The sequence below is a fragment of the Pyxidicoccus caerfyrddinensis genome, assembly GCF_010894405.1.
GTDB lineage: Bacteria > Myxococcota > Myxococcia > Myxococcales > Myxococcaceae > Myxococcus > Myxococcus caerfyrddinensis.
In genome coordinates this window covers 1-57,671 of the sequence record NZ_JAAIYA010000022.1, presented here as the reverse complement: position 1 = coordinate 57,671, position 57,671 = coordinate 1, and the positions used below count along the sequence as shown (strand labels likewise).

Below are 57,671 nucleotides of genomic sequence, written 5' to 3'. Positions count from 1 at the left end.
CGCCGTGGCCGGGACCATGGAGATGACCGACCACGTGTCGGAGGCACGTCCCTGGGAGTCCCAGCTTCCGGTGAGCCGTGCGTTGCGGAAGACGTCTTGTTTCAACCCCGTGCGGTACTCGAATTGGACGGGAATGGGCATACGGGTTTCCTTTGGGGAAAGAGGAGTGGCAGGGCTCAGAGCGCCGTGGCCCCCGGATGTGACGGAGGTCCCCCGGCTGCCTGGCCCGTCACAGCGCCCTTCCCCTGGCTCCATGGAGGGCCCGGGAGGTGCCACAGGTGCATCCACGTCTCGCAGCCCCACCCCAGTCCCACGACAAGGCGCCCTCAGGCCCCACGCTCCCCGCCACTGACACGGCACATCAGGAGCGCAGGGCCACGTGGTCGGAGCTGTTCTGCGACCTGGCGTATGTCGTTGCAGTCGCCCAGCTCGCGCATGGGCTGAAGCAGGCCCCGACGGCCGCGGGCGTCGCCGCGTTCGCCGTCCTCTTCGTGCCGGTCTGGTGGTCCTGGATTGGCATCACCTTCTACGCGGACCGCTTCGACTCGGACAACGTCGTCGACCGCCTGCTGCTCGCCCTGCACATGCTCGTCGTGGCGGCCCTGGCCGTACAGCTTCACGAGGGCACCGGCGTCAATGCCCCCGGCTTCGCGCTGGTCTACGGCGTGCTGCGGCTGCTGCTCATCCTCCAGTACGCGCGTGTCCACTGGCGCCTCCCCGCCGCCCGGCCGCTGGCACGCAGGTACATGGCGGGCTTCTCGCTCGCGGTGCTGCCGTGGCTGGCGTCAATCTTCGTCGCGCCCCCGCTCCGCTTCGCCCTCTGGGCGGCCGGCCTCATGATCGACCTGGTCACCCCCCTCACCGCGCGCTCTCAGCAGGCGGCCCTTCCGCTGAGCCCATCCCATCTGCCCGAGCGCTTCGGCCTGTTCACCATCATCGTGTTGGGCGAGTCGCTCGTCGCGGTGGTGGGCGGCGTGGCCGAGCAGCACCAGTCCCCCGCCTCCGTGCTGACAGCGGTCCTGGCCTTCTGCTTCGCCTTCGGAATCTGGTGGCTCTACTTCGACAATGTGAGCCACGCCATCGTCCACCGGACGCGGTTCTCCGGACAGACCTGGGTGTACATGCATCTCATCTTGATGATGGGCCTGACGGCGAGCGGGGCGGGCGCCGAGCGGCTCATCAACTCCCCTCCCGGTGAACCCGTCGCTGACTCCGCGCGGTGGCTCTTCTGTGCCGCCACGGCGAGCTGCTTTGTCTCGCTCGGTGCCATCCTGCTCGCCACGGCCCCGTTGGCACCCCAGCGGCCACGGCGGCAACCCCGGCCAACGCTGCTGTCGGCGTCGGCGGGCGTGATGCTTCTCATCGCCGCACAGGGCGCTCGACTGCGGCCATTCCTGATGACTGGGAGCGCGGGCCTGCTCACCGCCCTCGTGCTCCTCGCCATGCGTGCACTGCCCCGGCCGACGCCAAAACGAGAGCCCGACTGAGGGCCCTCACACAAGACCCGGGCAGCAGCTCGCCGCGCGTCTACGAGCCCGTCTCCTCGAGCGCGAGCAATCCCTCCGCGATGGCCAGGCTGCGCAAGCGGGTCTTGATCCGCTGGAACTGCTGGCGCATCGCCGTCGCCTTGCGGGTCCGCATCTCGCAGGTCATCGACTCGCCGGGCTCAGACATCATCTGGACCACCTCCGGCCACGGCAGCCGCTGCTCCACCCGGAGAACCAACAACCGCTGCTCCTGGGGGTCCAACCGCTCCCGCAGGCTCCGGAAACGGTCCTTCATCGTGGTGCGCAGCCACGGGTTCGTCGAGGAATGCCGGGCCACGGGCCGCTCGGGGAGCGCGGAGAGGCTGACGTGCTTGTGCCGGACGGCGGGCGCGTTCACCACCTTGTAGCAGCAGTTGCGCGCCATGCGGTTGGCCCAGGTGCGGAAGGAGCTCTCCCACCGGAAATCCGGCAGCCCTTTCAGGAGGCACTCACAAAAGAGGCTGAAGGCATCCTGGACGCGCCCCTCGTCGCGGAGGATGGCGGCCATCAGTCGGCGAAATTCCGGCCCATAGCCACGCAGCGCATGCTCGACCGCCCGGTTCATCTCTCCGCGCTTGCAGAGGTCCTGGATCTCACTCTCCCATTGGTCTCTTTCTTCCACTCGCACGGGACTTCCCTTTCGCTCGAGAAACACTCCATCAGGAGGGAGTGGTGCCGGTGTCGCTGTGACGGCATCCCGGCGTCGGAGGTGAGCCCACCGTCAGCGCCAATCACAGTACGAGAGGCCAGGGTCTTTCTATTGAAGGGACGCAGCGCGGTTCGCGCTGTCACCTCGCGAAAAGGGATAACAACACCATGAGCACCATCCTCCTTGTTGATGATGAAGTCGAAGTCCTCGATGTCTATTCCGAAATCCTGGAGATGATGGGCCACGAGGTCATTCGCGCGCATGACGGAGCGCAGGCGCTGGAGTTGGCCCGGCAGCGGCGCCCGGACCTCGTGGTCACAGACTGGATGATGCCGCGCATGAACGGCGTCGAGCTGTGTGGCGCGCTCACCGGGGCGCGGGAATTCCAGGGCCTCCCCATCATCATGCAGAGTGCCTCCGGCAATCCCCATATCGCTGGCGTCCTGGCCTTCCTCCCCAAGTCCGGGGAGCTGGAGCAGTTCGAGAAGGTGGTGACGCGGACGCTGGCCGCCGCGGCGCCTCGGGCCGCATGTTGCGAGGCCGAGGGAACCCAGGCGAGCCTGCACCCAAGATGCCGGGCCTGCGAGCGCTTCAAGAGTCGAAGTAGCACGCCACAATTCCGCACATGGCCCAGGAGCCGCTTTCGGCGGATGGGATCACTCCACCCGCTTGATGAAAACCTGAGCCCTGTGGACACACGGCCCAGACGCATCTGGCCGTAGCTGCGCGGCTTCGCGGCCACGAATGCGCGCGCCTCCTCCGGCCCCGGCTCCGCACCTGATTGAGGGAACATCATACCTTGCGTCGACTGGCCGGCAGACCGGTCCATCGCAACTCGGCGGCCTACTCACGTTCATGCGCCCCCAGGCTGTAGACTCCCTCAGACAAAGCGGGGGATGTCATGGCCACGGTGTTCATCAGCAGCACGGGGCTCGACTTGGCGGACTATCGAGCTGCGGTCATCGAGGTCTGCAATCGCGCGGGCCTCGTCCCCATCGCCATGGAGTTCTTCGAGTCCATGGGGGCCGGCGCGACCGAGGGCAGCAATCTGAAGCTGGATGAAGCCGACGTGTACCTCGGCATTTTCGCCCATCGCTACGGCTACATCGAAGCTGGGGAGAAATCCATCACCGAGGAGGAGTTCGACCACGCGAAGGCGCGCGGCCTGGAGCGGCTCTGCTTTCTGGTCAAGCCGACCTATGCTTGGACTCCGGACGCCATCGATTACGAACATCATGAGAAGCTGGAGCGCTTCAAGAGACGGATCCGGACCTCTGCCATCTGCAATGAATTCACGACGGTAGATGATCTGCGGGCCAAGGTGCTCCAATCACTGTATAGCTGGCTCCAGCGCCATCCCGGCGGAACTCCAGCGCAACCGCCCGCCACCGGGCCAGTTCCCTCGGTGCCGCCCGCTCCACCGCTGTTCATCGGACGAGAGACCGAGATACGGGAACTCCGGGAGCGCGCCTATGCAGCCTCCCGCGGAGGGCAGCACACAACCATCGTTCGTGGCTGGCCTGGAGTCGGAAAGACGACCCTGCTCAACGCCCTCGCGCATGACCCCGAGATGCTAAAGCACTTCAAGGACGGCGTCTTCTGGATGACCCTCGGCGAGAACACGACCGCCGAGTCCGGAATGGCGACGCTCTGCCAGCAACTCGGTGCGTGCGAGGAAGCCCGGGCGCTGGCATTGCCGGAACTCGTTCTGCGCGTGCGGTCCGCCCTGGTCGCGAAGCGGGCGCTCCTCATACTGGACGACGCCTGGCGCTCGGATGATGCAGCCGCTTTCAAGCAAGTGGTTGGCCCCGGATGCGCCCTTCTGGTGACCACCCGCTTCGGTGATGTGGCGCGAGAGTTGGCCGACGTGCCGGGAGAGCAGATCTACCGACTGGGCGTCCTGTCGGACGAGAAGGGGCTTGAATTGCTCCGGAGGTTGGCACCCACGGTAGTACTGCAGCACCCGCAACCGTCGCTTGACCTGGTACGCGACCTGGAAGGCCTGCCGCTCGCGCTTCGCGTCGCCGGCCGTCTGTTGGAATCAGAGGCCAATCTCGGAACAGACGTGCTCGCACTGATGCAGGAGTTGCGCGAGAGTCATTGCCTGCTCGATTCCACCGCCCCCGACGACCGCTTCGACCCGCGAACCGGTACAACACCGACCATCCAACTGCTCTTGAAGAGCAGTACCGATCGCCTCGCTCCAGAGATGCGAGAGCGTTTTGCCTTGCTCGGAGTATTCGCGCCCAAGCCAGCGACGTTCGATCGGGAGGCGATGGCACAGATGTGGCAGATAGACGACGCCTTGCCCACCATCCGCCAGTTGGTGGACCGGGGACTGCTCGAGCCGCTCGTGAGCGTAGGGCGGTTCCAGATGCATGCGTTGTTGGTCTTGCACGCGAAATCCCTTCTGGAACCATGACAGAAGCCTCTCTCATCCGGTGGTGACCCATGGCTTCGTTGAATCAGGCCAGGACTCGCCATGCCACGATCTACATCGACAAGATCGGGCGGCTGGCACAGATGTACGAGACTGGAGGCAGAGCCGAAGCGATCACGGAGTTCGAACGGGATTGGGGCCAGCTCAAGGCGGCTCAGACCTGGGCGGCTGATGAAGCTCACGACAAGGCGCTGAGCTTCTTGCTGTTTGTGCGCGCCTTCGCCTTCCTGCAGTTGCGCCGTACGCCACAAGAGCGGCTCCGCTGGCTGGTCGCCGCTGAGGCGTGGGTCGATTCACAGCAAGACGTCGGCAGGAAGGCGGACTTCCTCAACTACCGCGGCAATTATGCGTACGAATCCGGTGATCTGGAGCAGGCCGAGCACTGGTATCGCAATGCGGAGGAGCTCGCACGAGGCCTGGGAGAGCGCAGACTCCTGGCCGGATATACCCAGAACCTGGGCAACGTCTCCCTGCAACGCCGGAACTTCACGGCGGCAATCGACTACTTTGAGCAAGCCCTGCGCCTTTTCCAAGAGCTCAAGGAGCGGAGAGGTGAAGCGACGAGCCTCGGCAGTCTGGGGATCGCATACGCTGACCAGGAGAAGCACGAGAAAGCCACTACCCTCTACGAACGGGCTATCGCAATTCTGGCGGAGATCCAAGATCTGGATGAGCTGGAGACGTTCACTGGCAATCTCGGAAACAGCTACGCGGCCCTCGGGGATCACCCGCGAGCCCTGCTCCATCTGCAGCGGGCCAGGGATCTCGCGGAGCAGCTCGGAAGCCGGTCCCGCCTGGCGGCTCGTATCGGAAACCTGGCAAGTGTGTATTCATCCGTCGGGAATCGGGAGTTGGCGCTGGAGTACGGTCAGCGCGCGCTAGCCCTCGCTCGCGAGCTCGAATCGCCGCCGATGATCGCCACGGCAATTAACAGACTCGCCAAGATCCACGCCGAACGCGACGAAATAGAGGAGGCACTCCGCCACTACGCCGAGGTGGAGAAGCTGTACCGCACCCTCGCGCTACCCATGCAGGCGGAGGAAATGCGCCACAACCAGGAGCTGCTCCGGTTGGGCGCACCTTTTCGGGAACGAATCCAAAGCGGCAACAAGCAGCTCGAAGAGGGTCGTCCCCAAGAGGCCATCCGTGAATTCGGCATGGCCCTCTCCATGGCTCGAGCCCTGAACAGTGCATGGCGAGAGTCACTCGCGCTGGGCAATATTGGCTTTGCCCACATGCAAGCAGGAGAGCATGCAGAAGCCGAGCGCTTCTTGCTGGAGGCGCTCCAGCTTTCCCGCCAGCTCTCCGAACGGAAGGCCCGCGCGCTGCAACTCGGATCGCTCGGGAACCTGAAGCACTTGCAAGGTAACTATTCGAGCGCCACCGATTACTACCTCCAGGCGCTGGAGCTGTACCGGGCCACGGGAAGCCTGGACGAGCAAGGAAAGCTCAGCGCGAACCTTGGCGATATTGCAGAGCGTGAGGGGCGCCGTGACGAGGCCCGGCAACATCTGACGGATGCGCTCCGGTGTTTCAGGGAGGCTGGGCTCATGGCGCAAGCGCGCCAGATCGAGACCAGACTCGATTCACTGGCCTCAATCCAGGGCATGAGTGTCAAGACCGCGAATCAGTTCGGGCTGGACCTGGTGAACGCCGGCCTCTCCCATTTCGCGCAGGATGTGACCGTGGTCCTGTTGGATGGAAGGGTCTTCTCGGGCCGCGCTCGGATATACGCGCTCGGAGACGATTTCCCCATCGTGGGGGTGCTGCTGCCAGATGGATCCAGCTTCAGGCTCGACTTCGACGAGGTGCGCACCATCCGTCTGCGGCTGCGAGACGGCACGGAGAGGACCTACGAAGATTGAGTCCCCTCCAGGCGGCGCTGCCCTGGCGGCGGGCAGCGAAGTCGCCCATTCCCGAGGCAGAGGATACTTCGCACAGCTTCGACTCCGGTGTACGGGCCCGGCCATGCCCAACCGCCGTATTGCGCTTCCCATGAGCTCTATACAGCGACAGGAGTGGCCGATAGGCTGACCTCCATGCGCCCAGCTAGCGACGCATCGAGGCCTCGGGTCTTCATCGGCTCCTCGACCGAAGGACGACCGATCGCCGAGCGTATCGCGACTGCGCTGTCTGCCACGTGCCGCGTCGCGCCCTGGTGGCAAAAGGGGATGTTCCCAAATCGGTTTCCACCCTTGGGGGTGCTCCTTGACGAACTCGGCCAGGTCGAGTTCGCCGTGCTCGTCGCGACACGTGATGACCCTGTTGAGATCCGCGGCACGCGCCAGGTTGCGATGCGCGACAACGTCCTGCTCGAGTTCGGGCTCTTCGCGGGCAGGCTCGGCAAGGAACGAGCGCACCTGCTCCTGCCGCTCGCCGGCGACCGCGACGACCCCTTCCGCGTGCCATCCGACATCCTCGGCGTAGGGTGCTCGCGATACGGCTCGGAGGCGGCACTCGACGATGAAATCGCCCGCGTATCGGGCGAGCTCCTCGCGCGGTTCGCGTCCACGAGCGCCTCCGGCAGCCGCGAGGAAGGGGTGCGTGACTGGGGGCGGCGCCTGCTCCGCTTCGTGGCGTGGGCGCGCGGCGAACTCTCCGCGGTCGACGTTTGGTCGGCCTCTGCCTTCCGGATGCTCGCGGGCAAGGTCCAAGGGGCGTCCGCGTTTCTGTTGGAGGAGGTTGACTGCCTCGGCCTTCGGCCAGAGTTCGATGCGGTCGTGGACAGCCTCGCGAACGCCGCCGAGACGTTCCCGAACGGGCTGCTCGAGGGACACGGCTTCGTCCTCGACCGCGAGCGCTACGACTTCCATTCGTTCCTGCCCATGCCGCACCCGCAAGACGCCGCCCATGTCCATGAGCGGGTCCGCCGCGCGGAGCACGTCTTCTCCGACCGCTGGGAGCGCGCTCTCAGCCAGCACCGCCATGCCGCTGTCGAGTGGTACGAGCCGCGCTTGCAAGTGGTCGATCATCTTCAATACGACAGGTCGTGGTGGCACCGCCCGGGCTGGCATCCTCTGTGGCGTGGAGAACTCGAGCCGCATGACCTGAAGTCCTCGTTCACGTGGTGGCGCCTCGGGTTGCTCGAAGCTCTCGGCGACGTGGCGATGCGCATGGATGGGATCCGTGAGTGGTCGAGAGGAGCTGCCAGGGAGCTTCAGGACCGGTTCACGGCTTTCGAGGCCAGGCTGCACGATCGGCTCTTCGCTTGATCCCCGCGTCCCCAGCACGCCGCACCGCCTGCGTCGCAGGCCCCTGCTGCGCGCGCTCCAAGGTGAGCGCGCGGGGACCAAGCCGGCGTTCAAGCAATGAGGCCCTGCGCCGCAAGCACAACGAGTCCTGACGCCGCCCCGTCCGGGCTAATCGTTCTCGTCAGCGATCCGCATCAACCTCTTCGCCACGTCGAGCAGGACCTTGTCCCGGGCGTTCTGGTCCAAGCCATTCAGCGCCTGGTCTGTGCCATGGACGAACTGAAGATCCCCGAGGCGCAGCGAATGGGGGCCTGTTTCATGATGGGGATATTTGAAGTCGACGTCGAGGAGAGCGGGCCGAAGCAGGAGCGGAATGAGCTGAAGTTGCCCCTGCTCCTTTCTGTGCAGCAGTTGGGGGAGTTCGTGCTCCCGGATGTAGTCGGAGCCCACGAAATCCGGGCTCACCAGGAGGACGGCCGCCTTGGCCTGCTGCAATATATCCTGGATCTGCTCGTGCCATTCCTGGCCCACCTCGATGCGCTGATCCGACCAGGCCAGGAGACCCCGCTGAGCGAGCGGCTTCAGGTGGGTCTTCAGTTGATCCAACCACCGGCTACTCTCGGACCCAGCATTATCCGCATGGGCATAGCAGATGAAGATGGTGCTACCTGTCGGGCGGGTAGCCGCCCGGGTCTTGAGGCGCGGAGCCGCGGAAGGCACGGATGGCTTGGATAATCCCCCCAGATCGCCCAATTTCCCGAAAGCGTCCGCCTGACCCTGCAGGTCTCGTAGGACCTTGAAGATGGAAAGGGCAGCCTCGTAGTGGCCGCGTGCATCATCAGGGTTGTCAGCCTCGACCTCCAGCGCCCCCAGCTTCATGAAGGTCTCCGCCCGTCCCTCAGGGTCCTTCGCTTGCGTGTAGCAGGAAAGAGCCTTCAGGTAGTGCTCGCGCGCCTCGTCGAGGTCTTCTCCTTCGTACTCGCTCTCCAGGTCGCCCAGCTTCAGGAGGGTCTCCGCCTGTCCCTGAAGCGCCTCCTCCTCCTCGAAGAGGGAGAGGGCTTTCTCATAGTGCTCGCGCGCCTCGTCGAGGTCTGCTTCGTCGTACTCCAGCTCCAGATCGCCCAGCTTCAGGAGGGTCTCCGCCTGCTCCTGCAGTTCCTCCTCGTCCTCGAAGGCGGAGAGGGCTCTCTCATAGTACCCGCGCGCCACGTCGAGGCCTGCTTCATCTCCCTCCATCTCCAGATCGCCCAGCTTCAGACGGGCCTGCGCCAGGCCAAGAACGTCATCCTCTTCCTTCAATAGAGACAGGGCGGCCTTGTAGCGCTTACGCGCGCCCTCGATATTGCCGAGACGTGCTTCCAGGTCGCCCATCATCAGGAGGGTGTCCACCTGCCCTTCGGTATCCTCCTCGTCCTCGAAGGCGGAAAGATCGTCAGAGCAGAGCACGAGTGCCTTCTCAAAATGGCGACCCGCCTGATCGGAATTGCCAGCGGCGTCCTCTACGTCACCCAAACTCATGAAAGCATGAGCCGCCTGCGGATCATCTGCCTCTTTCGAGAGGGAGATGGCAATCTTGTAGTGGCGGCGGGCGGCATCGAAGTTGTTGGCGTCGTACTCCAGCTCACCCAATTTCAGGAGGGTGTCGAGCTGGCCCTGGACATCGTGCGTCTGTTCGTGGAGGGCGAGGGCCGTCTCGTAACTGTGACGCACATCATCACGGGCTTTCACCCGCTCGATGTCCCCACGCACGTCCTGGAATTCCCGCACACGGGAGGCATCGCTTGGCGACAAAGGAATTCGCCGTTTCGGGCCAGCTGCAGTCATCGCTTGGATCCCCCCTCCATAGTACTGCTATCACGCCACCAGGGCCGAGAATCCCGCAACTCAAGCGCCATGACAAGCAACCCGCAGCTTCGTCACGCCGACACCCAGGAAAAGCTTCTGGGGCAGCGTTGCTGCTTGAGTGAAGTGGGCCTGGTTCCGCAGAGCGTTCTGGGCTTTCGCCACCAAGTAGCAGCCCGGTACTTCTTTCGTAGTTGGCGGGCGACTCGTAGTCGAGCGCGGAGCGCCGCCGGTGGGGTTGTACCAACCCTCGATGAAGTCGAAGAGAACCCGCCGAAGACGCCGGCCAGCGGAAACGTCGCCGATAGCGGCGGGGTCTGGAGGAGCGTGACCGTGGGCGACCGACGCGGTCCTCGCGCAGGGCCTCTACGAGGGCTATCGCTCCGACTCCGCGCCGGTGGCGCTCAACTACGCGCAGTTATGTTGGCGTCGACCGCGGGACTGCGCCCAGGCAGGAGTGCGGGGGCGCTCCAGCAGGCCCTGCAGGATGAGTTGGGAGAGAAGGGCTGTATCGACTGGAGCCGCGCCTCCGTTGATTCCTTCAGCGCGCCGGAGAAAAAAGGGGGCCTCTCACCGGCCCGAACCCGGCGGACCACGGCAGGCAGGGCTCCAAGCACCATCTGGTGGTAGATGGCCGAGGCCTGCCTCTGGCGCAGTCGTTGACCGCTGCCAACGTCAACGACTGAAAGGAGGCGCTGCCGCTGCTCGATGACATATTTGTGGTCAGGCCCGGACCGGAATGGCTCATGAATGTGATTGGAGCGCTGGCTCGGCGGCCTGCTCATCAAGGAGCAGACCCGCCAGGCCGTGCGGCTCGTGCAGCCCAGCGAGCTACCGGAAGCGCTTCAGGCGTCCATGCCTGAGGTAGAGCCGGTCGAAGACGTGCAGGTGCACCCGGGCCAGGAGCCATCCCACGGCGGCCATCCCCACCCCGATGGCGATGCGCTGCAGCGTGTTCTGCAGCCAGATGAGCCGGACGAAGAACTTGCCCAGGACGGCGCCCACGAGCACCGGCAGCAGCAGCAGGAAGATCCGCTGCACCGTCAGCGTCGGGAAGGGCGTGTTCCAGTAACGCCAGCCGAGCCACAGGAGCCCCGCCGCCAGCAGGCTGAGCAGCACGAACCCCATCACGCGCAGCGCCGGGTAGAGCCTCCAGACCTTGAACGCCGTGTTGCTTCCCACCCCCAGCAAGCTCATCAGCCGGGGGTGTGCGGCCTCAGGAGCATCCAGGAGCTTCATGGGCGGTTCGATCTTCAGGAACTCCCACTCGAGAGCAGGCTCCTTCGAGCGAGGAAGCATCTGCCCCCGGTGCTTCAGCGCGAGCTCCATCATTCGGTAGCCGCTGGTCATCAGCGCGAAGGCCTCCGCATCCGAGAAGGAGTCCAGGTCCGTGCGGATGTCGGCCAGTCGGCGCTGCACGCCCTTGAGGATTCCGTACCGGGTGAACGGGGTGCGGCGCACCGCCGGGCGTGCGCTGCGGGACAGATCATGCGGATCCTGGCAGTCCACCCAGTCGGTCGGGTCCTCATCCAGGTCCTTCTTGAGGTGCACGCTGACGGCGTCCCGCAGCACCCGCGAGCGGCGCCTCGACTCCAGCTCCTTGAACTGCGCCTCCCGAACCCGGGCCATGAGGATGCTGTTGGTGCGCACTGGAACGGCGACCAGTCCTGCCCTCGCGTTCTCCTCCACCGCCATCTGCCCGCTGCCATCGCTGACGAGCTGGACGGAGCATCCCTGGTCGATGAGGCTCTGGACGCCCTGGTTGTCGTGGACTCCTCCGTCCACCAGCCGCACCGTCATGCCGGGGTAGAGCCCTTCGAGCACCAGCGGCTCGAAGAGGCCGGGCACACAGGCCGAGGCTGCCACCGCATGACCCAGGCGCACTTTCTTGTGCCGCACCGGGGCCTGCGTCTCGTAATACATGCGCCGCAGGCGGCGGTTGCCGTCCACCTCGGGGTCGATACACCCGGGCGGCTCTCCCATGTACGAGGCCGTGAACTGCCACACATGCCCGGTGTTCAGCGTGGTGGCATTGAGGATGAGGATGGGGACCTTGTCCTTGCGCCGCCAGTTGTGACGCTTGGGCTCGAAGGTCCCCTCCCCCTTCGGACGGATGAAGAGCCCGCTGATCCACCGGGGCTCCTTCCCCTCCCCGTCCCGCACCCTGGCATACAGCTCCCGCTCGAAGAGCTCTCCCACGCGCGCGGTCCGGGAGTAGCGGGGTTGGAAGATCATCTTCAGGTTCGACAGCAGATCGCCGGCCACCCGGGTCCGGATGTTGCGCTGGACTCCCTCGAGGAAGTCGCTGATGAGCCGCTGGACGAGCTTCACGTAGTCATCGCGGTTGATCTCGGACTCCTCCTTCGTCTGCAGGAGGTTTCGGAGCTCCAGGTAGTAGTGGGCGCCAACGATGGAGCCTCCGGAGACACACGACAGGACCTCGACGTGCCGGAGGATGTCCAGCTCGGCAAGCCTGGCGAGCACGCCCAGGTGGTAGAGAGAAGCTCGGAACCCGCCTCCCGAGAGCGCCAGGCCCACCTTGCCGATGAAGGCCGTCCGCGCGGCCGCGGCATGGGAGCCGAGGAAGCTCTGCAGTGCCACCCAGGCCGGCTGCTGCTCCGCACCCTCTTCCAGGGGATTGACACCATGCAGGCGCGCGAGCGTCGCGAGCTGGCGGGCCGTGGTCTCGTACTCCCACTCCGGCACGTTCGGGATGGCGCGGGCCCTGAGCAGCCACGGCTCGGCCTCCTGATAGTGCCGGTTGCCGAAATAGGCCTGGGCCACTGTCACCAGGAACCAGTAGTCCTTGGCCAGGGGGCTGCCCTTCTCATCCTGGGCGCACCGGGGGAGGTCCTCGATGAGCCTCTGGCGGATCTCCTGCGCCAAGGCCCGCTGCTGGGTGCCCTGGGACAGCTCCGGTCGCAGGAGCCCGGCCGGGGGAACCACCTCCGTGTCGGCGAGAAGGTCGAGCAGGAAGGCGGCGTTGATGCTCGTGTAGCCCTGCTTCGCGATGGGATTCAGCTGGTAGCCGCGCAGGTAATAGTGGACCGAGTGCGCGAGGTACTCCGTGCGGCCATCCACCTCCCACTTGCGTCTGTAGATGGCACCGGCCAGGCCCAGCGACTCCTGGTCCTGGGTCTCCTTCAGGTTGTCGCCCTCCCGGAGGATTTCGAGAGCCCAGTCGAGCTTCTCGTCGGGGATGAGGTCGGGGTCCTTGTAGGTGCAGAGGGCGTGCTCCTGGGCGAGCTCGCGCCTCAGGTCCGCATCCTGCTGGGCCTCACGCTGCTGGCGTGCCAGCGCGAGGAGGCGCTGGGCAAGCCTGAACTCATCCTTCTTCTTGTGGTGGCGAGCCAGCTCGAGCATCTCCGTCGCGCTGGCTTGCTCGCCACGGAGGATGGCCTCGGTTCTCGCGGTCTGCTCTCCACTCATGAATCCCCCCTGCTGCGGAAGCCAGACACTCTACCGCACGGAATCAGGCCCGCGCACCCGTGTGGCTGGGGCGCCGGCTCGGCGTGTCTCCGTGCACCGGAGGTACGGCACGGCCGAGCAGGCGTGGCCTCGGACACGGCGCGCCCGTGCGCACCTTCCCGGGTGCAACCGCGGCACGGTCACGATGGCCGCCCACCACAGGAGTCCGTCATGAAGACTCGCACCCTTGGAAGGAATGGGCCGGAGGTGTCCGCCATCGGCTTCGGCGCGATGGTGCTCTCTCCCGGCATCTACAGCCCCGTCAATGACGAGGCGTCCATCGAGACGATCCACCAGTTGCTCGACCTGGGCATCAACTTCATCGACACGGCGAACATCTACGGCAACGGCCACAACGAGCGCCTCGTGGGCCGCGCCATCCGAGATCGCCGCGGCCGCGTGGTGCTCGCCACGAAGTTCGGCGCCAACATCCATGAGGACGGCTCACACGTGCGTGGATTGGGACGCCGCGACGCCGTGAGGAAAGCCATCGACGGCAGCCTGCAGCGGCTGGGACTGGACTTCGTGGACCTCTACTACCTGCACCGGGTGGACCCCACGACGTCCATCGAGGAGACCGTGGGCGCCATGGCTGACCTGGTGCATGAAGGCAAGGTGCGCTATCTGGGGCTGTCCGAGGTCTCCCCCGCGCTCCTGCGCCGCGCACAGGCCGTGCACCCCATCACCGCCGTGCAGTCGGAGTACTCGCTGTTCTCCCGCGAGCCCGAGGCCGAGCTGTTCCCCACCTGCCGCGAGCTGGGCGTGGGCTTCGTCCCCTACAGCCCGCTGGGCCGGGGGCTCCTCACCGGCCACATCCGCCGCCCCGAGGACCTCAAGCCGGACGACTGGCGCCACACCGTGCCGCGCTTCCAGGGCGACAACCTGAGGCGCAACCTCCAGGTTGTCGACGCCCTGGAGGCCATCGCGAAGCGGAAGGGCCTCACGCTGTCGCAGCTCGCACTCGCATGGATCCTCCGTCAGGGGGACGACCTGGTCCCCATTCCCGGCAGCCGACACGCGAAGAACATGGAGCAGAACGCGCGTGCCGCGGACGTGGTGCTGGACGCGAAGGACCTGGAGGAGATCAACCGCGCGGCTCGCGGCGTGGCGGGTGAGCGCGGCAACGAGCTCTACATGGAGACCATCCGCAGCGGGCAGCAGCAACCCGCGCAGCCGAACGCCTGAGCGCCGAAAACAGAAAGGGCCCCGGCGTTTGCACCGGGGCCCTCTCCGATGAGCCGGTGGGACTGTTGAGGGGCGCATCCGGGCGAAGGCTCAGGTGGATGCTCGTGCTCGTGTCACTCGCGCGTCCCGTGCCCATGCATTGGGCACGGTCATGAATCCTCCTCCCCTGCCCCCGAACCTCGAGTCGCGCCGCTCCCAGGTGTTCCCCGTCCTGGACGCCCGGGACCGCGAGCGCATGCAGCGCTTCGGTGAGGTCCGGCACTTCCGTGATGGAGAGTGCCTCGTCGCAGCCGGGCAGCCGAGCCCCGGGATGCTCGTGCTCGCCCAGGGCCGCGTGGCCCTCTCCCGCCGCGATGGCCTGGGGCACTCGATTCCCATCGTGGAGGAGGGCCCGGGACAGTTCCTCGGTGAGGTGGCCCAGCTCTCCGGACGCCCCGCGCTCGTCGACGCTCACGCGGTGGGCGAGGTGGAGGCGCTGGTCATCCCCCCGCACGGGCTGCGTGCGCTGCTCGTGGCGGAGGCGGACCTCGGTGAGCGCATCATGCGCGCCCTCATCCTGCGCCGCGTGGGCCTGATCGAGACAGGTGCCGGTGGGCCCGTCCTGGTGGGCCCCGCCGAGGGCGCGGGCAGGGTTCGCCTGGAGGGCTTCCTCTCGCGCAATGGCCACCCGTACCTCGCGCTGGACCCGGCGCAGGGCGGCGAGGCGGCCTCGCTGCTCGAGCGCTACTCGCCACGCGCGGAGGAGTTCCCGCTCGTGGTGTGCCCCGATGGCTCGGTCCTGAAGAACCCCTCGGAGAGCACCATCGCCCGAGCACTTGGCCTGCTCCCGGAGGGGGCCTTCGAGACGCTCTATGACGTCACCGTGGTGGGGGCGGGTCCCGCGGGGCTCGCCACCGCCGTGTACGCGGCCTCCGAGGGGCTGCGGGTGCTCGTCCTGGATCAGCGGGCCTTCGGGGGGCAGGCGGGCGCGAGCTCGCGCATCGAGAACTATCTGGGCTTCCCCACCGGCATCACCGGCCAGGCCCTCACCGCCCGCGCCTATGTGCAAGCGCAGAAGTTCGGCGTGGAGATAGCCATCCCGGCGGAGGCCGCCGCCCTGCGCTGCGCGGCCTCCGGCGCACCGCTCACGCTCGAGCTGACCGACGGGCGGAAGGTGCGCACGAGGACCGTGGTGGTGGCCAGTGGCGCACGCTACCGCCGTCCCGCGCTCGCGAACCTCGCCCAGTTCGAGGGCCGTGGGGTCTTCTATTGGGCCAGCCCCATCGAGGCGCGCATGTGCGACGGCGAGGAGGTCGTGCTCGTCGGCGGTGGCAACTCCGCGGGCCAGGCGGCCGTGTTCCTCGCGGACCACGCGCGTCGGGTCCGCGTGCTCGTGCGCGGCCGGGTGCTCGCCGCGAGCATGTCCAGCTACCTCGTCGAGCGCCTGGCCGCGTCCCCTCGCATCGAGCTGATGATGGAGACGGAGGTGGTGGGGCTGGCGGGCTCGGACGAGCGCGGCCTGCAGCGCGTGCGCTGGCGGCACCGGCCCAGCAGGAGGGAGGAGGAGCACGACGTGCGCCACCTCTTCCTCTTCATCGGGGCGGACCCGGCCACGGAGTGGCTCGCGGGCTGCGGTGTGGCGCTGGACGCGAAGGGATTCGTGCGCACGGGCGCGGCGCTCGGCGAGGAGCCGCTCCAGGCGAAAACCTGGGAGGCCACCGGGCGGGCTCCGTTCGCGTTCGAGACGAGCCTGCCCGGCGTGTTCGCCATCGGCGACGTGCGCTCGGACTCCGTCAAACGAGTTGGCGCGGCCATTGGCGAGGGCGCGGCCGTGGTCGCGCAGCTGCATGCCTACCTGGCCTCCGCCGCCGCGTCTGAATCCCGGCGCGCCAGCACACGCGGGCCGTCCGAGACGGTGCACCCTGAATGGTCGGGTGCGGCCCGCGACTGTTGACGCAGGGGATTGCGCCGTTCGAGCCGCGGGACACGCCGGGGAACGGGCCTGTGCCATCCTGGTGTCCCGGGAAGCGTCCCGGGCCACGAGCCCACCGTCCATGCCCGCCACCTCCGCCCCCGCCCTCCAGACCTCTCTTCGCGCTCCGAAGCCGCGCTTGCGAGATGCCGCCAACCTGCTGGCCTCGCTCGCTCCGGGCGTGCTGTTCGGCGTGGCGCTGGTGGCGCTGTCCCGGACGCCGCGCTTCGCGTGGCTCGCCCTGCCGTCCCTGTACCCGTGGGAGCTGTGGGTGGTGGCGATGGCCGGGACGACCGCGACGGTGGCCGGCGTGGCGGACTGGGTCTATCACCGCGCGGCCGGGCTCCGTGTGGGGCCCAACGAGCACAAGGCGGAGCTGCTCGCGCTGGCAGGCGGTGGGCTGCCGCTGTTCCTGCTGATGTGCGCCGCTTCGGTGTCTCCTCGCCCACACGTCTTCCTGCTGCCCGTCCTCGCCGTCCTGATGGGGACGATGGTCCTCATCTGCTACGACGAGTTCGTCTTCCACCGGCGGCGGTGCGGGCGGTTCGAGAATCTGCTGCACCGCACCCTGCTGGGAGGCCACGGGCTCGCGTTCCTCGCCTGGGCGCACTTCTGCTTCGTCCGTGAGCGGCTCCATGGCGGCTGAGGTCCTCACCCGCGTCCTTCCGTCTCCGGTGCGGCGGGCCCGCGCGCTCCTGATGCGCGCGGCGGCGCTGTATGACGCTCCCGGTTCGCCGCTGGCGCGTGAGGCCCGGAGCGTCTGGCCTGGGGGCTTTCGCGGGGGCGCCGCCTGGATGGCCGGGGCCATGGCCCATGTACGCGGCCAGCCCGTGCGGGCCGTGCTGCCCGGCGCGCAGACCCTGGGGCTCCTCAAGTATGCCTTCGCGCTCCTGGCTGCCGTGGGTGCATGGGGCATGGCCGTCTTCCTGGGGCTGCCACACGCGGTGGGCCTGCTGCTCGCGGTGCCCGCGTTCTATGCCGTCGAGGTCCAGGGGCTGTTCCTCTTCCCCCTGGCGCTGGATGGCGCCGCGCACCCCTGGCGGAGCGCGCGCGCGCTGCTGCGCGAGGCGGGAGGCACGGCGGGCGCCATGGGGACGGTGCTGGTCCTCGCGGCGGTGATGGTGTTCGGCGGGCTGGCGGGACGCGGGCTGGTGCGGTGCTGGTGCCTGGGATGCCTCGCCGTGGTGCTCTGGTACGAGGAGTTGAAGGCGTGAAGCGGGGCGGGACGCTCGCCGAGCTGTGGAGCCATGGACTGGGGCTCGCGATTGAGTCCGTGCGCGTCAACACGGTGCGCCTGGAGACGCGGCGGGACGTCGCGGTCTGGGTCAAGCGACGGCGGCCCGGCATGGGTGCGGTGATTGCCGCCGGCAATGTCTTCCTCCGTCTGTCGCGCAGCCGCATCCGCATGTTCGTCTCGTGCTCGCGCTGGCGGGACTGGGAGCTGGGCTCCTTCCGGCTGCTGCACGCGGGCCGCATGGCGGAGCGCTGGAAGGGGTGTGGCGTGGCGCTGGAGGCGCTCCCCGGAGAGCGCCTGGACCTGTTGCTGGCACGCGGGCAGCTCACCCCGCCCATGGTGGAGGCCGCGGCCCACGAACTGCGCCGGGCGCATGGCCTGACGTTCCCCGGCTCGTCCCGGCCGTGGTCGCACGGAGACGCGCACCTGAAGAACATCCTCTACGACGCGGGCGGGCAGCGCGCGTGGCTCATCGACTTCGAGACACCGCACGAGGCGAGGCTGCCCGCCGGGGAGCGCCACGCGGATGACCTGTTCGTCTTCCTGCTCGACCTCGTGGGACGCGCGCCCGAGGGCCCGGCTGAGGGGCTCGCGGCGGCGTTCCTCCGGGCGTACGCACGCGAAGACGTCCTGCGGGCCCTGCTCGCGCGACTCCAGCCACCTCGGGGACTGGAGCGGGCCCTCTGGAAGAGCCGCTCCCAGCAGCTCCCGGAGGCACGGCTCCTGCGCTGGCTGGAGCACCTCCGGAACGAGGTGCTCGGCCTGACACGCCCATGACCTGTCATTGACGTGGGGCCGGGCTGGCAAGCCTCCGCCGCACGTCGGGCGCCCCGAGCCTCCGTGCCCCGTCAGTCGGTCGCGCCACCCAGGATGGGACCCGCCTGGGGGATGCAGATGTCGCCAGGCGGGCGCTCGACGTCCGTCTTCTCCCACCAGAGGATATAGAGCGCACTGTAGCTCCCCGGCCCTGGCACGTTTGCGCGTACGCGCAGCACTGGCGGCTCGCACGAGACTTCCTCCGAGTGGGTGGCGTTCGTGGACGTGAACCGCGGATCCACCACCACCTGGAACCTGAGGGCGTACGTCGGGCCGGGGGGCGGCTCCGGATGGCGGATGTGGGAGTCGATGCTCGGCTGGAGCGGGCTGCAGGCCGACATCCCCACGGCGTGCTTCCGCAGGCTGGGTGGGTCCACGCGCCGCACGGCGTCCACCGGGTGGATCTCCAGCCAGCCCCCGTGGCCCTTGAAGCGGTCCTCGAAGCACCTGCGAATCCTGTCGGCCGGCAGCACGGGCGCCACGGGCGCGTGGGCGGTGTCCTCCCATAGCGTCCCGCTGACGATGACGTAGTCGCCTGCGGCGAGGTCGCGCTGAGACGGAGGTGCCACGCCCCGTATCGGGCTGAACGGCCAGGCGTTGCCCGGGTAGCTTGAGGACTCGGGGTCGTCGAGCCAGCTGAGCGGCCTCGGCCCGCGCGCGGACGGCCAGGTGTGCCAGGCGTTGAGCTCGACGGCGAAGTCGCCGTTGCCCGGCAGTGTGAACGCCGACGCCGTCGGCAGGCGCGTCTCCTGCAAGGGGTCCGGTGAGAGCAGGGGGATGCGGGTGGTGGTGGCGCGGTCCACCGGGCTGACGTTCCCGGGGAGCAGCGCACTGCGCAGGGGCTCCACCAGGACGGTGGGGCCTTCGCTCTCCGAGGCCGCGCCGTAGTTGCGCTCGATGAAGTCGGGGTCGAGGTGGATGTCGAAGTGCCAGTCTTCACTGGCCTGCTTCGGGGCGAAGCTGCCGTTGTTGCGATACGGGCGGACGGTGAGCCACCCCCCGAGCGTCACGCCGCGCGCGACGATGGCGGTCTCCATCCGGTCCTCCCACTTCGTGTTCTCCGTGTTGCCGACGAAGACGGCGCTCGGGGCCGGGGTGGCCTGCTCGTAGAAGGGGTCTGCCCCCTTCACCCGCAGCCTCACCTCCGTCGTGGGCTGCGTCGCGTCACCCACCACGTCGTACGCGAAGGTCACCTGGAACGACTTCACGGCCGGCGCGCGGACGGCCGCGGGCAGCATCACGGCGATGTCCCAGAAGAAGTTCCGGCTTCCGGAGCGCAGGACCCGTGCCACCGGCTCCTGCCAGCCCGACTCGTCCGTGGCGGACGGGGTCCGGCGTGGGAGCTCCACACCGTCGATGAGCACCTTCACGTTGACGTCGCCCTGCAACCGGAAGTGCAGGAGCCCGCCGTCGCCGAGCACGGTGTACGCGGCGTCGGGGCCCTGCGGCACGTTGCGCAGGCCGGCATTCACCTGCGCCACCGTCTCGAGGATCGGCGCGCGGTACGTCACCGGGGTGGATCCGGGGAGCGTCTTGCAGCCGGCGACGAGGGCCAGCACCGCGAGGAGCGCTGCGTTCAGGGCGAGGGACTGCACGCGGCTGCACCCTCCGGCCACGGCGAACAGCTCATGCGGCGCAACCGCGTCGCGGAACTTCATGCAGCTCGCTTCGGACATCCTGTAGCCCCCTCGTGTTGGTGCGAAGAGGCACCATAGGGTCACGGCCACTGGCGGCACCAGGGAGGAGGGCGGCGTGGAGCATACGGACGGCGTCGGGTCGTGCGTGAAAACGCGTGCCACGTCCGGAATGCCCTGTTACCCCTCGGGTTCACGCCGCCGTCCCGTCCCCTGGAGTGCACATGCGCAGCAGGTCCCTGGCCCTGGTCGTGTCCCTTGCCCTCGCCTCGCCCGCGGCGGCGCTGGCGCAGTCCACACCCCGCGCGAAGGGCCAGGTACAGGCGAAGCCGCAGCAGCTGCCCGCGTGGGTGCAGCGAAGCAACGTCCACACGAAGTACGTGCTGGACGCGCTGTCGAAGTTCGACCCCGAGGACTCGGCCAGGGCGGGCGTGGAGGGACTGGACGAGGCCATCCTGGACCGCACCCCCGGCTACCGCGACCGCATGCGCCAGGCGAGGGAGGCCGTGCTGGCGGAGCTGCGCACCCGGCTCGCCGCGGAGCAGGACCTCAAGGTGCGCCAGGACCTGCAGATCCTCATCGAGGCGCAGGAGCGCGCGCTGAAGGCCGCCGCGCTCGAGCAGCAGTACTTCGTGCCCTACGCGAGCGTGGCGCAGGTGGTGTTCAACGGCGTGCGCCTGCTGCTGGATGAGCAGGTGGCCCCGCAGCGGCGTCAGGCGGCGCTGGTGCGCCTGCGCAGATACGCGGGGCTGGAGAAGGGCTACGCGCCCATCGCCGAGCTGGCCCTGGCGGACACGCGCGCGCACCTGGCGAAGCCCGGGCTGCTCCTTCCCATGAAGGCCGAGCTGGAGCGCCACCTCGAGAACAACGCCTTCCTGCTCGACGGGCTCGCCCCGCTCTTCCAGAAGTACGGCCTCCAGGGCTACGAGGAGCCGCTCGCCGCGCTGAAGAAGCAGCTGCTGGACTACGACACCTTCGTGCGCACGGAGCTGCTGCCGCGCGCGCGCACGGACTTCCAGCTGCCGCCGGAGGTCTATGCGCACAACCTGGTGGAGCTGGGCGTGGACGTGCCGCCCGCCGAACTGGCAGCGATGGCGCGCAAGGCCTTCGGCGAGCTGCAGGCGCAGATGCAGCAGGTGGCCGCGCAGGTGGCCAGGGCGCGCGGCTGGAAGGATGCCGACTACCGCGCCGTCATCCGCGAGCTGAAGAAGGAGCAGCTGGTGGGCGAGGCCATCCTCCCCCACTACCAGTCAAGGCTGAAGCAGCTGGAGGCCATCATCCGCCGTGAGCGCCTGCTCACCCTGCCCAGACGCCCCGCGCGCATCCGGCTCGCCAGCGAGGCGGAGAGCGCCCGGTCCTCGGGGCCGTACATGGTCCCTCCCCGGCTGCTGGGCAACACGGGTGAGCAGGGCGAGTTCGTGCTCCCGCTCAACCTGCCGTCCACTGCGCCCGGCGGGGCGAAGAAGCTCGACGACTTCACCTTCGCCGCCGCGAGCTGGACGCTCACCGCGCACGAGTCGCGCCCCGGCCACGAGCTGCAGTTCGCGCGCATGCTGGAGGCCGGCGTGTCCAACGCCCGCGCCATCTTCGCCTTCAACAGCACCAACGCGGAGGGCTGGGGGCTGTACGCCGAGCGCATCACCCTGCCCTTCCTCCCGCCGGAGGGGAAGCTCATCAGCCTGCAGCACCGGCTGATGCGCGCTGCGCGCGCCTTCTGCGACCCGGAGCTGCAGCTGGGCCGCACCACGCCGGAGCAGGTGAAGCAGCTGCTGATGACAGACCTGGTGCTGTCCGAAGCAATGGCCACCCTGGAGGTGGAGCGCTACACCTTCCGCATGCCGGGCCAGGCCACCAGCTACTTCTACGGCTTCACCCGCCTCAACGAGCTGCGCACAGAGGTGGAGCAGGCGGTGGGCAAGCGCTTCGACGCGCGGCGCTTCCACGACTTCGTGCTCGCCCAGGGCCTGCTGCCGCCGGACCTGCTGCGCCAGGCGGTGTTCGCGGACTTCGTGCGCGGCCCGCTGCCGACACGGGGCACGATGGCGAAGTAGGCTCACGCGGGAAGGACGGCGGCGGCCTCGATTTCGAAACGCATGCCGTCGCGCGGTTCCGTTGTGGAACACAGGCGTCCGGACGCTCTCGGGGGGTGGCATGCTCCGCGGGTGACTCCTTCCTGGCTCCCGCTCGTGAAGTTGCAACTCCCGCGCCTGCGCGCGGACCACCTTCCGAGGCCTCGCCTGCTGGAGGTGCTGATCAAGGCGGTCCCCACCCATCGGCTCACACTGCTGTCCGCTCCGGCCGGGGCGGGCAAGACGACGCTGCTCGCCGCGCTCCCGGCGGCGCTGCCCGCGGCGGACTTCGCGTGGCTCTCCCTCGACGCGGGCGACGACGCCCCCGCCGCGCTGTTGCTGGGCCTCGCGGGCGCGCTCGAGCGGGGGGTGCCCGGCTGCGGTGACCGCGTGCAGGCCGCCCTCGGCGCCCTGGCGGGAGCGCCCCGTCGCGTCGCGGGCGTGCTGGCGAATGCGCTGCTGGAGGCCCCCGCGCTCCCGCGGGTGCTGGTGCTCGATGACCTGCACGTGCTCACGAACCCTGCCGCGCTGGAAGTGCTCGAGGTCCTGCTCGAGCGGCTCCCGCCCACCGTCCACGTCGTGGCCGCCGCGCGCCACGCGCCGCCGTTGCCGCTCGCACGGCTGCGCGCGCGGAGCGAGCTCGCGGAGCTGCGGCTCGAGGACCTGCGCTTCACTCCCGACGAGGCCGAGGTCCTGCTCAATGGCCGGCTCGCGCTGGGCCTGTCCCCCGAGGCGCTCGTGGCCCTGGAGCGGCGCACGGGCGGCTGGGCGGCCGCGCTGCGCCTGCTCGCCGCGGGCCTCGAGCGACTGCCGACCCCCGAGGCCCGCGCCCAGTCGCTCGCGCGCACCGCCGCGCCGGGCGCCAGCACCGCGCGCGTGCCGGCCGCGCAGATGGACGCCGTCTTCGCCCTGCTCGCGGAGGAGGTGCTCGGACACGAGCCGCCACAGGTGCAGGACTTCCTGCTGCGCAGCGCCATCCTCGAGGAGCTGACGCCCGGCCTGTGCGAGGCGGTCACCGGCCACGCACGCGCGGGGCCGCTGCTACAGGAGCTCTCGCGGCGAAACCTCCTGCTCTCCGCCGAGGAGCAGACCCCCGTCGGCAACCCGGCGATGCAGGAACTGGGGCCGGTGTACCGCCTGCACGCGCTGCTCTCGGACTTCCTGCGCCACCGGCTCGCGCAGCTGCATCCGGAGCAGGTGCCGCAGCTCCACCGGCGCGCGGCCGCGGCGCACCCCTGGGCCGTGCGCGCCGTCGGGCACCTGCTGCGCGCAGGCGACGTGGAGCCGGCCGCGGCGCTGCTGGAGCGGGAGGCCCCCGCGCTCTTCAGCCAGGGGCTGCTCGAGACGCTGGGCACGCTGCTGGAGGCGCTGCCCGGGAAGGTGCGGGCACGCCACCCGCGCCTGCTCCACTTCCTCGGCGTGCACGCGTGGAGCCGCAGCGACTTCCCTCGCGCGGCGGCCCTGCAGCAGGCGGCGCGGGAGGGCTTCGAGGCGGCAGGCGATGCAGCGGGCGAGGGAGAGGCGCTCGTGCAGCTCTCCATCCTCCATCAGACGCGGGGAGACTTCACCCGGGCTGACGCGATGGTGGTGCAGGCGCGGGCGCGCCCCCTGTCCCCGCGCAGCCGTGCGCAGCTGCACATGGGGAGCGGCTTCCTGGCGCTGGGCCGGGACGCGTTCGCCGAGGCCGTCACCGAGGTGCAGGCCGCGCTGGACGTCGCGGAGGCGTCGGGGGACGCAGGCGCGCTGCACATCTGCGCCATGCATCTGCGCGCCACCTTCCTGCCCGCGCCCGGCGCCGTGGCGCTGCTCGAGCGCTTCCGCAGGATGTGTGCCCGCTCGTCCGCCCCGGTGGTGACGGCGAGCGCCGAGTCGCACGCGATGGTGCTGCATCTGGTGCGCGCGGAGCTGGGGGAGGCGCGCGCGGCCGCCGTGCGCGCGCTGGCCGCGAGCGAGCGCCTGGGCGGGCCGCCCTGGCTGATGGTGGACACCGGAGTGCTGGCGAGCGCGCTGCTCGCCCTGCACGGCGACGGCGCGGCAGCGGACCGGGGGCTCGCGGAGCACGCGCTGGTGGTGGAGCAGTTCGAGGAGTGGCGCGCCGGGATGTTCTATGTGCACGCGCGCGTACGGCTCGCCCAGGGAAGGCTCCCGGAGGCGCGGGCGTTGGCGGCGCGCATCGGCGGGCCGGCCGCGCGCGAGTGGCCCGTGGCGCCCACGGCGCGCGCCATGGCCGCCGGAGCGCTCGCGCTGGCCGAGGGGCAGGTGGCCGAAGCGGTGCGCCACGCGCGCGAGGCCGTCGCGCTGCAGGGACGCACACCGCTCTCGCTCGTCTTCGGGGACGCGCGCGCGCTGCTCGCCCGGGCCCAGCTGGAGGCCGGCCGCGGCGCGGAGGCCCTGCACGCGCTGGAGGCGGCGCTCACCGCGCACGCGGCGCTGGGCATCCCGGGGATGCTCTGCCTGGAGGGGCCTGGCCTGCTGCCGGTGCTGCGGCTCGCGCTGGAGCGCGGCAGCCGCGCGCCGGGAGCGGAGCTGCTCGCCGGCGCCCTCGCCCCGCTGAGCGCCGGGCGCGGCGTGGCTGTGCCGGACACGGGGCTGGCCCTCACGGCGCGCGAGCTGGAGGTGCTGCGCCTCGTGGCCGGGGGCCTGGGAAACCAGGAGGTGGCCACCGCGCTGGGTGTGTCGCTGCCCACGGTGAAGACGCACGTGGCGCGCCTCCTGTCCAAGCTGGGTGCGGCCAGCCGCACCGAGGCCGCCGCCCGCGCCCGCGCCCTGCACCTGCTCTGAGGCCCGCGCTCCGGGGCCCGTCATCCTTTGGGATGACGCGGCCGCGGGCCCCCGTCCGCTACTCCTGGTCCATCACCAGCGCAGAGAGGCTCTGGAGTCGCTCGCGCTGCTGGGGCGGGCGCTGGGGCTGCTGCGCCCGGTGTGCCTGCGGGACCTCGAAGGAGACCATTGATGAACTGGACGAAGGAAACAATGAACATGGGAAGGCACCATCGCGGGGCGCGGGGCGCCCTCTCATTGGCGGGGGGCTTCTTCCTGCTGGCGCTGGCCGGGACTGGCTGCGGGCGTGAGGTGCAGGACGTGCCGGAAGGCACGCCGGCAGAAGTGGCCCGGCCCCCGGCCGAAGAAAACGAAGTGCGGGGTTCGGCGTTCCTTCCGTTGGGGCGCAGCCAGACGCCCCAGGACGTGAACTACCGGGTGAAGGATGGCTGGGCGGTCGCCTTCGGCGATGTCTTGTTGGGCCCCGTGGAGCAGGTCGAAGCGGAGAGCCAGCGCCTGCGTGAAGCACGGCCCGGAGCGCGGTCCGGGGTGAGTGCTTCCAGCGTGGGCTACCACGACGATGACAACCTCTGGCCTGGCGGGGAGGTGACCTACACCTTTGCCTATGACTTCCCCGAGTCTCGTAAAGCGGACGTGTGGTGGGCGATGGCTCAGTGGGAGAGGTACACCGTCATCCGCTTCAAGTGGCAGGCGGAGTGCGACTTCCTCGGTGATTGTGTCGTCATCAAGCAGCCGAGCGACTCCGGCAAGTGCCAGTCCGTCGTCGGGAGGCTCTCCGGCCGGATTATCGTTTCCAACCCGCAGCCGCTGTACCTGGGAACGGAATGCGATCGTGGGCGTGCCCTCCACGAGCTGGGTCATGCCATGGGGCTGTACCACGAGCAGAGCCGCCAGGACCGTGACCAGTTCATCCAGGTGCACCCGGCGAACTTCGCTGACTGTCTGGATGAATTCGACAAGGTGCAGGAGGAGGTCAACGGTCCCTATGACTATGGCTCCATCATGCACTACAAGCGCCTCAGCGAGAGCTGCTCCAAGGAGGACCCGACCACCCACAACCGGCTGCCGCTCTTCACCGTCACGCAGACCGTTCCCGCCGGTGTGGTGATTGGCCAGCGAATCGAGCTGAGCGACGGCGACATCGGTGGATTGACCTCCATGTACGGCAGCTATGTGAGCCGGAAGTATGGATTCCTGGGTGTCGCCACTCTGGGGTATCCGGTCGGTCCCGAGGGGGCCGCGAAGAACCATGGGCGCTACCGCCACTATGCGCTCGGCTTCATCTATTTCCATCCGGATGCGGGCGCGCACATCGTCCGGGGAGAGATCGCCACCCGGTATGCGCAACTGGGTTATGAGAACGGTGCGCTGGGCTATCCCGTGGACGATACGGAGACCCTTCCGAGTGGCCTGATGCGCAATCATTTCCAAGGGGGGACGATCACCTGGCACCCGAAAGCCGGCTACCACGTGAAGTACGGTTCGGACATCCAGCTCAAGGGGGATTTCATGGGCCTGGGCTACGACCAGATGATGTACATCAATCCGGACGGTGCTGGCATCAAGGTGAAGGTGGTCAACTACGGGGCCCTCGCCATGCCGGGGGTGTCTGGTTATACGGAGGAGTGGGGGCAGCACCCGTTGCTGAGCGGGTGGATCGACGAGGACGACGACCAGCTCGTGGGTGACTTCATGGGCCTGGGCTACGACCAGGTGTTGTTCATCAATCGCAGCGGTGAAAGCGGCCGTCTGATGGTGTTGGATTTCAAGTCCACCCAGGTCCCGGGGCTGATGCGAGGCTATGAGGCGTATTCGGAGAGCACCCTGCTGGGTGGGTGGCTGGATGACGAGGACCTGCGGTTCGTGGGTGACTTCGCGAACCGGGGGCATGACCAGGTGATGTTCATCAACCGCGAAGGCCAGTTGGGAAAGCTGATGCTGATGGACTTCAAGACGCCGTCAGCGCCGGGCCGGTTCGGCTCCATTGCCTACCGCGAGGAGTGGGGCCAGTCCCAGCTGCTGAGTGGGTGGATGGATGCCAATGACCTGCAGCTCGCCGGTGACTTCATGGGCCTGGGGTACGACCAGCTCCTGTTCATCAACCGCAGCGGCGAGAGCGGCAAGGTGGCGGTGGTGGACTACTCGACCGGCGTGCTGGGCGGCGTCGCTCGTGCTTCCGAGACGTGGACCAGCGCCTCGTGGCTGTCGGGCGACTGGCTGGACGAGGACGACCTGCGGCTCGTGGGTGACTTCAGGGGCCTGGGCCACGATCAGGTGATGTTCATCAACCGCGGTGGGGCTGGCGGCAAGCTGATGGTGCTCGACTACTCCCTCAACGTGACACCCACCCAGCTTGGCACCGCCGTCTATCAGGAGCCCTGGAGCACACCGGGGAACCTGACGTACTGGTTGGATCAGGACGACCTCCAGCTCGCGGGTGATTTCGGAAACAAGGGCCACAGCCAGCTGCTGACCATCAACCGGACGCCTGCGGAGGGCAAGGTCATGCTGCTCGACCATGGCACCGGTGTCGTGCCCGGGAACGTCCTCTATTTCGAGCTGTGGGGTTACTTCCCCCTTCTCGACGGCTTCCTGGACTGATTCACGGCGAGACCTGCAGCAGGTTCCAGCGCGCGGAACCTGCTGCAGGCTCCAGCGCGTGGGGGCCCCGGCCAGGCCGGTAGGCGGACGCCCGGCCGCCTGCTGAAGGCCGGTCGCCCCTCCCTGCCCCCTTGCCCATGTTCCCCAGAGGTTTGTCTGGAGGGCAGGACAATGATGGGAAGGCTGCAAAATCGAACCTGGAGCTGTTTTCTGGTGGCGGCAACCTGTGCCCTCACGGCGGGGCAGGCCTGGGCCTTCGATGAAGCCGCGGCGGACCGGGCCCTCCAGTTCGCCCGGGAGCAGCTGGCCCGGACGTCCACGAGCGCGGACATCCCGCTGGACCAGTACCCCAAGAACACAGTCGACAACCGCACGTGGAAGCTCGTCCCCGCGGACAACCGCGTCGATTGGATCCAGGGCTTCTATCCGGGCCTGCTCTGGTTCATGTACGAGTCGGCGGAAGACCCGGTCTGGCGGGAGCGGGCGGAGGCGAGGACGCGCCCCCTCGAGGTCCAGAAGACCAATACCCAGACGCATGACCTGGGATTCAAGTTCGTCCCCAGCTTTGGCAATGCGTACCGCCTGACGGGGGACGCATCCTATCGCGACGTGCTGCTGACGGCGGCCGGCTCGCTGGCGCAGCGCTTCCATGCGCCCTCGGGGGTCATCAACTGCTGTGATTGGAACCGGGAGTGGAAGGTTCCGCTCGTCACCGACACGATGATGAACCTGGAGCTGCTCTTCTGGGCGGCCGAGAACGGTGGCGACCCCGCCTGGAAGGACATGGCGCTGAGCCATGCGCTGGTGACCCTGCGCGACATGGTCCGCCCGGACGGCGGCACCTTTCACGTCGTGGACTACGACGACGCGGGCCACATCCGCTCGAGGGAGACCTTCCAGGGGCACTCCGACCCTTCGACATGGTCCCGCGGACACGCCTGGGCCATCTACGGCTTCACCCTGGCCTACCGGTACACGAAGGACCCGCGCATGCTGGAGGCGGCCCGCAAGGTGACGGACTACTACCTGGACCGGCTGCCTCCGGACTCCATTCCGTACTGGGACATGGACGCGCCCGCGGACCAGCAGGTGAAGGACTCGTCGGCGGCGGCCGCCGTGGCTTCGGCGCTCCTGGAGCTGCACACCTACGTCACGGACGCGGCCGTGAAGGAGCGGTACCACTCGGCGGCCCTGGCGATGCTCGACAGCCTCAGCTCACCGGCGTACCTGGCCGTCGGCACCCAGAGCCCGGGCATCCTCCTGCATGGTGTGGCGTTCTACCGGACGCCCATCAAGCCCAGGGGCGAGGCCATCGACGAGAGCCTCATCTACGGCGACTACTACTTCGTCGAGGCGTTGCTGCGCTTCAAGCAGTCCCTCGCAGTGCCCTCGCCCGTGCCGCCGGCGGCCCCGATGCCTCCTCCCCAGCCGGAGGCGCGTGGGGATGATGATGGGCAGGGGGGCTGCGCCTCGGCGGCGCCCGGCTCGACAATGAGCGCGGTCGGGCTGCTGCTCTGGCTGCTGGTCACGCGCCGCAAGGGCATGTCGGCGCGCTGAGGCCTACCGGACGACGGGCCTGGCCAATCCTCCAGGAGACGTGTCCTCAGCTTCGATTCCCGCGAGACGGTGCACGAACAGGTAGACCCGCTTCGCGAACGACAAAGAAAAAGCCCAGCAACCGGGTGGGCTTGCTGGGCTCCTGAACCTTGAATTTCAGCCTGGCGTCCCGGTGTCGACGCCGTCCGGAGGACTACCGGACGATGTTCACCGCGGTGTCATCGATGAAGAAGCTCGTCTTCAGCGACGCGTCCTCCGTGCCGTTGAAGTAGACGCGGATGGTCTGCCCCTTGTACGCGGCCAGGTCGAACGTCCGCTGCACGTAGGCCGTGCCCTTGTCCAGGTTGCTGTAGGTGGCCAGCGTCGCCAGCACCGTGCCCGCGCTGTTGCGAATCTGGATGGCCAGCTTGTCGTAGGCCGTCGTGGTCGTCGTCTCCGACGTGGTGATGAGCGCCCAGAAGCTGAGCGTGGCGCTGCACGCCGTGGAGGGGATGGTGATGTCCTGGTAGGCGAACTCGGTGCGCGTGGTGCCGTAGCCGTTCAGCCAGGCCTTGTACGTGCCCGTGCGCGGCGCATTGCCCGACGTCGTACCGTCGATGACGCCCGAAGAGGTGGTCCAGCCCGTGTTGCCACTCTCGAAGCCCGCGTTGGCCAGGAGCTGCTCGGAGATGGAGCAGGTGCCCGTGCCGTTGTTCACCGTCACCGACACCGTGGCCGACGTGCCCACGTTGTTCGCCGCGTCATACGCCTTCGTCGTCAGCGCGTAGGTGCCGTTGGCCACCGTCGTCGTGTTCCACGAGATGCTGTACGGCGCAGCCGTCGCCGTGCCCAGCAGCGAGGTGCCCGCGTAGAACTCCACGCGCGACACGCCCACGTTGTCGGAGGCGCTGGCGCTCACGCTCGCGGTGCCGCTCAGCGTGGCGCCGCCCGCGGGCGAGGTGATGGACGTCGTGGGCGCGGTGGTGTCACTGCCACCACCGGTGATGAAGAGCGTGTACAGCAGCCTGTTGGGCGAGCCGGTCCCCGGGCTGGTGACCTTGTTCGGCGTGGAGTTGTTCACCAGCGCGTCACGCACCTGCGCGGGCGTCGCGGTGGGGTTGGCGCTCAGGTAGAGCGCCGCGGCGCCGGCCACGTGCGGCGAGGACATGGACGTGCCACTCATCGAGGTGCTCGCCGAGTTGCCGGAGTTCGAGGCCGAGGTGATGCTCGAGCCCGGCGCGAAGATGTCCACGCACGTCCCGTAGTTGGAGAACGACGAGCGGGCATCGCTGCTGGTGGTGGAGCCCACGGTGATGGCGTTGGGCGTACGGGCCGGCGAGTAGTTGCAGGCGTTGTCGCTGTCGTTGCCGGCGGAGACCACCGTCGTGACACCCGCGGCAATCAACCGCTCCGTCGCGTCATCGATGGCCGGAATGCCGACATCGCCCAGGCTCATGTTGGCGACCGCGGGCTTGACGTGGTTGGCCGCCACCCAGTCGATGCCGCCGATGACCTGCGCGTCGTTTCCATAGCCCGTGCAGTCGAGCACCCGCACCCCGTGGAGGGTGACCTTCTTCGCCACGCCCCACGTCGTTCCGCCCACCGTGCCCGACACGTGCGTGCCATGGCCATGGCAGTCCGTGGGGTCGCTGTCGTTGTCGATGAAGTCGTAGCCGTTGCCGGTGCGACCGGTGAACTCGGTGTGGGTCAGCCGGATACCGGTGTCGATGACGTACGCATGCACGCCGGTGCCGTCGACGTTGTAGGTGTAGGAGCTGTTGCGCGGCAGATCACGCTGGTCGATGCGGTCGATGCCCCAGGTCGCGCTGGTCTGCGTCGCCGACACGTGGAGCAGGCCGTTCTCCTGCACATACGCCACGCGAGGATCGGACAGGAGGCGCTGCGCCTCGGCCTCACTCATGTTCGCCAGGAAGCCGTGGATGGTGTGCTCATAGGTCCGCAGCACCTTGCCCCCGGCCAGGGACACCAGCTCCTGGGAGATGCTCGCCGCCCCCTGCTGCCGGACCTCCTGCGAGGAGTCGCGCAGGACGACGATGTACTCGTTGGGGACGGCCCGGGCACGGCGGATCATCTGCGCCGATTGACCGAGTTGCTCGCTGTCGGATTCCTGTGCCTCGGGCATCGGGCCGCATGCCGCGGCCAGCAGGAAGATGGCACTCACAGCCTGGGTCAGTTTCAGTTTCATTCGGCCTCTCGGGGAACGTGCGGGCACCGACTCGGAAGCCCTCGCACAGGCCGTTGAATTAGCTTTTCTTGATAAACCGGTCAACGCAGCTTTCGTGGACAGGGCCGTGCACGCCGCCGGGCTGTTCCCACTTCAACGCACCCGGCGCGGCCAGCGAGTGCCTCAGGCCTTCACGCCGACGCCCGCGGGGTCGCCCGAGAGGTCGTGGTAGCAGATGACGTTGCTGGCGTAGAAGTGGCACACCACCGACTTGCGCGTGTGCGAGCGCACGCGGCGCGGCGAGCCGCCGTGGAGCAGGTTGTGGTGCCAGATGAGCACGTCGCCCTTCTTCGGGGTGAAGTAGGCGGGCTTGAGCCCCAGTTCCTCCACCTTCCGCTGGATGAACGGCTCGTACCTGTTGGTGTACGGATTGCGGCCCTGCTCCTTGAACTCGGAGGGCCCGATGCCGACCTCCTTCGAGAGGAAGTAGGGCAGCCGGTGGCTTCCCGGGTAGTACACGAGGGGGCCCGAGTCAGGATGGATGTCCTCGAAGGCAACCCACGCCGCGCTCAGGAAGCCCAGCGGGTAGGTCGTCATGTGGATTGCGTCCGAGTGCGGCAGTTGCTCCGAGCCCCGGAACGCGGGGATGGTCTGGAAGGGAATCGCCTCGCGCCCCACCAGCAGGGAAACCCGCTGCTTCAGGCGCTCGTGGAAGAGCAGCTCCTTCATCTCCGGCACGTAGTTGTGGATGTTGAGCACGCGCCCCCATTCGGAGCGGTCTTCACCCGGCTTCTCCGGCTCCAAGGGAACACGTCCCGCCTGGATGTCACGCAGGAATGCGTCCCAGAGCCGGTCGAGGAACGCATCGTCGAAGAGCTTCTCCACGATGATGTAGCCATCACGCGTGAACTTGCGGCACTGCTCGGCCTCGTCGGCGGTGATGAGGCCGGCGCGCAGCCTGGCGTCGATGCGCAGCTCGGCATCCGGTGCGTCGAGCCACATCCCCGGCCCGTCCTCCGGGAAGTTTTCCCGCCGGTACGCCGTGAGCCGCCGAAGCTGGATGCCCCGGGCAGCGAGGATGTCGGTGACGGGAGTGGAGTCGTCCTCCACGGAGGGGAACGGGGAGACGGTGGCTCCGAGCAGGTTCCGGATGCGCTCCTTGACTGCGGGGGGAATCCGCTCCCGGACCGACTGGGGGACCAGGCCCTTCACGAGTGGCAGGGCTTCTCCAAGGCTCCGGGGGACGGATTCCTTCACGCGCTGGGGAATCCGGTCGACGACGAAGCGGGGAACGACGCTCTTCAGCAAATGAAAGGCTGAGGGGAGAGGTTGTCTGGAGTTCATGGTTTCAGTGGCACGCCTTCCGGCACGGCGTGCTGGGTATGGGTATGGGAAATCATGCAAATCACTGCCAGAGAACGAAATGAAAGTCCATGCACCCGAGCGGCATCATGGACAGTCACGGCAGCGCCGGTCGCACTCTTCCAGGCCTCGAGCACCCTCTTGAAGTCCTCGCGTGTGGGCTCCGTGGAACAGGGAGTGCACTCAGCCCATGGAGCCGTAGACGGACGCGTCGAGCGCGTCGTCGTAGGAGAGCCGGTGCCGGGTGGGTGCGACGACGTCCAGGGCCTGCACGGAGCGGACGTGCCGCCAGGCGAGCGTGCCGGCGATGGTGTCGCCATGAAACATCCCCTCCGGCGTGAGCTCCAGCCGCTCGCCCACCTGCGCGAGCAGGCCCGCGTCGAGCAGGGCCGTCAGCTCGCGGCCGAAGTCGTCGAAAATCTCCGTCTTGCACCAGGACCGGTAGGCCGCGGTGTCGATGCCGAGCAGCGCCACCTTCCGGGTGAGGTAGAGCAGGCGCTTGTCCCAGCCGCCCAATAGCAGCATGCGCTCGGCGGTGCGTCCCCGGGCCCGAGCCGCGAGGTAGTCACCCGCGCCCTCGGGGTTGGCCGTCTTGAGCCACCCGAACTGCGCGTCGAAGATGTTGAGTGCGGCGGGGCCGAAGCCGAACACGTCGTACGTCTCGGGGGAGAAGCCGTAGGGCTCGTACCGGAAGGAGCGCGGCGTCCCTTGCAACTTCGCGCGCTCGAAGTTGGTGAGCGTGGTCTGGATGAAGCCCTGCTCCAGCAGCCGCTCGCGGACCGCCAGCCAGTTGGCGCACGCCTCGGTGTTGGAGGGCAGCGCCGACAGGAGCGCGGGCTGCCTGCTCCACTCGGTGCCCAGCCCCTCGAAGAGCACCAGGTGGTAGACGCAGACCTGGTCCAGTCCCAGGTCGATGGCCCGGTCCACGTCGGCCAGCATCTGCGCGCGGCTCTGGCCGGGCAGGTTGAAGAGCAGGTCGCCGGAGCAGGAGAAGCCCTGGTCCCTCGCGGCGCGCACCGCCTTCTCCACCGCCACGGGCCCACCGATGGCGGTACGGCCCATCCTCGCGAGCTGCACGTCATCGAAGGTCTGGATGCCCATGCTGATGCGGTAGTACTTGTCGGGCAGCTCCTCGCGCAGCACCTCCAGCAGCGAGGGCTTCCTGGCGCTGAAGTAGATGGGCACGCCCTCCAGGGTGACTTCCGCGTCCTCGGCCAGGGGCAGCGCGGCACGAGCGGCCCGGCACAGCGCGCGGAAGGACTCCGGTGGGGTGAGGTTGGCGGTGCCACCCCCGAAGTAGAGCGCTTCGACGGGCTTGTTCGTGAGCCGCCCCCACCGTGTTCCCTGCATCAGCTCGCGTGCGACCTCCGCGGCAACCTGCTCCGCGGAGGTGTTCCGATACGCCTCCTGCGGGAAGGTGCAGAACCCACACCCCTTGACGGCCGGATTGCAGAACGGGTGCGGCAGCACCCCGACCACGCAAGGCCTTCCCTCTTCCAGTCCGAGCCAGTTTTCGAGGTGCGCGAGCATGTCCTCGTCGATGTCCTTCCGCAGCTGGGGCGCCATCGGATAGCCCTGGAGCAGGCGGTGCCGCTGGGGCAGCGCGCGGCGGCGAGCGACCTCGGCCGCCGTGCGGTGGCGCCACAGCGTCACCAGCCAGGACGCGAAGCGCGCGGAGAAGATGGGACCGATGAGCCTCCAGCCACGGCCGAAGACACAGACCGCGCCCGCACCCCGGCGCCACTGGATGACGGACCGTTGTAGCTGGAGGCCAGCGGGCACTCCGGGCTCGAGCGGGACTTCGTAGCGGACGGGGCGGTCCGACTGGACCGGGTCGAGCCACCATCCCGCGAACGGCTTTCCAACCTCTCCCCCCACCTGGGTGTACACGAGGCCGTCGAACAGGGATGCGAGGACCTGGCCGGGCTGGACGTCATCGAGCGTGATGAGCAGGCTGCCTCCGGCTTCGACCCAGTCCGAGATGGCCCGAGCCTCCTCGCGCTCGAGGTCCAGTCGGGGGCCTCCGAGCAGGAGCAGCTCGAGGCCCTCCAGTGACTCGGGGGTGAGCCGGCCGTCGAGCAGACGCATCGGCAGGCGTTCCTGCTCCAGCAGCGTGAAGAAGTTCTCGCAGCCACGGTTGCCAGGGAACAGCACCTCATTGTGTCCGCCCGCAATGCCAACGCCCGGAGTCATGTGGTCACCCCCGGGCGCGCATGTTACCCGTCTGGAGGCCGCCGCGCCGGCTCGAGCCGGGCTCGCCCGTCAGTACGGCCAGAAGCGCGTCACGAAGGGCGTCTCCGCGGACTGGCCTGACTCCTTGCGCATACCGGCCACGCCCAGTACGCCATCCGCGCCGAGGGCAGCGCACACCGGCCGTTCCTCACCGGGCAGGTCGGTGCGGTGCTGGCGCAGCACCGTCTTTCCGTCCGCCGACACGTGGATGACGCCGACTCCGGACACGCCCGCGGCGTCCTTGCTCCAGGTGGTGATGGCGAATTCCCCACCGGGAAGGATGGCGGTCCCCACCAGCGCGTCCTTCGCCAGGTTCGTCACCGCCGAGTAGCTGCGGATGCCCGTCGTCGTCGCGAAGGTCGTGTCCGGTGCCCCGGTCGAAGTGACGCGGAGCAGGGTCGCCGCGGATTCGGTGCCGCCCGAGTCGAACACGCCCCTGCTCCCCACCAGCAGGTTGCCGTCCGGCAGCAGGTGCAGGGTCCGGGGCGTCATCTTCGGGTACGCGAAGCCCGTCGAGTATGAGAAGCCCGTGTCCTTCGTGCCATCGATGTTGAAGCGCACGAGCGCCAGGAGGTTCGTGCTGCCCGTCGACGTCCCCGCCACCACCACCTCGTCATCCGCCTGCGTGACGACGCCCAGGCCGTCCTCGTCGTCGCCCAGGTCCAGCCAGGCCAGCCCGTCAGCGCTGAAGGTGGTGTCCTGGGCGCCCGTGGCCGTGAGGCGCATCACCAGCAGGTCCAGGTCGTTGTTCTGCACCGTGCCCGCGCCGACGACGCGGCCCTGCGAGTCCACCGTGACAGCGTGCAGGGTGGCCACGCCCGCGGAGATCTGGAAGGCGCGCACGCCCGTGCCGCCGAACGTGGTGTCCAGGGCGCCGGTGGCCGTGTAGCGGACGAAGAGCGCGCCCTGGTACTTCGTGCCCGAGCAGCTGCCCGCGCCGTAGATGGCGCCGCCCGCCACGAGAATCCTCCCGTCCGACAGGACGGTGACGGCGTCGACGTAGTCATCTCCACCGCAGACGTCGGTGGCGACGGCGCCCTTCGTGCCGAAGTCGGGGTCCGGCGTCCCGTCCGCGAGCAGCCGGGCCACCAGCACGTCCCGGAGCCCGGTAGAGCCGGTGGAGCCCACCAGCACCCACTTGCCGTCCGGCTGCGCGGCCATGGCGTTGATGCGCACCGCCGGGTAGCCCAGGTCCGGCACCGCGACGCCACCGGTGCCGAAGGACGAGTCCAGCGCGGCCCGGCCGTGCTGGATGTCCAGCGTCAGCGGGAGCTCGGCCTGCTCGCTACCGCCGACAGCCACCAGCTTCACGGAGAAGCGTCCATACGCGGCGAACTCGTCCACGGTGAAGGTGAGCGTCTTCGTGGCTTCCGTCCCAGGCACGAGCACGGAGGCGACGCTCACGTGCGGCGGCAGGTCCGTCACGGAGAGCGTCACGTCCGCGGCGAATGGGGCCTGGCGGAGGACCTGGACGGGGAGCGCCACCGAGGCGTCCGGGGAGAACTGGAGCGTCAGCTCGGACCAGGCCTGGAGCGTGACGGCGGCCGGCGTCACGCCCGCGTCCGTCTCCACGGAGCCAGCGTCCGGCTCGGTGACGCCCGAGTCCACAGGCGTCGAGCCGGCATCCCGCGAGGGCGTCGGCGTGGGGTTGGACGGCGAATCCTCCGAGCCACAGCCCACGGAGCCCACGGCCATCAGGGTGAGCGCCAGCGCCGCCAGGAGGCGGACTCCTGTCGGACGGGACATGGGGAACGGGGGAGGCGGACTGCGAAACGCGCGGGATGAAGAAGCCGGTCTGTGCATGGCCGCGTTTCCTAAACGAGGACGGCCCCGCAGAAAAGTCTCCGTGCTCCCCGGGTTCTGTCTCCAAGCCAGGGACGCCCCCGCCGAGCCCAGGTCCCGGGCCGCACAGGTGAGCCCGATGGTGCAGGCGGGCTCGCCCGCGCGCGCCTCTCGAGCTTTTCGGTCGTCGCCGCGAAATGGGCCGGCGGCCGCATCGTAGTCAGCGCGGAACGAGCGCGTGCTCGGACTCCGAGCACCTCCGGAAGCCGGACGCGCGGAGCCTTCCCCCCCAGCTCCCCCGGAGAACCGATGAAGTGCCTCGCCCCCCTGTGGGTCTTCGCCCTGCTCGTCCCGACGCTCGGCCTCGCAACGACCGCTCCCGCGAAGCCGGAGCCGACGACGGCGGCCGAGCTGCGCCAGTCCCTGACCGAGCTGCTCACGGAGCACCACATCCCGGGCGCGAGCTACGCGGTGTTCGACCGCCAGGGCACCGTGCTCAGCGGGGTCATCGGGCTGGCCGACAACGACACGCGGGTCCCCGTCACCGACGGCACGCTCTTCCGCATCGGCTCCATCACGAAGACGGTGACGGCGATCGCCATCATGCAGCTCATCGAGCAGGGCCACTTCGGGCTGCAGACCCCAGTCTCGGACCTGCTGCCGGAAGCGCCCATCCGGAACCCGTTCGACGCCACCGACCCGGTCCGTGTGATTCACCTGCTCACCCACACCGCGGGTTTCGACGACACGCACGCCAAGGCCTTCTTCAGCCCCGTCGAGCGGCGGGGGCGCCACCTCGAGAGCAGCCTCCAGCACCCCGAGCCGCTCGCGGTGCGCTGGCGGCCCGGCATGCACGAGAGCTACAGCAACCCCGGATACGTACTGCTCGGCGCCATCCTGGAGGCCCACTACCAGAAGCCCTGGGACGAGGTCGTCTCGGAGCGGGTCCTCGGGCCGCTGGGCATCACGCGGGTCGCCGCCCTCTCCTCGCAAGCCGCCCAAGGCGACCACGCCGAGGGCCACAGCGGCGTCGACATGCACCGCACCCCGGTGTTCTTCGAGCAGACCCAGGCCGACGGTGCGCTGTGGTGCACGGCGACGGACCTGGCCAGGCTCGGCCGCTTCGTGCTCACTGACGGCGCCTCCGCCCCCGGGGTGCTGCGGCCCGAGAGTGTCCGTGCCATGAAGCAGCCCCAGTCGACGGTGGGCACCCGGGGTGGCCTCGCCTACGGCGCGGGGCTGGGACTGCACCACCGCATCGTCAGCGGCGCGCTCTGGCAGGGCCACTCCGGTGGCGTGCTGGGCGCGAGGGCGAGCATGCACTTCCACGTCGAGCAGGGCATGGGCTACGTGCTGCTGCTCAACAGCGAGAACGCGATGCGCCAGCTCGAAGAGCCGCTCGCCGCCTTCATCTCCCACCAGACGCAGTGGAAGCCGCCGGCGCCGGCCCACCACCCCATCGCAGGCGACGTCGACGGCTGGTACCGCCTCGTCAACCCGCGCATTTCACTGCTGAGCCTCCCCACCTACCTGCTCGATGCGAGCCACGTGAAGGCGCAGGCCGACACGCTGACCATCGAGCCCTTCCTGCCGGGGTTCGGCTATCAGGCAATGCTGAAGCACCACGGCGACGGACGGCTCGCCGACGTCGACTACGGCGACGTGGTCAACGGAATCGTGGTCCGGGATGGGGGCGGCGCGGCCGTGGGACTCGAGATGGGGGGCGACTACCTGCAGCGCACCTCGATGGCGGCTGCGCTCCTTCCGCTCGCGAGCGTGCTGCTGTCGTTCGTCCTCCTGCTGAGTACGCCCTTCGGGCGACGCAAGTCGCTGCGCAACCGCTGGGTGCGCCGCCTGCCGTCGCTCGCGCTGCTGTCGCTGGTGCTCGGCATCGTCTGTGCGGCGAACCTGGAGCTGACGCTGCTCGGGCACATGAACTGGCAGACGGTGGGTGTCTGGGCTGCATCCGTGCTCTTCCCTGCCCTCGGCGTGGCCGGCCTCGTCCTCAGCGTGCGCACCTGGCGGGAGGAGCCCGCGGCCGTGGCCAGGTGGCGCTGCCTCCTCGGGTCCGCGGCCGTCGTGTGCCTGAGCACCTGGCTTGCGACGTTCCAGTTGCTCTCGTTCGCGCTGTGGCGGTGGTAGCGCGGCGCGACCACCGCACGGGGGTGCCCGTTCGCCGCATGCCCGGCTTCACCGGCTGAACACTCCCCCGCGCGGTGCTCGCGCGGGCACTGTGCCTCCTGCAACCCCATTGCCCGAAGGCACCCCATGCAGCGCAAGTCGCTCGCGTCGTCGTTCCTGTTCCTCTGTCTGACGTTGGCCGCCGCTGGAGAAGGCGCCGAGTCTCGCCAGGGCTCGCGCTCGCCCCAGGCCCGCGTGGACAATCGCCTGAACCTACCCACCGACCGCCATCAGCAAGTGGACGCCCTCTTCGCACCATGGAGCGGCAAGACCACGCCGGGCTGCGCCGTGGGGATTTCTCGCGATGGCGCGCAGGACTACGCGCGCGGCTACGGCATGTCGAACCTGGAGTACGACGTAAAGATCACGCCGCAGTCGATCTTCCACATCGCCTCCATCTCCAAGCAGTTCACCGCATTCTCAATCGGGCTGCTGGTGCAAGAAGGCAAGCTGTCGCTGGACGACGATATCCGCAAATACCTGCCGGAGATGCCCGACCATGGCAAGACAATCACCATGTGAGGCAGGGAACACGGGCGGGGCATTCAGGGCCTGCGCCGGGTGCCCAGCGCGCGGGCCACCAGCGTGAGCGGCTGGCGCAGCAGCGGGTGCGCCGCAAGTCGCTCGCGCGCGCGCCACGTGGCCGAGTTGAGGATCAACGACAGGTGGGCACGCACATGCGCCAGCGTGTCCTCGCTCGCCGCGAGTCGGGCCCCGGTGTCCTGGAGCCGCGCCGCCAGGTGGGCCCGCTCCGTCCCGAGCGTCTGGCATTGCACGAGCAAGGCATCGCGCTCCCGTGCAAGCGCATCCCGCTCTCCCGCGAGCGCGTCCCGCTCCCGTGCCAGCGCGGCCCGCTCCTGTGTCAGCCCCTCCCGCTCCCGTGTCCTCGCATCGCGCTCGGCCGTGGTGCGCTCGACGTCGGCGCGGAGCGTGGCGAGCCCGGACTCCATCGCCGCCTCGTAGTGCGCGCGCTCGCGGAGGACCGACTGGAGGAAGCGGCCCCGCAGCTCGAGCCGGCCCTCTTCCGTCGCGAGCTGGCGCGTCCAGGTCTCCATCTCGCGGATGCGCTCGGCCATCGTCCAGGCGCGACGGTGCGGCGTGGGAAAGACGAGCACCGTGGGCTCGAACAGCGTCACCGGCTCCACCGCCGGGTGGGCGAGGAACTGCTGGTACATGTGCAGGTCGCTCCACATTTCCGGCGGTGCGGGGCGCCAGCCGTGCGGGAGCTTGCGGTACAGGTCCAGGCGGTGCGCGGACGTGGTGAGCGGCATGAAGTTCCACTTGCCTCGCAGCCGCTCGCGGAAGAAGGGGTGGCCCACGTCTCCGTGGAAGCTCCCCACCGTGCCGTCCAGGTCCACGCGCATGGCGATGACGTTGGCGAAGTTGTGGCGCTGGAGCGTGCGGTGCATGCGCTCGACATGCTCGGGCAGCCACAGGTCGTCATCGCTCAGGTAGCAGACAATCTCTCCGCGCGCCTCCTGCAGCGCCACGTGGCGGGACGCCTCGCCGTTGCGCTCTCCCTTGGGGAAGTCGAAGAAGCGGATGCGCGGGTCGCGCTCCATCAGCTCGGCGATGACCTCGCGGGCGGAGGGAGGCACGCCGTCTCCGACGATGAAGATTTCGAGGTCCCGCACGGTCTGTCGCAGCGCGCTCTCCACCGAGAAGCGCAGCAGCGGACCGTGGTCGAAGGTCGGGACGAGGACGGTGGCGATGGGACTCACGGAGTGCGGTTCCTCAGAGGCGCGCGTCGCCAGGAAGGCCGGCGAGCTCGCGGATGCGGGTGAGGGTGTCCACGATGCGGACCGCATCGGCAAGGCTGCTGTGCGGTGGCGGCCCCCCGCGCACGTGCGCTACGAACGCGCGCAGCTCGCGCAGCAGCGGCGGCTCCGGGTCGAAGGGGCGACGCAGCGGAGCGGGAGGAGTGGTTTCCCGCGAGGCGGACAGGACGAGCAGTTCCTCGGCCTCTCCCCCGAGGATGGCCGTGCCGCCCTCGCACACCAGGCGCACCTCGCGGAAGGTCCGGCGGCGACGGTCGGACAGCTCCAGGTTCACCCACGGCCGCTCGCCCAGCAGTGCGAACAGCCCGGTGACGCGGTCCCCCTCCCGTTCCGCGACCGCGGCGCGCGGCTCCGGGACTTCGCCCAGCACCTCCAGCGCGATGGAGAGGTCATGCGGCGCCAGCCACGCCGTGCAGTCCACGTCCTGGCGCGAGGCGACCCAGCCGACTCGCGTCGTCTTCAGGCCCACCACCGGCCCCAGCTCGCCGCTCCGGGCCAGCTCCGCGAGCGCGAGCACGCCACCGTGGTAGCGCCACTTGTGCATCTCGAAGACGCGTCCAGCGGCGCGCGCGAGCAGGCGGTGTGCCTCGGCGCGGCTCGGGGTGAGGGGCTTCTCGCAGTACACCGGGACGCCGCGCTCGAGGACCGCGTCGATGACCTCTCCATGCCGCGTGGCGGGGACGGCCACCACCACTCCGTCCACCTCGGGCAGCGCATGCGCCGCGCCCACCACCGCCCGCGCCCCGCTCGCGAGCGCCTCCGCGCGGGCCGGCTCGGACGCATCCGCCACCGTCACCTGGCAGCCGAGCTGGAGCAGGTCCCGCAGGATGTTGCGTCCCCAGCGGCCGCACCCCACCAGACCGAGGCGCGGGGCCGTCGTCACAGCCCGCTCCAGCCCGCGGTCGTCGCGAACGCGCGGCGCAGTTCGCGCAGCGAAGGAAGCGCCGCGTCTCGCGGTGAGAGGACCGCCCGGTCCACCGGCCACGGGATGCCCAGCTCGGGGTCGTCCCACCGGACCCCCAGCTCGTCCGCCGGGTCGAAGTCATGGCTCACGCCGAGCAGCATCACCGTGGGGCCGTGGATGTAGAAGCCGTGGGCCACCCCGTGCGGAATGACGAGCGCGGCCAGGTCCTCGCCCGTCAGCTCCACCAGCGCCGAGCGCCGCTCCGGGTCCGCGTCCTTGCGCAGGTCGCAAAGGCCGATGCTGGCCCGGCCCTGGAGGACCAGCAGGTAGTCGTCGTGCACGGCGTGGACGTGCACTCCGCGCAGCACGCCCGGCCCCGACTGAAGGACGTTCCACTGCACCGGGCGCACCCCCACGCCCCAGCTCTCGCGGAAGACCTCCGTGAAGCCCCCGCGCGAGTCCCGGTGCGTGGTGAGCGGATGGAGAAACACGCCCGAGGGAAGCCCGGGGGGAAGCCGCGTCTTAGGTTCGCCCATGCCCCACTGTGTACCAAACGGCGAGCGCCCGGTGGAACCCGGGGGCATGGCGCGGTGCGAGGCCGCACCGGTGATGTGCTCCTGGGTACACTCAGGGTGCCCGTCAGTCAGCCGGGCAGACGGCTCGCGCGGTCATGCGGGGGGAGCAGGAACGGCGGTGCAGCCCCCTGGAGATATCGAGGGCCAGCCCTTCAGCCGCCCCTCGGCATCGAGGTAGCGGCCCAGCATCTCGGACACGGTGACACCGAGAACGCGCATGGCGCTCCACCCTACCCGCTTCGGCCTTCCAGGTTGCGGCGGACGAAGGCCGCGAGGGAGCCCAGCACGGAGATGAGGCACGCAAAGTCGTGGTGCCCTCGGCGGCTTCCGGCATCATCGTGTCGGCAATCATCGCGAGGATGGCGTCCCTTCCAGCAGGCTCACCCCGATGGCGATGGACCCAGCAGAGGGACCACGTCTCCTGGTGGAGACGTGGCCCCTCCTTCTTCACCGCGAGCCGGGAGCGGGGATGACGCCGAGCTGCTGCATGAGGAGCATCTGGTTGGAGATGCCCCAGACGTCGGCAATCCTGCCGCTGTCCACCCGGACGACGTTCATCTCCGTCCAGGTCGCGTGCCTCCCCGTCGCGGGAATGCCCATCAGCTCACCCCGATGGGTGCCCTCCCAGGTCAGGAGGACCGCCACCTGGTCCGCCGCCGCCATCATCACGTCGACGTGGCAGCGGAGGTCCGGCATCGCCTCGCGGAGCATGCGATACATCCGCCGGGCGCCTTCTCTGTCCGCGGGGACTCCGGGCACCGGGTTGTGGTCGACGTAGCCCGGAGCCAGAAAGCCATCCACCGCCACCGATGCGTCTTCCAGCCGGGTCTCCAGCCAGCGGCGAACCAGGGTCTTGTTCTCTTCAATTGTCATTCGAGCCTCCTGGAGCGGGGGGAAGGACGCCGAGCTGCCGCAGCAGGCCCAGCTGGTCGAACTCGGCCCAGCCCTCCACCCACTCGCCATCGACCACCCGGTCGATGCTGAGGCCGGACACCGTGACCTTCCGGCCAGTGGGGGGAATCCCCATGAAGGTACCGGTATGGGTGGAGCGGGCCGTCCAGCGCGTGAGGACCAACTCGCCCTCCGCGAAGATGTCGTCGATGGTGTTCTGCACGTCGGGGAAGCCCGCGTGCAGCGACTCGACGACCTGCCGGAAGCCCTCGATTCCCTGGGGCGCTCCCGGCACGGGGGAATGGTTGATGTAGCCCGGGGCGACCAGGCCCTCCAGTTTGGACCAGTCCGCCTTGTTGAAGACCTCCTCCACGTAATACCGGATGAGCGCCTTGTTCTCTTCAGTCTTTGACAATGCGTTTCCTCCTTTTCGTTTCACACCTGAGAGGGAATGACGGCACGCGGCCTGCTTGCCCGACGTGCCGCGGGGTCCGCCGGCTGCCGCTGCGCGAGCGCGGCCTCGAGCTTGATGATGGGCGTGACGTCTTCCTTGGATGAGCGGCCGTCATTGGCCGCTTCCTGAAGAGCCTCGACGCACCATTTGTGATGACGGGTCCAGCTCGGCCACCACATCGCCTGGCTCGCGGGTCCATGGACCCCCTCACCGGACCCACTTCAAGCGAAGCCACAACGTCAATCATTTCCATCAAGCGCATCGAAGGCGTCGGCGCCACCCCGGAATCGACAAGACCTCGGCGGCGCGGACGAGCTGGTCGCCGGGACTTCACGGTCCACGGCGCGGGCAGCCGGGCGCCATGACCCGGCGCGCCGTTCACCCGGGCCCGGGAGGAGCCGAAGAAGCAACCCAAGCGCCCTGCCGCGCCCCTGATGGGTGCCGCGGCGCTCGTCACGGCGCCCGCTGAGGGGGCAGCCACCGCGCGCCACACCAGGCTCCGGCTCGCGACGGCGGGCCGTACGCCTCATGCTCGACAGTGGAAGGAACCGCGCCGTGCCCACCTCCGAAGCGCCGCTTCCCACGACCCTCTCACTCGTCCTGGCGGACGTGGACGGCACCCTCGTCACCCACGACAAGCAGCTCACGCCGCGCGCGGTGGCGGCGGTGCAGGGGCTGCGGGCACGGGGCATCCGCTTCGCCCTCACCAGCGGGCGCCCTCCTCGCGGGCTGCGGATGCTGCTGCCGCCGCTCGGACTCGACACACCCGTGGCCGCCTTCAACGGCGGCATGTTCTGCCGTCCCACGGACCTCGCCATCCTCGAAGCGCACACCCTCCCGCCCGCCCTCGTGCCCGAGCTGCTTCAGGTGCTCGCGGCACACGGCCTGGATGCGTGGCTGTACCGCGGCCTCGACTGGCTCGTACGCGACGTGGAGGCCCCGCACGTGGCGCGCGAGGAATGGACGGTGAAGTTCGCGCCTGAGCGCGTGGCGGAGTTCCGAGGGCTGGAGGAGGGCGTGGTGAAGCTGGTGGGCGTGTGTGACGACGCGGGCAGGATGGAGGCGGCCCGCGCGGACGTGGCGGCCCGCTGCGGAAGCGGGGTGAGCGCGCAGCTCTCGCAGCCCTACTACCTGGACATCACCCACGCCCAGGCGAACAAGGGCGCGGTGGCCCGGCGGCTCTCCGTGTGGCTCGGCGTGCCTCGCGAGCGCATCGCCACGCTCGGGGACCAGCCCAACGACGTGCTCATGTTCCGCGAGAGCGGGCTGAGCATCGCGATGGGCAACGCACCGGCGGCCGTGCAGGCGCAGGCCAGCCGGGTGACGGCCTCCTCGGAGGAGGAGGGCTTCGCGCTCGCGCTCGAGCGCTTCGTACTCGGCGCCACCACCCAGCCCGCGAGCGGCTCGATGGGCCCCCCGCCGTAGAGGCAAGCGCGTACCGCGAGAAAACGGGCGGAGGTCCGCTGAGGACGGAAGAGGGATTGAGGCCGCGGCGCGCGGCGATTCAGCTCACCCGCGCGGCAGCGTGACCCGGAAGGTGGTGCCGTCGGGCTCCGTGGACACCACGTCGATGCGGCCACCGTGGCCCTTCACCACCTGCTCGACGATGTAGCGCCCCAGCCCCAGGCCGCCGTGCCCGTCGGTGAACACGCGCCGGAACGGGTCGAACAGGTGGGGCAGCGCCGAGGCGGGAACGGGCACCCCCGCGTTGCGCACCTCCAGCACCACCGTCTCGCCCGGACAGGAGCCCTGTTGGGGGTAGCCTCCGAGCAGGAGCCCGGCACCGCGTCCTGACGGCCGGGGCCTGCTTTGTATCAGTCTTGCGGTCTGGGTCTTTGGACCCGCTCGGCTCCGAGGCGGACCTGGACCGCGAGCTCGCGCAGCGGGTTGTCAGGAGGGCTTCTTGGCGGTTGCGTCGGACGCCGCGAGGTTCTGGGACGTCGCTTGCGGCTGAACTGCGTTGTTGATGACGGTCGCCGATGGTCCGATGGCGCTGTGGGTTGCTCCGTGGACGTAGAATGTGGAGCCATCGCCGCGGGAAGGCGCAGGTTCATTGCTCGTGGGGCTCCGCACCAACTCGGTCAGGTCGCGGATGAGCGCCATGAGCGATAGGGCGTACTCCTCGGGCTTGTGAAGCGGGTGGTGGTGCAGTCGGCCCAGATCAGCAGGAACCTCACAAGGCTGGACCAGTAATGGGATGACCTGCTTCTCCAAGGTCAGCGCATTCTCCCACTCCCAGGTGACCATCTTGGATTCAACTGCGCCCGGGGTGAGCAGCACGAGAACAGCGTCCGTTTCGCGAAGCTGGGCACGAAGCTGTGCTTTCCAGTCCGCTCCGCCGCGCATTCCTTCGATGTCCCGCCAGACGACGACCCCCGCTCGTTCAAGTTCCATGCGTAGCCGGGCAGCGGCTGTCGATCCATCCCTGCGGGCGTAGGAGAGGAAGACCTTGGTCATGGGCGACTCCGTGCGGCTGTGCTCTCAACTGAATGGGGGGTTGCTGTGGGATTGTTGCTGCCCAGATCTAATCTGTCCTCTGCGCTGTCCTCATCATCTCCTCGTACTCTTCTCGAATCGCCTGAATCACTGGATGCTCCGCGAAGCCAGGTAACTGCCGGGCGTGGCTGATAACATTTTCGTAGAACACACTGGCGTTGCTGATGTTCCCTAGGTTGCGTTCAAGTCGTGCGAGGCTCAGGCTGACATTGAGCGGACCGATTGGATCCTGCTCGGCCTCATAGAGGGGCAGCGCGGCGTCGTAGTGCCTGCGGGCCTCCTCCACGTGGCCCAGGCTGCTCTCCAAGTCGCCCAGGCTCTGGAGGGTATTGGCCCTGCCGAGCCGGTTCTGCTCAGCCTCAAAGAGGGGCAGCGCGGCGTCGTAGTGCCTGCGGGCCTCCTCCACGTGGCCCAGGCTGCTCTCCAAGTCGCCCAGGCTCTTGAGGGTATTGGCCCTGCCGAGCCGGTTCTGTTCGGCCCCATAGAGGGGCAGCGCGGCGTCGTAGTGCTCGCGGGCCTCCTCCACGTGGCCCAGGCGGCGCTCCAAGTCGCCCAGGCGCTGGAGGGTATTGGCCCTGCCGAGCCGGTCCTGCTCGGCATCGAAGAGGGGCAGCGCGGCGTCGTAGTGCTCGCGGGCCTCCTCCACGTGGCCCAGACGGCGCTCCAAGTCGCCCAGGCTCTGGAGGGTATTGGCCCTGCCGAGCCGGTCTTGCTCGGCCTCATAGAGGGGCAGCGCGGCGTCGTAGTGCTTGCGGGCCTCCTCCACGTGGCGCAGGCGACTCTCCAAGTCGCCCAGGCTCTTGAGGGTATTGGCCCTGCCGAGCCGGGACTGCTCGGCCTCATAGAGGGGCAGCGCGGCGTCGTAGTGCCTGCGGGCCTCCTCCACGTGGCCCAGGCGGCTCTCCAAGTCGCCCAGGCTCTGGAGGGTATTGGCCCTGCCGAGCCGGGCCTGCTCGGCATCAAAGAGGGGCAGCGCGGCGTCGTAGTGCTTGCGGGCCTCCTCCACGTGGCCCAGGCGGCTCTCCAAGTCGCCCAGGCTCTGGAGGGTATTGGCCCTGCCGAGCCGGGACTGCTCGGCCTCATAGAGGGGCAGCGCGGCGTCGTAGTGCCTGCGGGCCTCCTCCACGTGGCCCAGGCGACTCTCCAAGTCGCCCAGGCTCTGGAGGGTATTGGCCCTGCCGAGCCGGGACTGCTCGGCCTCATAGAGGGGCAGCGCGGCGTCGTAGTGCCTGCGGGCCTCCTCCACGTGGCCCAGGCGGCGCTCCAAGTCGCCCAGGCTCTGGAGGGCATTGGCCCTGCCGAGCCGGTCCTGCTCGGCCTCATAGAGGGGCAGCGCGGCGTCGTAGTGCTTGCGGGCCTCCTCCACGTGGCCCAGGCGGCGCTCCAAGTCGCCCAGGCTCTGGAGGGTATTGGCCCTGCCGAGCTGGTCCTGCTCGGCCTCAAAGAGGGGCAGCGCGGCGTCGTAGTGCTTGCGGGCCTCCTCCACGTGGCCCAGGCGGCGCTCCAAGTCGCCCAGGCTCTGGAGGGTATTGGCCCTGCCGAGCCGGGCCTGCTCGGCCTCATAGAGGGGCAGCGCGGCGTCGTAGTGCTCGCGGGCCTCCTCCACGTGGCCCAGGCGGCTCTCCAAGTCCCCCAGGCTCTTGAGGGTATTGGCCCTGCCGAGCCGGTTCTGTTCGGCCTCATAGAGGGGCAGCGCGGCGTCGTAGTGCCTGCGGGCCTCCTCCACGTGGCCCAGGCGACTCTCCAAGTCGCCCAGGCTCTTGAGGGTATTGGCCCTGCCGAGCCGGGCCTGCTCGGCCTCATAGAGGGGCAGCGCGGCGTCGTAGTGCCTGCGGGCCTCCTCCACGTGGCCCAGGCGGCTCTCCAAGTAGCCCAGGCTCTGGAGGGTATTGGCCCTGCCGAGCCGGGCCTGCTCGGCATCAAAGAGGGGCAGCGCGGCGTCGTAGTGCTTGCGGGCCTCCTCCACGTGGCCCAGGCGGCTCTCCAAGTCGCCCAGGTTCTTGAGAGTATTGGCTGCGGCGGTGCGATCTTTGTGGGCAACTGAAATCGATTGGGCAGCTTGCAGCCATGTTCTCAACAGGCGCAGACGACCACGAGTGCTCAGGAAATCATTGCATAAATGCACCAGCGAGCTTCCCCATACATGACTGCATTTCTGGGCCAGCGAAAAGGCGTGGGCAACCTGAGAGAACTCGCATTCCAGCCGGTCGTAATCGCGAGGCCTGGCCTCATGGCAGGCGCGTGCTACCGACAGGTAGTGCAGCGCATGCATCAAGGGCAGTTCCTGCTTCTCCGCAGCAGCCTGCAGGCTCAGCCCATATGCCCTGAGAATGGAGTGTTGCTGCCAACGTTGTGGTTGCTGACGCTTGAGCAGGGCACGAGCCACCAGCACATCCAGATACTCCTGTGCCCGCCGCTCGTCATCACCCCATAGGGCCGCTGCTGCTCTTGTGTCAAAGCTTGCCTCCTGCGCCATGCACCCCAGTGCGCGAAAACGGCGCTGGAATTCCGGTCCCATGGCCACGTAGCTGAGGCGCAGTGCTGCCTCCACCCGGCTCTCGCGATCAGCCTCGTCAAGGAGTGGTAGGTCGCCGAAGCCCTGCCCTTCCGCCACCATCCGGTCGATCTGCGCGATGCATTCAGACCAACTGTCGTCACCACGAACAGCGAGGTCGCCAAGAGCAATCGCCAGCGCCAAGGGGTGACGCCCCACTGCCTTGATGAGTTCCTGCTGCTGCTCTCGGGTCAGCCTGCGCTGCTGTCCATCCGATCCTGTGGACAAGGGGCGGCTTGCGTACTCCAGCGCATCCTCTGGCTTGAGCACGTCCAGTTCCACGGGTTCGCCAAGTTCGCCGGCTACTCGCGCTTCACGGGTGGTGACCAGAAGGTGCCCCCCCACCGGAAGTGCTCTACGCAGCGGCTCCAAGGTAGCGCGGTCCCAAACATCATCCACCACGATCAGGAGTGAGCCATGCCCTTCGAGGAGTGACCGAACAACCTCAGGGGAGAAGACGATGCCACCAAGGTGGGACTGGAGTTGCGCATCCGCGCGATAGGCGTAGGCAGCCACCCGCTTCAGCACGGGATTCACGCTCTCGGCCCCGCGCATCTCGGGCCCCATGCTGAGCCACAAGATGCCGCCGGGATATTGCGCCTGGTAGCGCTCTGCGTAGATCGCGGCCAGGGTGGTCTTGCCTACCCCTGGAGCCCCCCACATCGCCTCGCTCGTCCCGGCTTGAAGATGCTCATATACCCGCGTGAGCTCAGCCGAGCGGATGACCGGCCTCTCCAGATACTGCCGCGGAATCTCGAGCGGGCGCTTCCACTCCAATGGAAGTGCCCCGACGTTGTTGATGACGAGGGCGCCAGGGCCAATCGCACAGTTCGCGGGCGTAACGACGGTATAGCCATCCCCGCGCTCTTTCTCCTGAACCATGTGCCCCCAATGTCGGCACCCTTCATGCCGAACGCCATCAAGCGAACTCATGACCACACAGGGAATAGATCTCGTCAAGGCATCGTCAGTCCTCATGCTTGCATCACACGCTGGTGGCCGCTTCACAGAAGGAAGGACTGGGCCTCTGTTGGGCGGACGCAGTGGGGTTGGGGCGGGCGCCAGGAAGGCGGGTGAAGCGCCGTGCGCGAGACGGAGAGCCGACAAGAAGGCCTGCCCCACAGGCTTCAGGCGCACCGCGCCTGTCTGCGGGCCGTGGGTTCGGCTCGCGCTGCTTCTTCGCGCACTGCTGCCTCAGTCCCACAGCAAGATGCTCCAGGTAGTCAGCGACCGGATACCCTCCTGCTCGGCCTACCCAGGCCAACATGGCGAAAGTCGAGTCTGAAGCGCGCCGTGGCCGCGCGTGCGCAGACTCAACGCATGGAACGCGGAGGCGCCCCCACCGGGAACAGCGCCACCGTAAGGCGTACGTCACGGCACCCGGTGGGGTGCGAGGGCCTGTGCGTGAGCGGCTGGCTGTCGCGGTGCGACTATCGCAGGCGTGGCCGCCCACTTCCTCGCTGAAGGCGGATGGCACGTGTGCGGCATCGTGCGGATACTCCGCTGAGGCTGGGAGGGCAAGACGATGAGGGACACCCCGTTCGACTCGCGTTTCAAGCGGACGTGGAGCGGCCTGGCTCATAACGGGGAATGGTCGGTCATGAGGGGAGCCGCCACGCTTCTGGCCGCCGTTGCGCTGGTGATCGGAAGCGCGCCTGCCCATGCGGCGGGCACGGACCCATGCCCTGGAGCGGTCATCGAAACCCAGCCCATTGGCGAGGTGGGCAAGGAGGTGGGCAAGCTGGTCGTCCACTACTCCCCCGAGCGCAACGGGACCAACTGTGCCGCCACCGTCGCCACCGTGGAAACGAACGAGCCCAAGTTGATGACGGTCCATCTCGCCAAGTGCAAGTTCTCCAGTACCACGACATGCGATGAGGACGGCCCAGCGAACGAGGACAAGGGCTCCTACAAGCAGTACGCCGGGCCGGTGCTCCAGCACGACACCAAAGGGAAGTGCATCTCCGCTTGCGGAGTCATCGAGTACCGAGGGGTCCTTTACACGGCCGCGACGCAGCCGCTCTCCGGCCACTGCCAGTAGTTCAGGGAGAGACCGGTTCTCTGTTCAGTCGCAGAGAGTCAGCGAATCCAGTCCAACTGGAATGGACCGCAGTACCGCTTCCCACCGATCTGGCCGCACACCTTGTACCAGATTTGCACTCTGGGATTGACCTGTCCGGACACCGAGAATGTTTCACTATCGGCTCCAGGAGGGAGGGGTCTCCAGGTTCCGCTGTCCTCCATGCCGGCCATCTCCCAATAGACCGTAGCCGACTCAGCGCCCTCCTCCACCTTGAACGTGAAGGAGTTGCGGAGCTCAGGCAGGCACGGGGTCCCTCCGCTGTTGAACCAGGCCCTGGCGACCGGGCGGCCGTTCCGGTAGGCAATAGCCTCGCTGGTCGCCGCACTCGCGGATGACACGATACAGACCGTCGATAACAACACCGCGGTGGGCACGGCGAGCCGGACAGCACTTCGCATCGCGTCACTCCTTTCGAGACGTCCAGGTCATGAACATGCATGGCCATCCTCGACGGATTTGACTCCGGTGGATTCGAGGCCCGCCAGGGACACAAACCCACCGAGGACACCTGGCCGGATGCAACCGTCCAGGAGTCAGGCCGGGCAGCAGCACCAGGAGGCGACAGCCATGCGCCGCTCCATCCTCACGCCACTCGAGGGGCGCGGCAGGAGGAGACCCGGGGCTGCGCGATTTCAGACGGTGACCGGCGCTTCCGGGCTTCTGGCTTGCCGGGGGCAAGGTGTCACCCTCTGCCTCCGGCAATGCGGTCAGGCGGAGCCATCTCGATGGCTTCCGTGGGCGAGGACCCGCGGCCATCTGGAGGCGGCCATGACGGTACGCGGCGATGGTGGGGAGCTCCCTCTCGACAAGACCCGGAGGCTCGCGCGCGTCCACATCTACGGCGCGGGAATCGCCGGGTTAACGGCCGCCCACGAGTTGGCTCGCCGGGGCTTCCGGGTACGCGTCATCGAAAGCGCCCAGGAATGCGACGAGATGGGAAGGGTGAAGTCGTATGGCGAGGCGGGCGGGGACACGGGTCGTGGCGTCGCCGTGGGGGGAATGGCCCGGACCCAGTTCGTGCGCGTGGAGAAGGGCGCCCAGGGCAACTTCCAGGAGGGCGGCGGGCTCGCGCTCAGTGATGAGTACCGCTTCTTCTACGCGTACGACCCGTCCTTCGTGCCGACCGACAAGGATCCCTACTATTACTACCGCGACCGCGATGACAACCGGCTTCCCATGATCATGGCGAAGTGCCGCTACACGACTTCGAAGCAGGTGGGCGTGCTCCATCTTCGTACGCCCCCGAGCCCCGTGCGCGGTGCGAACCGCGAGATGAACGCGGAGTACATGCGCAAGTTCCTGCTCGACAACGCGAACTGGACCTTCCCGCCGGAGCGGGTCGTCGTCGTCGATGAGGAGGAGGCCCGGCAGCTCGAGGCCGTGCTGGAGGCGCCGTTGCGCAAGCTCGAGGACCAGGAGGGGCTGTGGTTCGAGTTCCTGCACTTCCTGCCCGGCGAGCACGGCTTCCGCTTCTTCCCGTCGTCCTATCGCCATCTCGCCTCGACGATGGTGGAGACGCCCCTCCTGGACGTGCACGGCAACCTCACCCCTCGCCGTGTCTTCGACAACCTCGTGCCCTCCAGCTTCTACGGCATCGCCTCACAGGGCCGCCGTATCCGCTTCCTGCGCCGTGCTCCCGCCACCCGTCCCGTGGAGATGCTCCAGGAACTCTGGGAGCTGGCCGACTCCGGCTACCCGCCCACGGACACCCTCCAGTTCACCCTGCGCATCTGGCGCTACCTGTGCACCAGCTCCGAGCGCAGGAAGGCCGAGTACGAGAAGCTCTCCTGGTGGGAATACCTGGAGGGCTACGAGCCAAAGACAGGCACGCGACGTTACACATACAGCGCGGCATTCAAGCGAGACATGAAGTTCGCGCCACGGGTGCTGGCTGCCTTCGATGGGGAATGGGGGGATGCGCACACCAATGGCAACACGCTCGCGCAGCTCTACCTCAACAACCTGCTGCCCATGCCCAAGACGGATGGCACCCTCAATGGGCCCACCACCCTGGCCTGGTTCCGGCCCTGGCGCCGCTACCTGGAGCGCTACCTGGGCGTCGAGTTCACCTCGGGAAGGCTGACCCGGTTCGAGTCCGTCGAGGACCGGCTCGTCGCCTGGTGGCGCCCGCTCGGCGAGGCAGAGCAACAGGACACGCAGTGGTACGACCCGAAGGCGTTCGAGGGAGGCACCGAGCCGGTGGACTACTACCTCGTGGCCACCGACGCGGCGACCGCGGAGCTCGTGACGAAAGACCTGCTGCGCATCGGCGTCATCGAGAAGCTCCGCGGCTTCACCACGAACATTCCACCCAACCCGCGCGGGTCCGCGCCGGAGCAGCCGCGCCCTGAGGGCGTGCTCCCCGGCCACGTGGCGTGGGACCGCTTCCAGACGCTCACCGGCATCCAGTTCTTCTTTCCTTGGTCCGTTCGCCTCGCCGAGGGCTACATCTACTTCCTCGACGCACCCTGGGGCCTGTCCGCCATCAACAGCCAGCAGTACTGGGCCTCGCCGCCCGCCTTCTGGCAGGACGGCTTCGGCGCGATGCTCAGCGTGGACATCGGCAACTGGTATGTGCGCGAGCCCGGGTTGAAGAGCCCCTCGACGTGCTCTCGCGAGGAGATTGCTCACGAGGTGTGGCGGCAGATCAAGCGCGCCACCGAGCAGCACAACGCGCCGCTCCCCCAGTCGGTCGACCCTGGATTCAAGCTGCCGGAGCCCGCGTGGTACCACCTGGACCGGTCCATCCGCTTCGAGACGGGCCCGGACGGCAAGGAGCGCCCCGTCGAGAACCGGACGCCCTATCTCATCCCCATCGTTGGCGACTGGGAACGCAGGCCCGGCGCCGACCCCTGGGACCCGATGGTGCCTTCCACCGGGAGCGTCCCGCCTTCGAAGAGCCATCCCGACCTGTGGCAGGCGCCGCACGGGGGCTACCAGGTGCACTTCGGCAAGCTCGTCTTCGCCGGCACCTATCTCAAGACGTTCACGCGGATGACCACCATGGAGTCGGCGAACGAGTCCGCCCGCCATGCCGTCAACGCCATCATCGACCACTACCTCACCTTCCATCACGTCGCGGAGCCCCATGCGCCTCCGCCCCCGGCTGGCGCGAGCTTCCGGTCCACAGTGCCCGAGTACGGCAACGAGGGCTCTTTGACGGGAACCCCCGGGTTCCGGATGACGCCCATCGGGGAGTACTGCCGCATCTGGGACCCCGAGAAGCACGAGCTGGCCGAGCTGGTGCCCCTGCGCGAGCTGGACGCGAAGCTCTTCGCGGCGGGCCTGCCGCACGTATGGGACGTGCTCCACCTGGAGCCCCTGGTCCTGCCGCTCCTCTCGCCGTTGGGCCCACCGCGAGGCATCGAGTCCCTGAAGTCGTTCCTGGGGACGGTGCGCGAGCACGTGGAGACGATGCTGAAGGGGGCCATCCCGGGCGTGAAGTGAACCCGGTTTCGTGGAGTCTCGGCTCCGGCGAAGGGGGGCACTTGATGGGCTCGGCGTCCGGCACCTTCACCGTGGGCGCCACCGTCGAGCTCGACCTCGCGTCGGGTAGAAACGACGCCTGGGGCTGAGCCCGTCATCTGCAGGGTCGGTGCCCGTCCTGTCCGCCAGTGCCCATCCGAATCGATTTGAATTCGTGTCGGCGTGCCTTGATTCGGTGCTCCAAGCCCTGTCGGATGTCGCTGAAGGCAACGCTATTCGACGCCAGCCCCACCGCCGGTCAGAGAGCCGTCGTGACGGCAATCGCGGCGAGATATGACGGGCCGACATGATACACGGTTCCAACGCCCATGATGTCGGTAGTACTCAACTGGCCACCATTGCTCCACTCGGGATTGCAGTAGTTCATGACCGACGAAAGGTCCCATGCCCCCACAGTGGCGGTGCCATTCGACCCCTGAGTATCATCACACGAGGGAGGTGTGTCGGGACGGTTCTGCTCATGGGCAAACCCCAGCGCATGTCCAAACTCATGGACCGCGATTGATCTGATGCATGAATCAAGGCTGTCTTGACATGAGTCGCTCCAGTGAACGAACGTGAAGTTCAGCACCATCCCATTGCTGACATCCTGGATGTGGGTGCCGAGCCCCTTCGTGTGCGGCTGCTCATCCGAGATCTTGATCCTGATCGCAGAGTAATCCGAAGTGCAATCAGTCCATTCCTTGAAGTCGAAATAACCATAGAAGCCCCAGGTTCTGTTCACAGCCTCCCGGACCAGCTCCTTTTCCCGAGCGAAGCCAGGTGACTCCCAGCACACGGTGATGGGTGTTTCACCACTGGCCCGACTCCACCAGAGCACGTACTCATCATAGTACAACTCGGCTTCGCCAGCAGCCATCGCAGTGGAGTCATCAGCGACAGCGCCGTCAATCGCAGGCCCGCAGGCTGCGAGCGACAACAGACTGGCAATACTCGCTGCCGCGAATTGAAGACAATAAGGTCGTCCCATATAGACATTCTCTCCAATTCAACGCGAGTCAATATGACTTTCCACTGACCTGGACGGCAGCTGGGCTGTGAACCTATAGGCCTGGGATCTGCAAGTCAAAGCAAAATGCCGATTCTCGGGCGACTGCAACAACTGGGTTCCGCTAGAAACCTTGCGCTCGATCCGGCAAGGCTTGAACGACCGCGTGAGCGATGATTTGTCACCCATACCTCAAAACGCCTTGACTGCTCAAAACCCACCAGCTAGCCTTTGGAATACAGGCCTTGGCATCAAGCCGCTTCGCGTTGGATTCATGGCGACAATCGGCGATGGCTGTCAGGCGGTCATCTCATTGCAACAGAATTCCTTGGCAGTCCCCTGAAAGGACGAAGAATGTCTCGCTCGAAGGTCTTGGCAATCACTGGGGCAGCGATGCTGATTTCAACCGCGGCGGCGGCCTGGGACTATCCGACCCCGGATGGCGCGGCGAAGGGGAAGGTTGCCATCATTGAGCTGTGGGGTAATTCGTTCCGCGTCGGGCTGGTGGGTAACCCCGCGCTGTGCAACAACGGTGCAACGAGCGCCTGGGTGACTGCCGGCCAGCAGGGAATGGATGCGGATGCGGTGAGGGCGCAGCTCAGTCTCTTTACCGCTGCGAAGCTCTCCAGTGCGAGCATTTCGATTCATGCCAATGTCGTCAGCGGCGTCTGCCGGATCGGGGCTGCCTCAATCGAGTAGGCGTGCCTGGCAGCCGCGGTGGGTGGCGCCTGGCGTCTGTCCTCGAGTTGGAGCCACAGACGCAGGCGAACACGTCGACGTCGAACGTCCTCCTCAGCAGCTCCGCGAAAGTCCACTCGCGGCGTCCTCTCCTTCATCCGCTGCTTCCTGGCCGCTGCCTCAAGCCCCCCGCTCGCCTCCTCCTCACCTGCTTGGGGGACCAGAAATGGCCGCAGTCTGGCGCCTGGAGCGAGGACGCCGTGGAACCTCGTGAGGTTTGCCCGAGGCGGAGGCACCAGGGACGCCACACGCCGTAAAGGTTCCAGCCCGGTGAAGAGCAGGTGCGTCGTGCCTTCCGGCAGCGGGCGCCTCATCCGGTAGGCGATACGGCCGGTACCTGGCGAAGTCCCGCTCCACGTACTGGGGCAGTCCGCGCCCCACCTCGCTCGCCTCCGCCAGCAGCGTGGCGAGGTTCTCCCTCACCGCCTCGTACAGCACCGTCCCCTCCGGCTACCTCCGCCGGTACGCCCCCATCCTCCAGCGGGGAGGAGAACGGGACAAGACGGGGCGCGACGGGATGGGGCGGCACAACGAACCGACGTGAGCTCAAGGCGATAGCGGGTAACAGCGCGTCCTGCCTGGGGTTTTCCATCGCCGTGTCTGCGGGTTCGAATCCCGTCGGGGACAACCTGACATGGCCGCCAATTCCAGAACCCGATCCCACTGCGCCTGCCCTGCTCGCCCGCGTGGGCCCGAGGCTGCGGTTCATGCCTGGAGAAAAACCTGCGCATACCGCTTTCGCGGGCAATCCAGCAGACTTGTAGGGCTGCAGTAGAGACAGCCAGGGAGCAGACACGCATGAGACGAAACTTCGGACGAACGGTGGCCGGCGCACTCGCGCTGGCCTCCGTGGCGGTGGGGTGTAGCTCGGGAGACCCCTCCACGGACTCACTGAAGGGCGCGAAGCAGGGGCTGGGAGGACCCGACTTCGTGGTGACGGCGCTGAGCGGCCCCACCAGCACGACGCCGGGCAGCTTCTTCAACGCGACGGTGACGGTGTGCAACCGGGGCGACACGGGAGGCGGAACGGAGGTGGCGCTGGTGCTGTCGGATGACAGCAACCTGTCCATCGCCACGGACTTCTGGGGCGGGAACGAGTACCTGGGCTACCTGCCTCCCGGAGTGTGCGACACGCGCACCGTCTCGGTGAGCCCGGCGCCGTCGGAAGGCGCGTGGTACCTGGGGGCGCTCGCCGACCCCTACGACATCGAGTTCGAGTCCGACGAGAGCAACAACTCGCGGCTCAGCGGGCCCATGGGCGTGGGCTACGGGCCGGACTTCCTCGTCACCGCCGTGGAGGGCCCTACCAGCGTGCAGTCCGGCCAGAGCCTCGCGGCGCGGGTGACGGTCTGCAACCAGGGCACCAGCCCGGGTAACCCCCAGGTGGAGCTGTACCTGTCCGCCGATGAATTCATCCAGCCCTCCGGCGGACCGGGGCCGCAGGAGGACATGCTCGTGGGCGGCGCCCCCTCGGACACGCTCTTCCCGGGCCGGTGCGCCACCGTCCCCATCCAGGGCCAGGCCTACACGCCTCCCCCGGGCACCGATGGCGCCTACCATCTGGGCGCGGTGGTGGACCCGCAGCACGTGCAGGACGAGCTCATCGAGGACAACAACACCTCGTCCGGCTACCGCATCGGCGTGGGCAGCGCGCCCGACTTCGTCATCACCTCCGTCACCGGGCCCACCAGCGTCCAGGACGGCCAGCCCCTCACCGCGCAGGTGACGGTCTGCAACCAGGGCACCAACTCCGGTGACTCGCAGGTGGAGCTCTACCTGTCCGAGGATGGCTACATCCAGCCCAACACCGGGCCGGGGCCGTTGGAGGATTCCTTCGTGGGCAACGCCCCCACCGGCTGGCTCATGCAGGGCCAGTGCGCCACCGTCCCCATCCAGGGCCAGGCCTACACGCCTCCCCCGGGCTTCCAGGGTGCCTACCACCTGGGCGCCGTGGTGGACCCGTCCAACAACCGCCAGGAGCTCATCGAGGACAACAACTCCTCCTCCGGCTACCGCATCGGCGTTGGCAACCGGCCGGACTTCGTCATCACCTCCGTCA

General features: G+C 68.2%; 41 protein-coding genes and 1 pseudogene (1 of these 42 running past the window's edge). 22 read left to right on the top strand and 20 right to left on the bottom strand.

Annotation, left to right across the window (positions count from 1 at the left end; all coding sequences use genetic code 11):
• Positions 1 to 141: the beginning of an alpha-amylase family glycosyl hydrolase gene (locus tag G4D86_RS38455; RefSeq protein WP_163999273.1), read on the bottom strand. 2,325 nt of this gene lie to the left of the window's left edge; the window shows 141 of its 2,466 coding nt (coding positions 1–141); it begins with the start codon at positions 139 to 141; the stop codon falls past the left edge of the window.
• Between the two features lie 137 nt (positions 142 to 278).
• Between G4D86_RS38455 and G4D86_RS38450 the strand changes: the two genes are divergently transcribed.
• Entirely contained in the window at positions 279 to 1,487 is a 1,209-nt protein-coding gene (locus G4D86_RS38450; protein WP_163999272.1) for a low temperature requirement protein A, read from the top strand.
• Between the two features lie 40 nt (positions 1,488 to 1,527).
• Here G4D86_RS38450 and G4D86_RS38445 read toward each other — a convergent pair whose 3' ends face one another.
• Entirely contained in the window at positions 1,528 to 2,091 is a 564-nt protein-coding gene (locus G4D86_RS38445; protein WP_163999406.1) for an RNA polymerase sigma factor, read from the bottom strand.
• Positions 2,092 to 2,342: 251 nt separating this feature from the next.
• On the opposite strand from G4D86_RS38445, the gene G4D86_RS38440 reads away from it, so the two are divergent.
• The 4 genes from G4D86_RS38440 (at position 2,343) to G4D86_RS38425 (ending at position 7,827) form a co-directional block, all read left to right on the top strand.
• Positions 2,343 to 2,897, top strand: coding sequence for a response regulator (locus G4D86_RS38440; RefSeq protein WP_163999271.1), 555 nt, complete (start codon positions 2,343 to 2,345; stop codon positions 2,895 to 2,897).
• 179 nt (positions 2,898 to 3,076) lie between these two features.
• Complete coding sequence (locus tag G4D86_RS38435; protein WP_163999270.1) at positions 3,077 to 4,597, top strand: DUF4062 domain-containing protein; 1,521 nt, start codon at positions 3,077 to 3,079, stop codon at positions 4,595 to 4,597.
• Positions 4,598 to 4,626: 29 nt separating this feature from the next.
• Positions 4,627 to 6,480: a tetratricopeptide repeat protein gene (locus tag G4D86_RS38430; protein WP_163999269.1), complete on the top strand. Its 1,854-nt coding sequence runs from the start codon at positions 4,627 to 4,629 to the stop codon at positions 6,478 to 6,480.
• Positions 6,481 to 6,654: 174 nt separating this feature from the next.
• Positions 6,655 to 7,827, top strand: coding sequence for a TIR domain-containing protein (locus G4D86_RS38425; protein WP_163999268.1), 1,173 nt, complete (start codon positions 6,655 to 6,657; stop codon positions 7,825 to 7,827).
• Positions 7,828 to 7,974: 147 nt separating this feature from the next.
• Here G4D86_RS38425 and G4D86_RS38420 read toward each other — a convergent pair whose 3' ends face one another.
• A complete protein-coding gene (locus G4D86_RS38420; protein WP_163999267.1) occupies positions 7,975 to 9,555 on the bottom strand; it encodes a tetratricopeptide repeat protein in 1,581 nt (526 codons plus the stop codon).
• Positions 9,556 to 10,238: 683 nt separating this feature from the next.
• On the opposite strand from G4D86_RS38420, the pseudogene G4D86_RS54340 reads away from it, so the two are divergent.
• Positions 10,239 to 10,334, top strand: a pseudogene (locus tag G4D86_RS54340) (transposase); the annotation flags it as partial.
• Positions 10,335 to 10,479: 145 nt separating this feature from the next.
• Here G4D86_RS54340 and G4D86_RS38410 read toward each other — a convergent pair.
• Positions 10,480 to 13,077, bottom strand: coding sequence for a patatin-like phospholipase family protein (locus G4D86_RS38410; protein ID WP_163999266.1), 2,598 nt, complete (start codon positions 13,075 to 13,077; stop codon positions 10,480 to 10,482).
• A gap of 210 nt (positions 13,078 to 13,287) precedes the next feature.
• Here G4D86_RS38410 and G4D86_RS38405 point away from each other — a divergent pair, with 210 nt between their 5' ends.
• From G4D86_RS38405 to G4D86_RS38385, 5 genes are all read left to right on the top strand, one after another.
• A complete protein-coding gene (locus G4D86_RS38405) occupies positions 13,288 to 14,301 on the top strand; it encodes an aldo/keto reductase (RefSeq protein WP_163999265.1) in 1,014 nt (337 codons plus the stop codon).
• Between the two features lie 151 nt (positions 14,302 to 14,452).
• Positions 14,453 to 16,234 (top strand): FAD-dependent oxidoreductase, encoded by a 1,782-nt coding sequence (locus G4D86_RS53995; RefSeq protein WP_275899199.1) that lies wholly within the window; start codon positions 14,453 to 14,455, stop codon positions 16,232 to 16,234.
• Positions 16,235 to 16,334: 100 nt separating this feature from the next.
• Positions 16,335 to 16,898, top strand: a complete 564-nt coding sequence (locus tag G4D86_RS38395) for a hypothetical protein (RefSeq protein ID WP_240360705.1) — start codon at positions 16,335 to 16,337, stop codon at positions 16,896 to 16,898.
• Positions 16,888 to 17,466, top strand: coding sequence for a hypothetical protein (locus tag G4D86_RS53300; RefSeq protein WP_240360704.1), 579 nt, complete (start codon positions 16,888 to 16,890; stop codon positions 17,464 to 17,466). The genes G4D86_RS38395 and G4D86_RS53300 overlap by 11 nt, the downstream gene beginning before the upstream one ends.
• Positions 17,463 to 18,263, top strand: coding sequence for a BUD32 family EKC/KEOPS complex subunit (locus G4D86_RS38385; RefSeq protein ID WP_163999264.1), 801 nt, complete (start codon positions 17,463 to 17,465; stop codon positions 18,261 to 18,263). Before G4D86_RS53300 ends, G4D86_RS38385 begins: the two co-directional genes overlap by 4 nt.
• A gap of 71 nt (positions 18,264 to 18,334) precedes the next feature.
• Here the strand turns inward: G4D86_RS38385 and G4D86_RS38380 are convergent, their stop codons facing one another.
• On the bottom strand, positions 18,335 to 19,978 hold the full coding sequence (locus G4D86_RS38380) for a hypothetical protein (RefSeq protein ID WP_163999263.1): 1,644 nt from the start codon (positions 19,976 to 19,978) through the stop codon (positions 18,335 to 18,337).
• A 182-nt stretch (positions 19,979 to 20,160) separates the two neighbouring features.
• Here G4D86_RS38380 and G4D86_RS38375 point away from each other — a divergent pair, with 182 nt between their 5' ends.
• From G4D86_RS38375 to G4D86_RS38360, 4 genes are all read left to right on the top strand, one after another.
• A complete protein-coding gene (locus G4D86_RS38375) occupies positions 20,161 to 21,987 on the top strand; it encodes a DUF885 domain-containing protein (protein WP_163999262.1) in 1,827 nt (608 codons plus the stop codon).
• A 135-nt stretch (positions 21,988 to 22,122) separates the two neighbouring features.
• Complete coding sequence (locus G4D86_RS38370; RefSeq protein WP_163999261.1) at positions 22,123 to 24,786, top strand: helix-turn-helix transcriptional regulator; 2,664 nt, start codon at positions 22,123 to 22,125, stop codon at positions 24,784 to 24,786.
• Between the two features lie 171 nt (positions 24,787 to 24,957).
• Complete coding sequence (locus G4D86_RS38365; RefSeq protein ID WP_163999260.1) at positions 24,958 to 27,387, top strand: M12 family metallopeptidase; 2,430 nt, start codon at positions 24,958 to 24,960, stop codon at positions 27,385 to 27,387.
• 213 nt (positions 27,388 to 27,600) lie between these two features.
• The gene (locus G4D86_RS38360; protein WP_240360703.1) at positions 27,601 to 28,944 is read left to right on the top strand and encodes a glycoside hydrolase family 88 protein; all 1,344 of its coding nucleotides are present in this window, start codon (positions 27,601 to 27,603) and stop codon (positions 28,942 to 28,944) included.
• Positions 28,945 to 29,137: 193 nt separating this feature from the next.
• On the opposite strand, the gene G4D86_RS38355 is transcribed toward G4D86_RS38360, so the two are convergent.
• From G4D86_RS38355 to G4D86_RS38340, 4 genes are all read right to left on the bottom strand, one after another.
• Positions 29,138 to 31,129: a S8 family serine peptidase gene (locus G4D86_RS38355; RefSeq protein ID WP_163999258.1), complete on the bottom strand. Its 1,992-nt coding sequence runs from the start codon at positions 31,127 to 31,129 to the stop codon at positions 29,138 to 29,140.
• A gap of 162 nt (positions 31,130 to 31,291) precedes the next feature.
• On the bottom strand, positions 31,292 to 32,320 hold the full coding sequence (locus G4D86_RS38350) for a phytanoyl-CoA dioxygenase family protein (protein ID WP_163999257.1): 1,029 nt from the start codon (positions 32,318 to 32,320) through the stop codon (positions 31,292 to 31,294).
• A gap of 333 nt (positions 32,321 to 32,653) precedes the next feature.
• Positions 32,654 to 34,663, bottom strand: coding sequence for a radical SAM protein (locus tag G4D86_RS38345; RefSeq protein ID WP_163999256.1), 2,010 nt, complete (start codon positions 34,661 to 34,663; stop codon positions 32,654 to 32,656).
• Between the two features lie 69 nt (positions 34,664 to 34,732).
• On the bottom strand, positions 34,733 to 36,448 hold the full coding sequence (locus G4D86_RS38340; RefSeq protein ID WP_163999255.1) for a hypothetical protein: 1,716 nt from the start codon (positions 36,446 to 36,448) through the stop codon (positions 34,733 to 34,735).
• A 345-nt stretch (positions 36,449 to 36,793) separates the two neighbouring features.
• On the opposite strand from G4D86_RS38340, the gene G4D86_RS38335 reads away from it, so the two are divergent.
• Together G4D86_RS38335 and G4D86_RS38330 are read left to right on the top strand one after the other, a co-directional pair.
• Positions 36,794 to 38,626 carry a serine hydrolase domain-containing protein gene (locus G4D86_RS38335; protein WP_163999254.1) on the top strand — a complete coding sequence of 611 codons (1,833 nt, stop codon included), beginning with the start codon at positions 36,794 to 36,796 and terminating at the stop codon, positions 38,624 to 38,626.
• Between the two features lie 126 nt (positions 38,627 to 38,752).
• Positions 38,753 to 39,187 (top strand): serine hydrolase domain-containing protein, encoded by a 435-nt coding sequence (locus tag G4D86_RS38330; RefSeq protein WP_240360702.1) that lies wholly within the window; start codon positions 38,753 to 38,755, stop codon positions 39,185 to 39,187.
• Positions 39,188 to 39,210: 23 nt separating this feature from the next.
• Here G4D86_RS38330 and G4D86_RS38325 read toward each other — a convergent pair whose 3' ends face one another.
• From G4D86_RS38325 to G4D86_RS38305, 6 genes are all read right to left on the bottom strand, one after another.
• Positions 39,211 to 40,386 carry a glycosyltransferase family 2 protein gene (locus G4D86_RS38325; protein WP_163999253.1) on the bottom strand — a complete coding sequence of 392 codons (1,176 nt, stop codon included), beginning with the start codon at positions 40,384 to 40,386 and terminating at the stop codon, positions 39,211 to 39,213.
• A gap of 13 nt (positions 40,387 to 40,399) precedes the next feature.
• Positions 40,400 to 41,326 carry a Gfo/Idh/MocA family protein gene (locus G4D86_RS38320; protein WP_163999252.1) on the bottom strand — a complete coding sequence of 309 codons (927 nt, stop codon included), beginning with the start codon at positions 41,324 to 41,326 and terminating at the stop codon, positions 40,400 to 40,402.
• Positions 41,323 to 41,883 carry a dTDP-4-dehydrorhamnose 3,5-epimerase family protein gene (locus G4D86_RS38315; RefSeq protein ID WP_163999251.1) on the bottom strand — a complete coding sequence of 187 codons (561 nt, stop codon included), beginning with the start codon at positions 41,881 to 41,883 and terminating at the stop codon, positions 41,323 to 41,325. The genes G4D86_RS38320 and G4D86_RS38315 overlap by 4 nt, the downstream gene beginning before the upstream one ends.
• Positions 41,884 to 42,015: 132 nt before the next feature.
• Positions 42,016 to 42,141, bottom strand: coding sequence for a hypothetical protein (locus G4D86_RS53990; RefSeq protein ID WP_275899198.1), 126 nt, complete (start codon positions 42,139 to 42,141; stop codon positions 42,016 to 42,018).
• 228 nt (positions 42,142 to 42,369) lie between these two features.
• Positions 42,370 to 42,795, bottom strand: coding sequence for an ester cyclase (locus G4D86_RS38310; protein ID WP_163999250.1), 426 nt, complete (start codon positions 42,793 to 42,795; stop codon positions 42,370 to 42,372).
• Positions 42,785 to 43,228, bottom strand: coding sequence for an ester cyclase (locus tag G4D86_RS38305; protein WP_163999249.1), 444 nt, complete (start codon positions 43,226 to 43,228; stop codon positions 42,785 to 42,787). Before G4D86_RS38305 ends, G4D86_RS38310 begins: the two co-directional genes overlap by 11 nt.
• A gap of 594 nt (positions 43,229 to 43,822) precedes the next feature.
• On the opposite strand from G4D86_RS38305, the gene G4D86_RS38300 reads away from it, so the two are divergent.
• The gene (locus G4D86_RS38300) at positions 43,823 to 44,692 is read left to right on the top strand and encodes a Cof-type HAD-IIB family hydrolase (protein ID WP_240360701.1); all 870 of its coding nucleotides are present in this window, start codon (positions 43,823 to 43,825) and stop codon (positions 44,690 to 44,692) included.
• An 84-nt stretch (positions 44,693 to 44,776) separates the two neighbouring features.
• Here G4D86_RS38300 and G4D86_RS38295 read toward each other — a convergent pair whose 3' ends face one another.
• From G4D86_RS38295 to G4D86_RS38285, 3 genes are all read right to left on the bottom strand, one after another.
• A complete protein-coding gene (locus tag G4D86_RS38295) occupies positions 44,777 to 44,992 on the bottom strand; it encodes a sensor histidine kinase (RefSeq protein WP_240360700.1) in 216 nt (71 codons plus the stop codon).
• Between the two features lie 165 nt (positions 44,993 to 45,157).
• Positions 45,158 to 45,724, bottom strand: coding sequence for a toll/interleukin-1 receptor domain-containing protein (locus G4D86_RS38290; RefSeq protein WP_163999247.1), 567 nt, complete (start codon positions 45,722 to 45,724; stop codon positions 45,158 to 45,160).
• 67 nt (positions 45,725 to 45,791) lie between these two features.
• Positions 45,792 to 49,199: a tetratricopeptide repeat protein gene (locus G4D86_RS38285; RefSeq protein ID WP_163999246.1), complete on the bottom strand. Its 3,408-nt coding sequence runs from the start codon at positions 49,197 to 49,199 to the stop codon at positions 45,792 to 45,794.
• 643 nt (positions 49,200 to 49,842) lie between these two features.
• Here G4D86_RS38285 and G4D86_RS38280 point away from each other — a divergent pair.
• Both G4D86_RS38280 and G4D86_RS52335 read left to right on the top strand, forming a co-directional pair.
• Positions 49,843 to 50,358 (top strand): hypothetical protein, encoded by a 516-nt coding sequence (locus G4D86_RS38280; protein WP_163999245.1) that lies wholly within the window; start codon positions 49,843 to 49,845, stop codon positions 50,356 to 50,358.
• 810 nt (positions 50,359 to 51,168) lie between these two features.
• The gene (locus tag G4D86_RS52335; protein WP_205520120.1) at positions 51,169 to 53,847 is read left to right on the top strand and encodes an NAD(P)-binding protein; all 2,679 of its coding nucleotides are present in this window, start codon (positions 51,169 to 51,171) and stop codon (positions 53,845 to 53,847) included.
• Positions 53,848 to 54,124: 277 nt separating this feature from the next.
• Here G4D86_RS52335 and G4D86_RS38270 read toward each other — a convergent pair whose 3' ends face one another.
• On the bottom strand, positions 54,125 to 54,856 hold the full coding sequence (locus tag G4D86_RS38270; RefSeq protein ID WP_240360699.1) for a M57 family metalloprotease: 732 nt from the start codon (positions 54,854 to 54,856) through the stop codon (positions 54,125 to 54,127).
• Positions 54,857 to 55,228: 372 nt separating this feature from the next.
• On the opposite strand from G4D86_RS38270, the gene G4D86_RS38265 reads away from it, so the two are divergent.
• A complete protein-coding gene (locus G4D86_RS38265; RefSeq protein WP_163999244.1) occupies positions 55,229 to 55,573 on the top strand; it encodes a hypothetical protein in 345 nt (114 codons plus the stop codon).
• Here G4D86_RS38265 and G4D86_RS53295 read toward each other — a convergent pair.
• A complete protein-coding gene (locus G4D86_RS53295; RefSeq protein ID WP_275899201.1) occupies positions 55,519 to 55,938 on the bottom strand; it encodes a transposase in 420 nt (139 codons plus the stop codon). The genes G4D86_RS38265 and G4D86_RS53295 overlap by 55 nt on opposite strands.
• A 472-nt stretch (positions 55,939 to 56,410) precedes the next feature.
• Here G4D86_RS53295 and G4D86_RS38255 point away from each other — a divergent pair.
• Positions 56,411 to 57,671, top strand: a 1,261-nt coding sequence (locus G4D86_RS38255) for a CARDB domain-containing protein (protein WP_275899196.1), incomplete at its 3' end; no start/stop codon positions are given.

Coding starts and splice junctions, on each gene's coding strand:
- G4D86_RS38445 (WP_163999406.1), bottom strand. CDS start 2,091: ATGAACCGGGCGGTCGAGCATGCGCTGCGTGGCTATGGGCCGGAATTT.
- G4D86_RS38440 (WP_163999271.1), top strand. CDS start 2,343: ATGAGCACCATCCTCCTTGTTGATGATGAAGTCGAAGTCCTCGATGTC.
- G4D86_RS38435 (WP_163999270.1), top strand. CDS start 3,077: ATGGCCACGGTGTTCATCAGCAGCACGGGGCTCGACTTGGCGGACTAT.
- G4D86_RS38430 (WP_163999269.1), top strand. CDS start 4,627: ATGGCTTCGTTGAATCAGGCCAGGACTCGCCATGCCACGATCTACATC.
- G4D86_RS38425 (WP_163999268.1), top strand. CDS start 6,655: ATGCGCCCAGCTAGCGACGCATCGAGGCCTCGGGTCTTCATCGGCTCC.
- G4D86_RS38410 (WP_163999266.1), bottom strand. CDS start 13,077: ATGAGTGGAGAGCAGACCGCGAGAACCGAGGCCATCCTCCGTGGCGAG.
- G4D86_RS38405 (WP_163999265.1), top strand. CDS start 13,288: ATGAAGACTCGCACCCTTGGAAGGAATGGGCCGGAGGTGTCCGCCATC.
- G4D86_RS53995 (WP_275899199.1), top strand. CDS start 14,453: ATGAATCCTCCTCCCCTGCCCCCGAACCTCGAGTCGCGCCGCTCCCAG.
- G4D86_RS38395 (WP_240360705.1), top strand. CDS start 16,335: ATGCCCGCCACCTCCGCCCCCGCCCTCCAGACCTCTCTTCGCGCTCCG.
- G4D86_RS53300 (WP_240360704.1), top strand. CDS start 16,888: ATGGCGGCTGAGGTCCTCACCCGCGTCCTTCCGTCTCCGGTGCGGCGG.
- G4D86_RS38380 (WP_163999263.1), bottom strand. CDS start 19,978: ATGTCCGAAGCGAGCTGCATGAAGTTCCGCGACGCGGTTGCGCCGCAT.
- G4D86_RS38375 (WP_163999262.1), top strand. CDS start 20,161: ATGCGCAGCAGGTCCCTGGCCCTGGTCGTGTCCCTTGCCCTCGCCTCG.
- G4D86_RS38365 (WP_163999260.1), top strand. CDS start 24,958: ATGAACTGGACGAAGGAAACAATGAACATGGGAAGGCACCATCGCGGG.
- G4D86_RS38355 (WP_163999258.1), bottom strand. CDS start 31,129: ATGAAACTGAAACTGACCCAGGCTGTGAGTGCCATCTTCCTGCTGGCC.
- G4D86_RS38345 (WP_163999256.1), bottom strand. CDS start 34,663: ATGACTCCGGGCGTTGGCATTGCGGGCGGACACAATGAGGTGCTGTTC.
- G4D86_RS38340 (WP_163999255.1), bottom strand. CDS start 36,448: ATGTCCCGTCCGACAGGAGTCCGCCTCCTGGCGGCGCTGGCGCTCACC.
- G4D86_RS38335 (WP_163999254.1), top strand. CDS start 36,794: ATGAAGTGCCTCGCCCCCCTGTGGGTCTTCGCCCTGCTCGTCCCGACG.
- G4D86_RS38330 (WP_240360702.1), top strand. CDS start 38,753: ATGCAGCGCAAGTCGCTCGCGTCGTCGTTCCTGTTCCTCTGTCTGACG.
- G4D86_RS38315 (WP_163999251.1), bottom strand. CDS start 41,883: ATGGGCGAACCTAAGACGCGGCTTCCCCCCGGGCTTCCCTCGGGCGTG.
- G4D86_RS53990 (WP_275899198.1), bottom strand. CDS start 42,141: ATGCGCGTTCTCGGTGTCACCGTGTCCGAGATGCTGGGCCGCTACCTC.
- G4D86_RS38310 (WP_163999250.1), bottom strand. CDS start 42,795: ATGACAATTGAAGAGAACAAGACCCTGGTTCGCCGCTGGCTGGAGACC.
- G4D86_RS38290 (WP_163999247.1), bottom strand. CDS start 45,724: ATGACCAAGGTCTTCCTCTCCTACGCCCGCAGGGATGGATCGACAGCC.
- G4D86_RS38285 (WP_163999246.1), bottom strand. CDS start 49,199: ATGGTTCAGGAGAAAGAGCGCGGGGATGGCTATACCGTCGTTACGCCC.
- G4D86_RS38280 (WP_163999245.1), top strand. CDS start 49,843: ATGAGGGACACCCCGTTCGACTCGCGTTTCAAGCGGACGTGGAGCGGC.
- G4D86_RS52335 (WP_205520120.1), top strand. CDS start 51,169: ATGACGGTACGCGGCGATGGTGGGGAGCTCCCTCTCGACAAGACCCGG.
- G4D86_RS38270 (WP_240360699.1), bottom strand. CDS start 54,856: ATGGGACGACCTTATTGTCTTCAATTCGCGGCAGCGAGTATTGCCAGT.
- G4D86_RS38265 (WP_163999244.1), top strand. CDS start 55,229: ATGTCTCGCTCGAAGGTCTTGGCAATCACTGGGGCAGCGATGCTGATT.